The following is a 55194-nucleotide window of genomic DNA, read 5'->3' as shown; positions in this document are numbered from 1 at the left end:
TCGGAAGGTGATGAAATCACCGTTTCTACGCCATCAAACCTGTTCCAGCTTGATCTGCGCGCGCGCAAACATGTGTTGATCGGCGGCGGCATCGGCATCACGCCGTTTCTGTCGCAACTCAAGCAACTCGACATGGAGCAGAAACCCTACGAACTGCATTACGCCGCGCGCACGCGGGACGAGGCAGCGGGTCTGAAGCTTCTGCCCGAGTCGGCGCATATCCATGTGCATATCTCGGATGAAGGCGCGCGGATGGATCTGGGTGCTATTCTCGACGGGCAACCGCTGGGCACCCATGTCTACACCTGCGGCCCCGAAGGGCTAATTGAGGCTGTGGCCGATCAGGCGGCGCGTCTGAACTGGCCCGAAACGGCGGTGCATTCGGAAGCCTTCTCGGCCCCACCGCCGGGGGAACCCTTTGATGTCGTCGTGAAATCCACCGGCCAGAGCATCACGGTGAAAGCCGATCAAAGCCTTCTTGAGGCGCTGGAAGAGGCCAAGGTGGAGGTGGAGTATTCCTGCCGTGGCGGAGCCTGCGGGCGCTGTCAGACCAAGGTGACGGCCTGCGACGGGCGCATTTTGCACAATGATCACTGGCTCTCGGAAGACGAGCGTGCCGCACAACAAGACATCATGCCCTGCATGTCGCGTTTCAAAGGCACGCGGCTTGAACTGGACCTGTGAGGAGACGGACCTATGACCATGCACTTCAATGACGAAACCTTTCGGGGTGATTACACCTATCACAATTCCCCCGAAGCCATCCGCCGCTTTCCGTTCCCGTTCGATCAGGACAGCTACATGTATTCGGTCAACATCGAACAGCATCCGGGTGGGCCGAAAGGCACGCCGTTCGAATTCAAATTCGATGTGGACGAGCACTATGTGGCGGAGATGAAGGACCGCGAGATCACGCTGGCGGAAGACCCGCTGCGCTGTCAGTCCCTGCCGCATATGGAGCTTGCGGGCTGGGATTTGCTCGAACTCATCATGGTGTCGAAGGCGCGCGACTATCCGGACCTGTTCACGCTGCACCGTGATGGCAATGACTGGCACTGGATCAACAAGCCGCTCGGGATCGAAAAGAAATTCACCTTCCTCGACCCGACCACGCTGCCGTGTGGGCCGATGGAATATATCACCCGCCAGACTCAGGGCGATTTCGCGCTTTTGCATGAGCGGGACGGAAACCTCTGGATGGATGCAGGGATGGTGACATCTCAGGCGGACTGGTCGCTGGATTTCGATGTGGGGATGAACTTTTTCGAATGGCACGCGCCCGTGCCGAAAGCACGCAAGATGGGCGTGTTCGACAAGGCGCTGAAATTCCTGCTGGCCGTGGGGCAGGGGCAGCACTACCGCCGCCTGAACTGGACCATGACCGTGAACCCGCGTCTCGACACAAGCCCCGAGAACTACCACAAATGGGGGCCGGAGAAGCGCACCATCACGCCGGAGAATGTCGGGCAGAAACAATTCCTGCGCGTTGAGTTGCAGACCTTTTTCCGCCTGCCGCGCTCCAATGCGCTGGCTTTTCCGATCCGCTGCTATCTTGCCAATCTCGAAGACCTTGCTAGTGTTCCCAAATGGGGTCGCCGCCTGCACCGTGTGCTGCGCGACATTGACCCTGATCTGGCGGATTACAAAGGCTTTGCAGTCAATCAGGAGACCATCGTGACCTATCTCTCGCAATTCGATGACGGCGCGCCAACATCGCCCGGCATTTTCCCGGACGCATAGATATGGCGTGGGTTCTGCTGACAATCGCGGGGCTTCTGGAGGTGGTTTGGGCCACCGCCATGAAGTCCTCCAACGGGTTTTCCGTGTTCTGGCCGAGTGTGCTGACGGTGGTCGCCATGCTCGCCTCTTTCGGTCTGCTCTCGGTTGCGATGAAGAGCCTGCCGTTGGGCACGTCCTATATGGTCTGGGTCGGCATCGGTGCCATCGGGGCGTTTATCGCCGGAATCATCCTGCATGGTGAGGCGCTGAACCTGTCGCGCATTGCGGCGGCGGCTTTGATCGTGGCGGGAATGGGGTTGATGAAGATCAGCACCTGAGCGGGTTACAGCCCCGCCAAGCGATGCGCCTGTTCCAGAACCGCGCGGCGCAGACCTGCGGGCGGTTCATAGAGACGCCCGCCAACCGGCCCGAGACTGTCCAGAAGTGCGGCGATCATCGCGGCCTTTCGGGCGATTTCTGCCTCCTCCAGATCGGGGGCGAACTCTGTGATCATGTCTTCGAGCACGGCGTTGTGGAACCGGCAGGTCGCGGCGAAATGGCGGGCCGGTCCGTCGTGGCGCTGCGCCAGATCCTTGAGGGCGGTGGTGATCAGCCGCGCTCGGGGATCGGCGGCGCGGTCCATGCGGAAGGTCAGATAGGCATGAAACCTCTCGCGCGGGTCGGGCATTTTGAGCGTGCCTTTCCGGCGCAATTCCTCGAACCGTTCGGCCAGCGCATAACGTGTCAGCGCGGTCAGGAGATCGTCCTGCGTGGTGAAGTAATATTGCAGATTGCTCAGCCGCATATCACAGCGCCGCGCCAGTGCGCGAAAGCTCAGCCCGCTCACCCCGTCGCTTGCGAGCACTTCGACGGCTTCTTCGAGAACTTTCTCGACCGTTGCGCGGCTGCGTGAGGAGGGGGCGGAGACACCGTAAATTTCGTTGGTCGCGGCACCTGTTTTCAACTGTTCAATCAGGGCATCAAGCGTAAGGGGCATTTGAAATCTCGGGTCTTTAATCGCGGGTCGTGAAACTTTGATCACTGGGCCTACTGCGCCGGAGATGTGAGGTCAATCACTGAGAACAAATAGGGCGCCCGATCGGAGCGCCCTGTTTTGCCAGGATGTTGATGCCTACCCGCTGTCAGAGTCGGTTGGAAATCCAGCGGCACTGATAGGGGGCAAAGGTGATGTTCGGATTGGACAGGTCGATCTTTTTCCCCGTCAACAGGTCATACCAGTTTTCGCCTTCGATCAGGTTGATCGCAATATGCGGCACTTCGACCTCTTTGTCGGTGACGTTATGGATCGCGAAAATCGACTGATCGCGGGCGGGAGACTGCCGCCAGATACCGAAAATCTCTTCGCCCAGTTGCATGGTGAACTGGGTGGCATTCGGGTGGAATGCTTTTTGCGCGATGCGAATGGAGATCCGGCGCTTCATTTCCGCCAGAACCTGAGCATTTTCGCTTTCGGGGTCGTCGAGCAGTTTGCGCAGTTCCGGATAGTCCCAGCGATGCCGGTTGATGGCACGTTTGACACCGGTTTTCTCGACGCCCGCGTGATCGTTATGGGTGGCGAGAAGCGAGTGGATGTAGAAGGCAGGCACCCCTTCGAGCGACATGACGATGGTCTGGGAACACAGGAAGCGCGCGACTTGATGATCGTCCTCGCCCCCTTTGATCGTGCCTTTGAGCGCATCGAAATAGGTGATGTTGAGCTCGTAGGGTTTTTCCGAGCCATCCGGCAGTGCGCGCATGGAGACAAGCCCGCCAAAGTCGCGCACGCACTGGATCACTTCGCCCAGTTCTTCGGGCGCCAGAAGCCCTTCAGCCCCGCGCACACCGATCCCGTCATGAGAGGCGGCAAAGTTGAGATAGGCGCAGCCCAGTTGCGCAGGCGGCATCCGCATGAGCCACTGGTTGAGATAGGTGGAGCTTCCCGACAGAAGCGCATGCAGCAGCAGCGGCGGCAGCGAGAAGTTGTAGATCATATGCGCTTCGTTGCGGTTGCCGAAATAGCTCAGGTTTTCCGCATTGGGCACATTGGTCTCGGTCAGAAGCACCACACGTTCTTCGGCATAGTCGCACAACAGCCTCATCAGGCGCACGATGGCATGGGTCTGGGGCAGGTGGATGCAGGATGTGCCAAGCTCTTTCCAGATGAAGGCCACAGCATCAAGCCGCACAATGCGCACGCCCTTGTCGATATGCAGGCGCATGATCCGCAGGAATTCCAGCAGGACTTCGGGATTGTGGAAATCCACGTCGACCTGGTCATGGCTGAAGGTGCACCAGACATGTTTCGGCCCGTTGACCGTGTTCACCTCGCGCAGCAGGGGCGAGGTGCGCGGGCGCACGACCTGACTGACATCGGTGTCGGGATCAACCTCGACAAAGAACTTGTCATAGGGGGCATGGCCCTGACGGTATTCGGAGAACCATGTGGACATGGAAGAGACGTGGTTCAGCACCAGATCGGACATCAGGCGGAATTCGCTTCCGATGCGCTCGATGTCGGCCCATTCGCCAAGCTGGCTGTTCACTTGACGGTAATCCGTGACCGCGAAACCGTCGTCGGAGGTGAAGGGAAAGAAGGGCAGGATATGCACACCATGCACCACGCCCTTGAGATAGCGATTGAGAAAATCGCGCAACAGGTCCAGCGGCTTGTGCTGACCGTCCACAAGGGAATTGCCGTAGGTGATGACCAGCGTGTCGGTCTCGTTCCAGAGACTGTTGCCCGGTGCGCGGGTGCGGGAGCGCGGTTTCGTTCCTTCGGGCCAGAATGCATCCACGATTTGTTCGGCAAGCTGCTTGCTGTCCAGCTCCGGATAAATCTGTTCGATCAGCGCGCGCAGCCGTGTGCTGATTTGCGAAGATGGTTTGGCCATCGGCGTCCCCTTCGTGGTTGTCTTTTCTTCGGGATAGAACAGACCCTCTGCACAGGTTCAATGCAGGTTTCGGGGAAAACGAAGCTTTCTTGTGCAAATTTTAAGGAAAGAGCGAAAGCGCTTTGAAACCTGCTTTATTTTTGGGCAGTCGAAACAGTTTCGGTGAAATTGGCTGCTTTTCGCGAGAGATGGACGGCCTGTGCGGGCGTGCTTTCAGACTCGGTCGCCAACTGCCGTGTCAATCAGCCAACCGCCCGGACCGGCGATATGATCGGGCAGGGTCACGATCATCGCCTCGCGGATCGCGATGGTGGTCATGATGGCCATGGCCAGTTGATCAAAGGTGACATCGAACAGAGACATGCTGGTTCTCCCGTAGCTTGCACAGGAAGTTCTGTCAGGAGAATCGGGCTGAATTGGGGCGAGGCTTGGGCCGCTTTGGGGAGGTTCGCGAGATTTGATATGTTTCGGAACAACGGCTTGAAGGCCCCGCCCTCAATGCGCGAAACACTCAGGCTTTGAACGGATCATCCGGATAGCCGACGCCCACAAGATAAAGCCCCTCGGGCGGGCATACCGGACCACAGGCCGCACGGTCGCAGGCCTCCAGCGCCTGTGTCACATCATCGGGCGTCCATGTTCCCGCGCCGACACGTTCCAGCGTGCCGACAAAGCTGCGCACCTGATTGTGCAGGAAAGACCGCGCCCGAAAGTAAAAGCGGAATTCCTGCCCGTAGGGGATGTCCATGACCTCCACTCGTGCCTCGTCGAGGGTTTTCACGGGGCTGTCGGCCTGACACATGGTCGAGCGGAAGGTGGTGAAATCGTGCAGACCCACAAGCCGGTCGGCCCCCTCCTGCATCGCATCGCGATCCAGCGGGTGATTGACGCGCCACGCCAGCCCCGCCTCATGCACCAAGGGCGCGCGCCGCGAAATCAGCCGGAACATATAGCGCCGTTCGCGGGCCGAGAACCGCGCGTGCCAGTTCTCATCCACCCGCGCGGCTTCCATAATGGCCACGGGGTTGGGTTTGAGGTGATGGTTCAGTGCCTCGCTGAGACGGAACGGATCCCAGTCTTTTACCATATCGCAATGCGCAACCTGTGCGGTGGCATGGACGCCTGCATCCGTGCGGCCCGCCGCGCCGATCCCCGGACAGTCGGGTTCGAGTTTGCGCAAGGCCTCTTCCACCGCCTGCTGGACGGAGGGATGTTCTTTCTGGCGCTGCCATCCGGCGAAAGGCGCGCCGTGATATTCGATTTTCAGGGCATATCTGGGCATGGGGCGGCAATAGCCGAGAGAGGGGAGGGCGTCCAGTCTTTCTCCCTTACATGCCGCGGCGTGAATGCCTATGTTGAAGCTGTAAACATCTGAAAAAAGGCAACGGGCGTGATCCTCAACGACATAGCAGACCGGATTTTTCGCGGCGTAGAGACCGTGCAGGATGGCGTTCACGAAGCCCTGTTCGAGCCGGTTATCCGGCTGGGAGTTACGGGGCTGTCGCGTGCGGGCAAGACGGTTTTCATCACCTCTTTGGTGGCCAATCTTCTGGATCGCGGGCGTATGGCGCAGTTTGGCCCTGCCAGTGCGATCAGTGCCGCCTATCTGCAACCGCAGCCCGACGATACGGTGCCGCGTTTCGACTATGAAACGCATCTCTCGGCGCTCACCGCGCCGGAGCCGCATTGGCCGGACAGCACCCGTGCCGTCTCCGAGTTGCGCCTGTCGTTCAAGGTCCGTCCCGCCGGTCTTTTGGGCGGTCTCACAGGACCGCGCACCGTGCATCTCGATATTGTCGATTACCCCGGTGAATGGCTGCTGGATCTGGGGCTTATGGAAAAGTCCTATGCGGAATGGTCGGCAGAGGCGCTAGCCGCGGCGCGGGATCGTGTCGAAGGGGCGGCTTTTGTGGCGGCACTTGAGGCCAGCGACCCGACCGCCAAACAGGACGAGCCTGCGGCCAAGGCTCTGGCGGAGAGCTTCACCACCTATCTCAAAGCGGCGCGGGAAGCGGGCTACTCGGATTGCACGCCGGGCCGGTTCCTGTTGCCGGGCGAGCTTGAGGGCTCTCCGGTGCTCACCTTCGCGCCCCTGCCGGAGGGGGACGCGCCGCGCGGGTCGCTCAAGCGCGAATTCGAGCGCCGCTATGAGGCCTACAAACGCGAAGTGGTCAAACCGTTCTTCCGCGACCATTTCTCCCGCATTGATCGCCAGATTGTTCTGGTCGATGCGCTGGGCGCGATTCATTCCGGCCCGAAAGCGGTCGAGGATTTGCGCCGCACGATGGCCGATATTCTCGCCGCGTTCCGTCCGGGTCGGGTGGGGCGGATCATGTCCCTGCTTGGACAGCACAAGGTGGAGAAAATTCTCTTTGCCGCCACGAAAGCCGACCATATCCACCACAGCCAGCACCCGCGCCTGACCGCGATCATGGAGGCTTTGGTGCGCGAGGCGCGTGATCGTGCCGATTTTGCGGGGGCGGGAACGCAGGCCATGTCGATGGCCGCCCTGCGTGCAACGGTGGAGGAGACGATGGAGCACGAGGGCCAGAGCCTTGATGTCGTACGCGGCACTACTGAGGGCGGCAAGCGGGCGGCTTTTTATCCCGGCGAATTGCCGCAAGATCCGGCGCATATCCTGTCACCGGCTCGCAATGGCGCGGAGAAATGGCTCGACGGGCAATATGAAATCATGAAATTCCGCCCTGCGCGGCTGACCCTGCGCCCCGGTGAAGGGCCGCCCCATATCCGGCTTGACCGCGCCGCAGAATTCCTGATCGGAGACAAGCTATGAGTGAGCATCCGCCCGAAAAGCGTGGTCCTGTTCTGATTGAGCTGGAAGACGAGGCGACGGTGAATCCGTCCACCGCCGAGCCTGTGCCCGACCTTGCTCCTCTGGCCCGTCCTGCGGCGATGGAGCGGGTAGCGGTTCTGGCGGCGCGCAAGCCTTCGACGTTGGCGCGGTGGTTCTGGCGGCTGTTTGCGGCGCTGTTCACCTTTGTCCTGTCGCTTGCGGCCTATGACTTTATCGCGGGTCTCATCGCGCGCAATCAGGTTCTGGGCTATGTCGCCTTAGGGCTGACCGGCGCGTTTCTGGTGGTTCTGGCAGCGATTGCGCTGAAGGAGCTTTCGGCCTTTGCCCGTCTGAAGCGGATCGACAGCCTGCAAACGGCGGCGACCGATGCGGGGGGGCAGGGTGATCTCAAGGCGGCGCGCAGGGTGAGTGACAAGCTCGTGGCGCTCTATGCCCATCGTGACGAGCTGTCTTGGGGGCGTGAGCGGTTTGCGGAGCGTCAGGGCGAATTGTTCGATGCGGATGGTGTGCTGGGACTGGCCGAGGCAGAATTGCTCGCCCCGCTTGATGCCGCGGCCCGTCGCGAGGTGGAAGCCGCCGCGCGCCAAGTGGCGACCGTGACCGCACTTGTGCCCCTGGCCTTGGCCGATGTCTTTGCAGCGCTGACCGCGAATCTGCGGATGATCCGGCGGATTGCGGAGATTTACGGCGGGCGCTCCGGCACGCTGGGATCGTGGCGGGTGACGCGCTCTGTGCTGACGCATCTGGTGGCCACGGGCGCTGTGGCCGTGGGCGATGATCTCATCGGCACGATGGCGGGTGGCGGTGTCATGGCGAAGATTTCGCGCCGGTTCGGGGAGGGCGTTGTCAACGGTGCCCTGACCGCGCGTGTCGGCGTGGCTGCGATTGAGGTCTGCCGTCCGCTGCCCTTTATGAAACTGTCAAAACCGTCTGTCTCCGGCACGGTGAAACGTGCGTTGACCGGATTGTTCGACAAGGGTGCGGAGAAGAGCGCCGGGTAGGCTCAGAACAGCTTCGGCGGTGCGTCTTTGGGCTGGTCGCGCTGGACGATCCCCATACGAAAGGCCCGCCCGATCCGGTGGGCAATCGCGGACCATTTGGCGGCAGTTTCGGCATCAAGCTCTGCATTCAGGGTCTCGTCAAACAGCGCGAGCCATATGGCAAAGTGATGCTCCTTCACCTCCGGCGCCATCAGATGCACGCGCTGCGGGAAGCCGTCATAATTCCGTTCATGCAGAATCGCATTGCGCCAGAACCGTCCGATCTTTTCTTCATGCTCCGGCCAGTTTTCGACATGGGCGCCAAAGACAGGCCCCAGTTCGGGATGCTGTCGCACCGCCGCGTAGAAGCGTTTGATCACGCGATCCATGTCGGCATGGCTGAGGTCGAATTTCGGCGGCAGGGCGGAACGGGTCTCTGTCATCGGGGGCTCCTTTGCATAAAGCTATATTCGGAATGGATTTTTTCCGCCAGCGCCGTGATGTCGCGCTATTCCTGAGTGTTTTTATTGCCGAGTAAATTAGTCAACTATTTGATTTTGTTGAAAAAAATTCTTGCATCCCGCGTTTGGCCTGCCTATATGAGGATCAGCGAGGACGAAAAGCCACCTGACAGGCAGCCATTCTCCGAGCCACTTCCGCGATAGAGCCAAGATTTTGATCCCCAAGCGGGGTTGGCATTGTGATCAAGACGATTTGCGATGTCATGTCATTCAAGCGATCCAGCCGGCAAGACAGCGCCGTAGCACGCAAGGCAACCGAGCCAGAGATGCCTGAAAGGGCCCCAGCGAGGAACCCCGCCAGCCACGCAGCCATCCAGCCATCCAGCCCGCCAGAGAGCTTATGAGCAAGGGATGCCTTCGGGCGTCCCTTTTTCATATCGCGGCGGCGTCAAGACGGGTTTACCGCCCGTCTGCTGCGTCCTATAAGGCGCGTATGAATTTTGTGGCGATTATTATACGAATTATCAGCCCGGCGCTCTGACCCACTCTTGGGCCCCGCGAGCCGCCGGGACAAGGCGTATGGAGACCCGCGCCGACTTCGAATATCCCCACACCTCCCTCAAGGACCGAACCGACATGTGTTCCGAGACGACCACACCCGATTATAAAGAAACGCTTAATCTGCCGAAAACCGACTTCCCGATGCGTGCGGGCCTGCCGAAACGCGAACCCGGCTGGCTGGAGCGTTGGGCCAAGATTGGTGTTTACGAGAAACTCCGCGAAAAGGGTAAGGCGGACGGGCGTCCGTCCTTTGTGCTGCACGATGGCCCGCCCTATGCCAACGGGCATTTGCACATCGGCCACGCCCTGAACAAGACGATCAAGGACATCATCACGCGCAGCCATCAGATGATGGGTTTTGACGCGCGCTATGTGCCGGGTTGGGATTGTCACGGCCTGCCGATCGAGTGGAAGATCGAAGAGCAATACCGCAAGAAGGGCAAGAATAAGGACGACGTGCCGGTTATTGATTTCCGCCGCGAATGCCGTGCCTTTGCCGATGAATGGGTGAATATCCAGCGCGAGGAATTCAAACGTCTTGGTGTTTATGGCACATGGGACGATCCCTATCTGACTATGAATTATCACGCCGAAGCCGTGATCGCCGAGGAATTCATGAAATTCCTGATGAATGGCACGCTGTATCAAGGCTCCAAACCCGTGATGTGGTCTCCGGTTGAGAAAACCGCGCTGGCGGAAGCCGAGATCGAATATCACGACCACAAGTCGCACACGATCTGGGTGCCCTTTGCTGTGCGCTCTGCCGATGACTTTGACAACACCGGCGCCTGCATGGACACGGAGTTGTTGCAGGCGCGGATCGTGATCTGGACCACGACGCCTTGGACGATCCCGTCGAACAAGGCCGTCGCCTATAATCCGAAGATTGCCTACGGGCTCTATCGTGTGGACGCGACCGAAGAGGAAAGCTGGACCAAGGCGGGCGATCTTTATGTCTTTGCCGATACGCTGGCCGAGGACGCTTTGTCCAAATCCCGCGTCACCGAGTTCACCCGCGTGCGCGATGTCACTGCGGACGAGCTTGGCTCTCTGATCCTTGCCCATCCGTTTGCCGGTCTCGACGGTGCGGATGGCTTCTGGGACTATGATGTGCCCATGATTGACGGCGACCACGTCACCGATGATGCGGGGACGGGCTTTGTCCACACCGCGCCCAGCCACGGGGCCGACGACTACGAATGTTTCGTCAAGCGCAACTGGCTCGACCGGATGACGCATAACGTGGGTGAGGAAAGCGAATTCCTGCCCCATGTGCCGTTCTTCGCGGGGCTCACTGTCATCGATCGCAAGGGCAAAGAGGGCAAGGCCAACACCGCCGTGATCGCCAAGCTCGTGGAAGCGGGCGGGATCATTGCGCGTGGCCGTGTGACCCACTCCTATCCGCATTCGTGGCGCTCGAAAGCGCCGGTGATCTTCCGCAACACGCCGCAGTGGTTTGCTTCAGTTGACAAGAAGCTCGACGATGGCATGGGCACCTATGGCGACAGCATCCGTGAACGGGCGCTGCGCTCGATTGACGAGCTGGTGAAATGGACGCCGCAAACCGGACGCAACCGGCTTTATTCGATGATCGAAAGCCGCCCTGATTGGGTGCTGTCGCGTCAACGGGCGTGGGGTGTGCCGCTCACCTGTTTCACCAAGAAAGGCGCGCTGCCCACGGATGATGATTTCCTGCTGCGCAATGACGAGGTCAACCAGCGCATCTCTGCCGCGTTCGAGGAAAACGGCGCGGATGTCTGGTATGAGGACGGGTTCAAGGCAAAAGTTCTGGGCGGCATTGTGAACCCTGACGACTATGAGCAGGTGTTCGACGTTCTGGACGTGTGGTTCGATTCCGGTTCAACTCATGCCTTTGTGCTGCGCGACCGTGAAGATGGAACGCCGGATGGCATCGCCGATGTCTATCTCGAAGGCACAGACCAGCATCGCGGCTGGTTCCATTCCTCGCTGTTGCAGGCATGTGGCACCAAGGGGCGTGCGCCGTATAGGAATGTTGTGACGCACGGGTTTACCCTCGACGAGAAGGGCATGAAGATGTCCAAGTCTTTGGGCAACACCATCGTGCCGGAGCAGATCGTCAAACAATACGGCGCGGATATTCTGCGCTTGTGGGTGGCGCAGACCGATTACACTGCCGATCAGCGGATCGGGCCGGAAATCCTCAAGGGCGTGGCGGACAGCTACCGTCGCCTGCGCAACACCATGCGGTTTATGCTTGGCTCGCTCGCGGACTTTTCCGAGGCGGATCGGGTCGATCCCGCGCAGATGCCGGAACTGGAACGCTGGGTGCTGCATCGTCTGGCGGAACTCGACACCACAGTGCGCGAAGGCTACGAGAATTTCGATTTCTCGGGCGTCTGGCAGGCGGTGTTCAATTTCGCGACTGTCGATCTGTCGGCCTTCTATTTCGACATCCGCAAGGACGTGCTCTATTGCGATGGCGACACAGAGCGCCGCCGCGCGGCCCGCACGGTTCTCGACATCCTGTTCCATCGCCTGACCACTTGGCTCGCGCCGATCCTGACCTTCACCATGGAAGAAGTCTGGCTTGAGCGTTTCCCCGGTGATGATAGTTCGGTTCATCTGGTCGATTTCCCGGCTCCTGCACCGGGTTGGCTTGATGGCGATCTGGCGGAGAAATGGGCCGGTATCCGCAAGGCCCGCCGCGTCGTGACTGCCGCTCTCGAAGTGCAGCGCCGCGACAAGGTGATCGGGGCGTCTCTTGAGGCGGCTCCGGTGGTGCATGTCGAGGACGCAGCGCTTCTGACGGCGCTCAAGACGGTCGATTTCGATGATCTTTGCATCACCTCCGCGATCACGCTCACCGATGATCCGACGCCGAACGAGGCTTTCCGTCTGGATGGCGAGGTCGAGGGCATCGGCGTGGTGTTCGAGAAGGCCGAGGGCGAGAAGTGCCAGCGCTGCTGGAAAATCCTGCCCGATGTCGGCACCCATAGCCACGCAGGGGTCTGTGCCCGCTGTGACGAGGCGCTGGGCTGATATTAGGCCGAGACTGATTTCGAGGGGGCGGCACGTTGTGTCGCCCTTTTTCCGTCTGGCGCCACAAGTAAAGCCCGTCAGGCCGAAAGCGCATCAGGCCGAAGCACGTCAGGCTCCTGTGTCATTCAAGGCATCTTGCACCCATTGCCATTCTTCCTCGGTCAACAGCCCATCCCCGTCGTGGTCATAAAGCGCAAGCGCCTGCGCCAGTTGCGCCAGAAAGTCCTCTTGTGTGACGCGTGTGATGCTGGCCACCTCTCGCAGAGGAGGCTTTGTTGCCTTTTCTTCATTCCCCATGAAACATCCCCATCGTGAGTCCGGTTTCCCACATGTGGAGGGAGACTAAGGACAGGGCGTGAAGAAATCGTCAAAACGGGCGAGACTGCGCCGGTTTATTTTGCGCGGGGATGGGCGGCCTCGTAGACTTGCAACAGGCGCGCATTGTCCACTGCCGTATAGGCTTGGGTCGTGGACAGGGAGGCATGACCCAGCAATTCCTGAATCGCACGCAGATCACCGCCGGCATTCAATAGATGTGTCGCAAAGCTGTGGCGCATCGCGTGCGGGGTAACGGAGGAGGGCAGGCCAAGCTGCATCCGCGCGGCCTCGGTCACTTTCGAGATCAGGCGCGGATTGAGCGCTCCGCCTCGTGCCCCGCGGAACAAGGGGGTTTCAGGGAGCAGGTCATAGGGGCAGAGCCGGACATATTCCGCAACAGCCTGACGTGCGGCGGGCAGCACCGGCACGATGCGCTCCTTGTTGCCCTTGCCCACAATCCGGATCACCTCGCCCAGAGGCACATCCGATCCCGTCAGCGACAGGGCCTCCGAAATCCGCAAGCCACAGCCGTAGAGCAGCGTGACAACCGCCACATTGCGCGCGGCGATCCACGGTTCTCCGTCTTGCAACTCAACGGTGGAGAGCATTTCTTTCGCGGCATCGGGCGAGAGCGGGCGCGGCAGTTTCTTTTGAAACTTCGGGGAGCGGGTGGCGAGAATGGCGGTGGCGTCAAACCCGTCGCGTTCGGCCAGCCAGCGGGTGAAGGTCTTGACCGCCGACAGGGCGCGCGCCAGCGAACGCGGTGCAACGCCCCGACCACGCTCATGCGCCATCCATGAGCGCATGTCGCTCAGACGGACGCGGGCAATCGCTGCGGGGCCAAAGCCGCCTCCTTCGTGCTCGGCCAGAAAGCTCAACCAGCCGGACACGTCGTGGCCATAGGCGGTGATCGTGTTTTCCGAGGCGGATTTGAGCGCGCGCTCGTGGTCAAGCCATTGCGCCAGTGTGTCGCGCATCCCGTCTGTGAGTTTGAGGCTCATCCCAACCAGCGACGCATCATTTTTTCGAACACGCCGGAGAAGAACTGGAGCAAATCCGTGCCCTGAGTCGGGCGGAACATATGCGGGTCTTCCGAGCCGAAGACCAGAAGGCCGGGCAGGCGGCCGGGGCCGAAATCAAGCTGCATAAGGGCTTCGGAATGGATGAAGTTTTCCGTGTCGCCGTAGAGCACGTTGGTTTCGGGAGCGACCTGACGCAGGGTGATCGGACGCGCGGGAATATTGCGACCTGCGGTGATATAGGTCTCGATGAACCCCGGCTCTGCGGTGATCAGCACATCGCCCAGCTTTTTGAGCGCGGGGTCTTCGTCCTCGACCTTGGTTTCCAGCAAGAGCCGGACCGCATCCAGGCGCAGGGTTTGCGCGATGTCGCCGGAGAGCGCGGTGAGAAATTCGGTGAATTCGGTCGGTTCCAGAAGCTGCAACACGGCGCGGTGAATCTGGTTGGTGCCCGCGAGGTTCTCGTAGGCGGCGGCGATCACGCTTCGGTGCGTGTCTTCGAGCCGGTCCAGCCGGTCTTCAAGCCGTTCCATCGCCAGACCACGCAGATCGACGACATTGGCGGCGGCAACACCGGTGTTGCGTTCATTGGCGGCGATCAGCGCGCGCATGACGTCCTGATCGTCCAGAACCATACCCGGATCGGAGATGATCTTTTCACGCAGGTCTTCTGCCAAGGGCGATATCGCCCGGGGGAGTTGGGTGCTCATGAGGCCTCATACTTTACTCGATCCGCCGGTTTTCCGGTCGTTGATCCCACTATGCCCGAAAACGGGCGGCAGGTGCAAATATTTGTGAGGCTTTCTGCGCAGCACAGGCGAAATCACGGCGGCGCATGAAAAATCCCCCGAACCAGAGGCGCGGGGGATTTTCCGTAAGTCTGAATAAGCGTCGATCAGACGATTTTGATTCCGGCGTCTTCGGCGTCTTTCACGAATTGCGCCAGACCTTTGTCCGTCAGCACATGGTTGGCCATGGCTTTGATGACGGCAGGCGGCGCGGTGGCCACGTCTGCACCGATCTTGGCACATTCGGACATGTGGTTCGCGGTGCGGATGGAGGCGGCGAGGATTTCGGTTTCGAAACCGTAGTTGTCATAGATCGTGCGGATGTCTTCGATCAGTTCCAGCCCGTCGATGTTGATGTCATCAAGACGACCGATGAAGGGCGAGATATAGGTCGCACCGGCTTTGGCCGCCAGAAGCGCCTGATTGGCCGAGAAACACAGCGTGACGTTGATCTTGTGACCTTCGCCGGAAAGTGTTTTGCAGGCCTTGAGACCGTCGAGGGTCAGCGGCAGTTTGATCACGACGTTGGAGGCGATCTTGGCCAGTTTGCGGCCTTCTGCAACCATGCTGTCATAGTCCAGAGCCACAACCTCGGCGGAAACCGGACCGCCGACGATGTCACAGATTTCCTTGGTCACTTCGAGAATATCACGACCGGATTTCTTGATCAGCGACGGGTTGGTGGTGACCCCGTCAACAAACCCCAGATCGTTCAACTCACGGATTGCCTCGACATCAGCGGTATCGACAAAGAATTTCATGGGCGCTTCTCCTTTCGCCTGCGTTCCTGCGGAGTCTTAATCCATGTGAGCGCCTATAGAAAGGGGGTCTGGTTTGCTTCGCGCAAAAGCCCTATCACAGCATCATGGACGAGGCAGAGTTTTACCCCGAAGGCAGATTGGTCGCCGTGCTGACCTGTGAGCCGCTCGACCGGACGCTGGATTACAAAGCGCCCGCAGGTGGGGTTGCGCGCGGGGCTTTTGTCGAAGTGCCGCTTGGCCCGCGCAAGGTGCTGGGCTGTGTCTGGGGTGACGGACTTGGCGGGTTCGACCTGTCGAAAGCGCGTGCGATTTCCACGGTGCTTGATCTTGTCCCTATGCGCGAGGAGATGCGGCTGTTTCTGGAGAAAGTGGCGGCCTATACGCTGACACCCATGCCGGCCATGCTGCGGCTTGCAACCCGTGCGCCGGGGCTGATGAACCCGCCGGGGATGCGCAAGGTCTACCGGCGTGGCGAAGGGCGCCCGCCGCGGGAAACCGAAGCGCGCCAAAAGGTGCTTGATGCCTTGGAGGAATATGGCGGGCTGTCGTTCACGCTCAAGGAACTGGCCGATCTTGCGGGGGTGACATCTTCGGTGGTGAAGGGGCTTTTGCCCTCCGGCGTCATCATTGAAGAGGACACGCCGCGCGATTTGCCCTATCGCCCCCTTGATGCGGATGCGCCGGGAAAGGCGCTCACCGAGGCGCAGACCGAAGCTGCGAAAGCCCTGCGCGAGGCGGTGGCCTCCGAGCGCTATTCCACTACGCTTTTGAAAGGTGTGACCGGTTCGGGCAAGACGGAAGTTTATCTCGAAGCGGTGGCGGAATGTCTCAAACACGGGCGTCAGGCCTTGGTGCTCTTGCCGGAGATCGCGCTTACCGCGGAGTTTCTCACCCGTTTCGAAGAACGCTTCGGCGCGCGCCCTGCCGAATGGCATTCCGGCGTCACGATGACCGAACGCCGCCGCGTCTGGAAGATGGTAGGCGAAGGCGGGGCGCAGGTGGTCATTGGGGCGCGATCCGCGCTTTTCCTGCCGTTTCGCAACCTCGGCCTGATCGTGGTCGATGAGGAACATGACACCTCCTACAAGCAAGAGGACGGGGTGCTGTATAATGCCCGCGACATGGCGGTGCTGCGTGCCTCCCTGTGTTCCGCCTCTGTTGTGCTGGCCTCGGCCACGCCGTCTCTGGAAAGCTGGGCCAATGTCGAGGCGGGCAAATACAAGCGCCTTGATTTGGAGAGCCGTTACGGGCCTGCAGTGATGCCCGATATGTATGCACTCGATCTGCGTGGCGAGAAGATGCCCTCGACCCGGTTCATTTCGGACGCGCTTGCGGCGGCTGTGAAGAAACGGATGGGGCTGGGTGAGCAGAGCCTGTTGTTCCTGAACCGGCGCGGCTTTGCGCCTGTCACAATCTGTCGGGCCTGCGGGTATCAGATCACCTGTGACCATTGCGATGCGCGGATGGTCGAACACCGCTTTCTCAAACGTCTGATGTGCCACCAATGCGGCGAGACCAAGCCGATGCCGGAGGCCTGTCCCTCATGTGGGGTCGAGGGGCGTCTGGCTCCTGTCGGCCCCGGTGTGGAGCGTCTGGCCGAAGAGGTGGCGGAGCGGTTCCCCGAGGCGAAATGTGCCGTCCTGTCCTCGGACCTGTTTGCCTCTGCGCGGGCCTTGAAAGAGCAGATCCACCAGATCGCGGAGGGCGACACGGACATCATCATCGGCACGCAGCTTGTCGCCAAAGGGCACAATTTTCCGAACCTCACCCTGGTGGGGGTGATCGACGCCGATCTGGGGCTGCAAGGCTCCGATCTTCGCGCGGCGGAGCGGACTTTCCAGTTGATGCGTCAGGTGGCCGGTCGCGCCGGTCGCGCGGCGAAAAAAGGTGTGGCTCTGTTGCAGACCTATCAACCCGAACATCCGGTGATCCGCGCCATTCTGGCGGGTGACGAGGAAGGGTTCTGGCGTGCCGAGGCCGCCGAGCGGAAAATGGCGGGGGTGCCTCCTTACGGCCGCATGGCGGGGATCATCCTGTCGGGGCCTGATCTCGCTGTGGTGACGGATGTCGCCAACCATCTTGCGCGGGTGGCTGGCCCCTTGCAGCGCGTCGGGGCGCAATTGTTCGGCCCTGCGCCTGCGCCGATTGCTCGGGTGCGCGGGCGGCATCGCATCCGGCTTCTGGTCAAGGCGGAGAAAGGCGCACCGCTACAGGCGGCCCTGTCCGACTGGGTCGCGCAGGTGAAACTGCCCAACACGGTCCGGCTCCAGATCGACATTGATCCGCAGTCTTTCTGGTAGGGACTTGTCGCCGTCAGCCGAAAGCTTTCGGATAGGCCAATGTGCGGATTTTGCCTTTGGCCGGTCCTGCAACCAGCGTGTGATCCAGCGGGTAGGGAGAGGTGAAATCCTCTGCGACAGGGGAAAAGCCGCAGCGGGTGTAAAACGCCGGATCGCCCAGAACGACCACGGTCTGACCGGACATCTCGGCCCACTGGCTGATCATGCCAACCAGTCGTCGCCCGAAGCCCCGCGCTTGCAGGTCCGGACGGATGGCGACCGGCGCAAGGCAGAGCCAGCCTTTGGGGGAAACCATTTTGGACAGTGCGGCATAGCCGATCACCTCGCCCCCCATTGGCAGGACCATCTCCCCCGCAATGGCGCGGGATTTGCGCAGGGTCTCGACAAGCTGCGCCTCGTCTTTTTGCCCGAAGGCCGCATCGAGCAGGGCAGAGACGGCGGGCTCCTCGCCGCGTTTCATCTCGCGCATGAAGTCGGGGGTTTTGAGCGCATCTGTATTGAGCATGGAATCTCCAAAGAAAAGGGGCGCGAAATCCGCACCCCTTGAAAACATATCCTGAGCGGAAGGTCGTCAGACTTTCAGGTTCGGGATGATCTGTTTCTTGCGGGACATGACTCCCGGCAGAACCACCCTGTCGCCCTCGACCGTGACACCAAAGGATTTCTCGGCCACGGTTTTGCACAGATTGTTCGGGATGAAGAAAGTGGCTTCCTCGTTCAGGATGTCCACGACGAACAGCAGAACCTGATCGACACCGTCTTCGGCTTCGACAGCTTTGAAACTCTCCATAAGCGACGCCTGACGGTCGAGCACCAGTTTCGGCGCTGTGGTCTCAAGCACGGAAATGCGGAATTTGGTGCCGTCGATTTCGTATTCCTTGCTGTCCATGCGGATCAGCTCGGCGTCAGAGAAAGCGGAAATGTCGGATTTGGCTTCGAACATCTCGGCGGCATATTGGCCCAGATCAAGGTTCAGCTCGGCGGCCAGTTTCTCGGCCAGCGCCTTGTCCACATCTGTGGTGGTTGGCGAGCGGAATTCCAGAGTGTCCGAGAGGATGCAGGACAGCATCGCGCCCTTGATATTGTCGGGCATTTTGTCGGCATCTTCGCCCATCAGGTCATACATGATGGTGGCTGTGCAGGCCAGCGGGCGGATGGTGATGTCGATCGGGCCTTTGGTCTCCAGCCCGCCGACCAGCTTGTGGTGGTCGATGATCGCGGTCACATTGGCGGAGTTGATCGCTTCGGGCAGTTCCGCAGGGTTGTTGGTGTCGACGATGACGACATCCTGATCCTCGGCGACTTCGGAAATGATCTCGGGTTTCTCAAAACCCCATTTCTCGATCACGAAGGCGGCTTCGGTGTTCGGTTCGCCCAGCAGCACGGCTTTGGCGTCAACGCCTTTGACCTCGTTGAGATACCATGCCCAGATGAGCGGGGAGCCGGTGGAATCGGTGTCGGGGGATTTATGGCCGAAAACTAGCGTGGTCATATGGGATATGTCCTTCGAGAATGATCGTTTTGCGGGCCTTATAGGCAGTGCGGCATGGCTTGTCACGCCTTGCGAGCGCTCACGGCTTGCCTGTATCACAGGTGTTATGAAACCGATCCGCGAAACCGACCTCTATCTTCCCGTCAAAGCGCATTTCGAGGCCTTGGGTTTCGACGTGAAAGCGGAGGTGCGCGATGCCGATGTGGTGGCGGTGAAAGACGGGGTGCCGGTGATCGTGGAGTTGAAAACGGGGTTCACGCTTCAACTCTTGCAACAAGGTGTCACACGTCAGGCCATGTCCGATCATGTCTATCTCGCCGTGCCGCGCTGGAAGGGCAAGGCTGCGTGGCGGATGTTCAAGGGCAACCTCGGGCTTTGCAAGCGGTTGGGGCTGGGGGTGCTGTCGGTCAATATGGCGGAGGGCACGGTGCAGGTGCATCACGACCCGCGCCCGTTTACTCCGCGCAAGAACAAGGCCAAGACCGAGAAACTTCTGGCCGAATTTCACAGGCGCGAAGGGGATCCGAACCTTGGTGGTTCAAGGGCCGGAGGGCGGGTGACGGCCTACCGGCAGGATGCGGAGAAATGCCGCGCCTATCTGCGCGCGCATGGCCCGTCGAAAGGCGCGGTCGTGGCGCAGGAAACGGGCGTGGCAAACGCCACCCGCCTCATGCGCGACAACCATTACGGATGGTTCGAGAAGGTGGAAATCGGCATTTATGCCGCCCTGCCGGAGAGTTAGTCACCCGTCTGCATGATATTGGACAGTTTCGGCGACAGGGGGAACAGGTCGGCTTGCAGGGCGTGATAGATGTCAGGCTTGCCGATGAACTGGTGGTCTGTATGTGCGCCGTTTGCGTCGATCTCCGGATACCAGCCGCCCGTCTTGCGGTCGATGAAGGAGGTCTCCGCAAATGACCAGAGGCGGCGATACCAGTCTTCGTCGGAGGCACGGTGTTCGAGTTTGATGAGCGCGGCAAAGACCCCGATGGCTTCGGCCACGGGCCACCAGTAGCGCGCGGTCACGCTGGGCTTACCGTTGAAGTCGACGGTGTAGATGATCCCGCCGGAGGAGGTGTTCCACCCATCCGCCAGAGCGCGCTCCACCAAGCTGCGCGCCATAGCCGGAGCGTCGTCATCCTTGCGGCCCGACAGGTCCCAGTATTGTAGCAGCAGTCGCGCCAGTTCAAAGGAATGACCTGGTGTTGTGCCTGAGGGCCGGAACATCGGGTCGCCGGAATAGCTGTGATCCACCGCCCAGTCTTTCGTGTAATGTTCGGGGATGCGGAAATTGTTTGCGGCGGCTTTCCGGCGGACAAAGAAATCCAGAATCCTGCCCGCCACATCCAGATAGAGCCTGTCTCCGGTCGCCTCGAACGCGGTCAGAAGCGCTTCGGTGGCGTGCATATTGGCGTTGAAGCCGCGGTAGGTCGAGAAGGGTGTCCAGTCCCGATTGGCTTCATCTGCAAAGAGACCGGCGTCATCCTCCCAGAACCGCTCCAGCAGCACAGAGGTGATGTCGTCCAGAAGCGGTCGCGCGTCGGGGTGTCCGGCCTGCATGGCGCTGGCAGCGGCCAGAAGGACAAAGGCATGACCATAGGCGAGCTTTTGATCGTTGCAGATTTTGTCATTGCGCAGCGACCACAGGTAGCCGCCATGCACCGGATCGCGATGGGCCTCTGTGATGAACTTCAGCCCGTGATCGATCATCCCTTCGCAATCGTCAAAGCCGAACAGCGCGCCGAGCGCATAGGAATGCACCATGCGCGTGGTGGCGAAAAGCTCCTGCGGCAGATCGCGAAGCGGTGCGCCATTTGCGTCCAGTTGATAGAACCCGCCCTCGGGGCGAAAGCTGTTGCGGAAAAAGTCCAACTGGCGTCCGGCATCCGCACGTAGCCCGTGGCGGTGCTCCGGCGTGTCGATCCAGAATGCGGCAGGATCAGCAGGGCCGATGACAGAGGCTTCATGCGCAATGGTATCACTCATCTTGTGGTCCCTTCTCGATTGTCTGGACAAATTGAAGATCTTCGGCCTTCGCCCCTTCGAGGCGCTGAACGAGATAGGCGGCCATCAATTCGCCTGCGGCGGCAATATCTTCGAAGACGCTGGGGATTTTGGGTCGGACGAAATCGAAGGCACCGGAGGTTTGCTTGGTCGTGATGAAAACGTCCTTGCCGGGTTTGAGACCGATGTCGTCAAGTGCTGCCAGCGTTGCGAGCGCGGAGGTGTCGCCGGGCAGGATCAGCCCGTCGGGCGGGGCACTTTCGGCAAAACGGGTCTTGATGGCGGCGGCGATGTCTTCGGGCGGGCTGTCGAGAGTGACCGAAGAGATGTTTTCATAGGACACGCCGGTTTCACGCACGGCGGCCATAAAGCCCTGTTTGAGGTGGTGGTGAAAGGTCAGATGCTCTTGCGGCAACAGGATCATCAGCTTGTCCGCTCCCGCTGCGACGAGCCTGTGAACGGATTGATAGGCGAAGCCGTAATTGTCGAAGTCAACGAACGGATGCGGAGTCGCAAGCTCCGTGCGGCCATGGGAGACAAACGGAAAGTCGTTTTCGATCAGATACCTGATCCGGATGTCATTCGGCTCGGTCCGGGACAAAAGGATGCCATCGGCCAAGCCGTTCTGAACGATCCGCCGCACGGTCGCGTCAGCAGCTTCGGTGTCGAATGTGGGCATCACGACGAGGTGGTAGTGTGAATGACCAAGCGCGGTGAAAATGCCACGGACCAGAGAGTTGCCAAAGCCAAGGATTTCTTCGTGGGCGGGCAGGACCAGACTGATGACATTCGTGCGCCCCGTGCGCAGCCGTTGCGCAGCCCGATCCGGCACATAGCCCAAGGCATTGGCGGTGTCGGCCACGAGCTTGCGGGTCTCCAGCGCAATCAGAGGGTCACCGGAGAGCGCACGCGATACGGTTGCAACAGAAAGACCGAGTTTCTGGGCAATGCTCCGCTGTGTCGGGCGTCTGTTTTTGGGTGGCTTCAGCACGGGTTGCGTCCTCGTTTCGGTCACGTGATTTGATACGTTATAAGCCCCATAATCAACTGTATTTTTCCGGATACATTCTGACATGAAGTTATATTCAACTGAAATAAAATGATTTTTGGTAAAAATAAAGCTAAACATACTTCTTGACAGACCGGCGTAGTTAAACGTTATAAATTTTATAGTGAATTTTGGGAGGATTCTATGAAACTTACGAAACTTATGGCGACAGCTGCCGTTGGTGTTGTGCTTGCGGGCGCAGCTTCAGCAGAAGATGTTGAGGTTCTGCATTGGTGGACCAGCGGCGGCGAAGCGGCTGCGCTTAACGTTCTGAAAGAGGATCTGGCGGCGCAGGGTTTCGGCTGGGTCGATATGCCTGTGGCCGGTGGCGGTGGGGAGGCGGCTATGACCACCCTGCGTGCGCGTGTCACCGCAGGAGATGCCCCGACAGCCGTTCAGATGCTCGGTTTCGATATCAAGGACTGGGCCGCCGAGGGCGTGTTGGGCAATCTGAACGAGGTTGCCGAAGCTGAAGGTTGGAATGCGGTTGTGCCGGAGGCGCTCCAGTTTTTCTCCAAATATGACGGCAACTGGATCGCGGCTCCTGTGAACGTGCATTCGACCAACTGGGTCTGGATGAACAAATCCGTTCTGGACGCCACGGGTCTGGGCGAGCCGACAAGCTGGGAAGAGTTCATCGCGGTGCTTGATGCGATGAAAGCCAACGGCGTGACGCCTCTGGCGCATGGTGGTCAGGCGTGGCAGGACGCGACCTTGTTCGATGCGGTTGTGCTCGGGCTGGGTGACGAGTTCTACAAATCCGCGTTGATTGACCTCGATCCGGACGCGCTGGGCGGCGACATGATGGTGGAAGCCTTCGAACGTATGGCGGTCCTGCGCAGCTATGTGGACGATAATTTTTCGGGCCGCGACTGGAACCTTGCCTCTGCAATGGTCATCAACGGTGAGGCCGGCGCGCAGATGATGGGCGACTGGGCCAAGGGCGAATTCCTGCGGGCCGATCAGGTGCCGGGCGAGGATTTTGTCTGTATCCGTTTCCCGGGCACGCAAGGGGCGGTCACATTCAACTCCGACCAGTTCGTGATGTTTGATGTGGGTGAGAACACCACGGCGCAATATGCGATGGCAAAAGCGGTGATGGACCCTGTGTTCCAGTCGGCTTTCAATGTCGTGAAGGGCTCTGTTCCGGCGCGGACGGATGTGCCGAACACCGACTTTGACGATTGCGGAAAAAAAGGCATGGCGGATCTGGCCGATGCGTCGGCCAACGGGCGTCTCTTTGGCTCGATGGCGCATGGCCACTCTGTTCCGGCGGCTGTGAAAAACGCGATCTATGATGTTGTCACAGCGCATTTCAACGGTGAGTTCGATGCGCAAACAGCGGCCGAAGAATTGGTCAACGCTGTCGAATCTACCCTGTAACCTTCTGATGCGCGGGCGATCTGTCCGCGCATTTTTCCGGCAGGCCACTCTGTGTTTGCCGGATGCCACGGGGCGTTCACCTCTCATCCCATGCTCATGAACGGGGAAATTTCGAGTGACGGATCAGGATCTAAAAAGCCGGTTGCAGAACTGGATACCAAAGCTGGTGCTTTCGCCATCCCTCGCGCTGACCTTTGTGTTTGTTTACGGCTTCATTCTCTTCACCGTGTATCTGAGTTTCACCAACTCGCGGATGCTGCCCAACACGGATTTTGTGGGGTTTGCCAATTACGAGCGCCTTTGGGGGCTGCGGGCGTGGTGGGTTGCCATCAAGAATCTCGCCGTTTTCTCCTCGCTCTATATCGTGATTTGCATCGGCATCGGCCTGATGCTGGCGATTTTTCTGGATCAGAAAATCCGTGGCGAAGGGATGTTGCGTCCGATTTACCTTTATCCGATGGCGCTGTCGTTCATCGTGACGGGCACCGCATGGAAGTGGTTTCTCGACCCCGGTATCGGGCTGGAAAACACCATGCATATGTGGGGTTGGGAGAGCTTTGAATTCCGTTGGATCAAGGACCGGAATTTTGCCATTTATACCGTTGTTCTTGCCGCTGTGTGGCAGACGAGTGGTTTTGTCATGGCGATGTTCCTTGCCGGATTGCGCGGCATCGACAATGAAATCCTCAAAGCCGCACAGATCGACGGGGCGTCGAATTGGAACCTTTATCGGCGTATTGTGATCCCGCTTTTGCGACCGGCCTTTCTGTCCGCCTTTGTGATCCTGTCGCATCTTGCGGTCAAATCCTATGACCTTGTGATTGCATTGACAGGGGGCGGTCCGGGACGTGCGACAGAGCTTCCTGCGACGTTCATGTATTCCTACACATTCACGCGGAACCAGATGGGAACCGGGGCCGCCAGTGCGGTCATCATGTTGATGACGATTGCGGCGATCATGATGCCCTATCTCTATTCCGAACTGAAGGAGAAGCGCTGATGTCCGCCGCTGCTCAGGAAAATGCCGTCAAAACGGGGCGTGTCTACCGTGTGCTCATCTATCTGGTGTTGCTGCTCTTTGCGCTTTTCTACCTTTTGCCGCTGTTCGTGATGCTCACCAATTCGGTCAAGCCGCTCGACGAGATTACCGGCGGCAACATGCTGGCACTGCCGCAGAAATGGACGATCGAGCCATGGTTCAAGGCATGGTCCACCGCCCAGATCGGGGTCGAGCCGACAGGGTTGCGCCCGTATTTCATCAACTCCCTCCTGATGGTTGTGCCTGCGGTGGCGATCACGACCGTTCTGGGCGCGCTCAACGGCTATGTGCTGACCAAATGGCGGTTTCGTGGGGATACGATCCTGTTCGGGCTGATGCTGTTTTCCTGCTTTATTCCGTTCCAGATCGTGCTGATCCCTATGGCGGCGGTTCTTGGCAAGCTGGGCCTTGCGGGTTCAATCCCCGGACTGATCTTGGTGCATGTGGTCTACGGGATCGGGTTTTCGACGCTCTATTACCGGAACTACTATGCCGCCTTTCCGACCGAACTGGTGCGGGCCGCGATGATTGACGGGGCGGGGTTCTTCCGGATTTTCTGGCGCATCCTGCTGCCGGTTTCCGGTCCGATCACTGTGGTCTCGGTCATCTGGCTGTTCACCAACATCTGGAACGACTTCCTGTTCGGCTCCTCTTTCGGCGGCACATCGCAGCCGGTCACGGTGGCGCTCAACAACCTCGTTCAATCTTCACAAGGCGTCAAAGAATATAACGTGCATTTCGCTGCCGCGATCTTTGCCGCTCTTCCCACGCTTCTCGTTTACATCGTCGCTGGCCGGTATTTTGTCCGCGGCTTGATGGCAGGCTCAGTCAAAGGTTAAGAAAATGGGTTTTCTCGACATCAAGAACGTCACAAAATCTTACGGCTCGGTCGAGGTTTTGCATAAAGTGGACATCAGCGCGGAGGAGGGGGAATTCCTCGTGCTGGTCGGGCCTTCGGGCTGTGGCAAGTCAACCTTGCTCAACATGATTGCAGGGCTTGAGGACATCACGAGCGGCGACATTTCGATCAATGGCCGCGTCGTCAACGGGGTGCATCCGTCCAAACGCAATATCGCGATGGTGTTCCAAAGCTATGCGCTCTATCCGAATATGACGGTTGGTCAGAACATGACCTTCGGCCTTGAGATGCACGGTGTGCCCAAGCCGGAGCGCGAGCGGGCGCTGCGTGATGTGGCCAAGCTGTTGCAGATCGACAATCTTCTGGACCGCAAACCGGGGCAATTGTCCGGCGGTCAGCGCCAGCGGGTCGCGATGGGTCGCGCGCTTGTCCGTGAGCCGGATGTCTTTTTGTTTGACGAGCCGCTGTCGAATCTGGATGCCAAACTGCGTGTCGACATGCGCACGGAGATCAAGAAACTTCATGCGAAGCTCAAAACCACCATCGTCTATGTGACCCACGACCAGATCGAGGCGCTGACGCTTTCCACCCGCATTGCGGTGATGAATGGCGGATATGTCCAGCAGCTTGGCACGCCGAAAGAGATTTACGACACGCCAGCCAATATCTTTGTGGCGACCTTCATGGGCAGCCCCGCGATGAATATCGTTCCGGCCAAAGTGGTGCTGCGCGACGGTCTGCCCCATGCCGAGCTGATCGATGCGAAGGGCGAGAGCGTGTCCTTGAAATTCAGCCAGACCAATCTGGCCGAATGGGAGGGCAGGGATATTCTTCTGGGACTGCGGCCCGAGGCCATCACGGACATGGATGGGGCGGACAGGACATCCGCGAATATCGAGGTGCTGCACAATATGGTCGAGGTGACGGAGCCTGCGGGGTCGGACACGTTTGTGACCACCACATTTAGCGGCAAGGACGTAATCGCACGGCTGCGTGCGGACACGGATGTGCATGCGGGGCAGCCTTTTGACTTTGCCATCAATATGGAAAAGGCCGTTGCCTTTGATCCGACGACGGAAGCGCGTATCGCGGCGGAGTAACGCCTGTTATTTCGCGAAAGGCAGGCAGGTCGGGCGATTGTCCGGCCTTGCTTTCTGTCTTTGATATTTCGTCCCGAGCGGCCCGTGTCAGGCCGTTTTCAGCCGGCTTTCGCCCCATTGCTTTGAAGCGCGGACTTTCTTCCGCCTTCCCCATTGACTCACATCAAGCTCCTTCCTAACTATGCATCGTTGTCACTCGCCCGAGGTGAGTGCTAACGACTGATTTTACCACCCTCCGCCATGCAATGTGGTGTGGGGCCCGAAACTGAAACTTTGAGCGAAGGAGCCTCGAAGATGGCATTCAAACCGCTGCACGACCGTGTTCTGGTCGAACGTGTTGAGAGCGACGAAAAGACCGCTGGCGGTCTCATCATCCCCGATAGCGCGAAAGAAAAGCCTGCCGAAGGCAAAATCGTCGCCGTTGGCGAAGGTGCCCGCAAAGACAGCGGCGAGCTGATCGCACCTTCCGTGAAAGAAGGCGACGTTGTTCTCTTTGGCAAGTGGTCCGGCACGGAAGTGACCGTGGACGGCAAAGAGCTTCTCATCATGAAAGAGTCGGACATCCTCGGCATCATCTCCTGATCGCCTGAGACCGACCCCTCAATATTATTTTACGGAGTGAACAATGGCTAAAGAAGTCAAGTTTGACGTCGACGCACGCAATCGCATGCTCAAAGGCGTGAACATCCTCGCCGACGCAGTGAAGGTGACCCTCGGCCCGAAAGGCCGCAACGTGGTTCTCGACAAATCCTTCGGCGCACCGCGCATCACCAAAGACGGTGTGTCCGTGGCCAAAGAGATCGAGCTCGAAGACAAGTTCGAAAACATGGGCGCGCAAATGGTGAAGGAAGTTGCTTCCCGCACCAATGACGAAGCTGGCGACGGCACCACCACCGCCACCGTTCTGGCACAGTCCATCATCAAAGAAGGCCTCAAGCAGGTTGCTGCCGGTCTGAACCCGATGGATCTGAAACGCGGGATCGACCTTGCGACTGCGAATGTCGTGGAAGCGATCAAAGCGGCATCCCGTCCTGTGAACGACTCTGCCGAAGTGGCTCAAGTTGGCACCATCTCCGCCAACGGCGAAGCTGAAATCGGTCGTCAGATTGCTGACGCGATGCAGAAAGTCGGCAACGACGGCGTGATCACTGTCGAAGAAAACAAAGGCATGGAAACCGAGACCACCGTGGTCGAAGGCATGCAGTTCGACCGTGGCTACCTGTCTCCGTATTTCGTGACCAACCCGGATAAGATGCTTGCAGAACTCGAAGACTGCATTGTGCTTCTTCACGAGAAAAAGCTCTCCTCGCTTCAGCCGATGGTTCCGCTTCTCGAGCAAGTTATCCAGTCGCAAAAACCGCTTCTCATCATCGCTGAAGATGTTGAAGGCGAAGCACTGGCAACCCTCGTGGTCAACAAACTGCGCGGCGGTCTGAAAATCGCAGCTGTCAAAGCACCGGGCTTCGGCGATCGTCGTAAAGCCATGCTGCAAGACATCGCGATCCTCACCGGCGGTCAGGTGATCTCCGAAGATCTCGGCATGAAGCTCGAAAATGTCACTATGGACATGCTCGGCTCCGCCAAGAAAATCACCATCTCCAAAGACGAAACCACCATCGTCGACGGTGCTGGCGAGAAAGCGGAAATCGAAGCTCGCGTGGCTCAGATCCGCACCCAGATCGAAGAAACCACATCTGACTACGACCGTGAAAAACTGCAAGAACGCGTTGCCAAACTGGCAGGTGGCGTTGCCGTGATCCGCGTTGGTGGTCTGACCGAAGTGGAAGTGAAAGAGCGCAAAGACCGTGTGGACGATGCTCTCAACGCTACCCGCGCTGCTGTTCAAGAAGGCATCGTTGTGGGCGGCGGTGTTGCTCTGGTTCAAGCTGGTAAAGGTCTTGCCGATCTTAAAGGTGCCAACGCTGACCAAGACGCAGGCATTCACATCGTGATGAAAGCCATCGAAGCTCCGCTGCGTCAGATCGCTGAAAACGCAGGCGTCGACGGCGCTGTTGTGGCTGGCAAAATCCGCGAGTCCGACGATCTGGCCTTTGGCTTCAACGCTCAAACCGAAGAATATGGCGACATGTTCGCTTTCGGTGTGATCGATCCGGCCAAAGTGACCCGCACGGCTCTGGAAGACGCTGCATCCATCGCAGGTCTGCTGATCACGACCGAAGCTATGGTTGCTGACAAACCGTCCAAAGACGGCGCTGCCGGTGGCGGCATGCCCGACATGGGCGGCATGGGCGGCATGGGCGGCATGATGTAAGCATCTCGCAAGAGATGTGATCAAGCCAATCGGCTCACAGTTAAAGGGTCGCCTTCGGGCGGCCCTTTTCCTTTGGACTTGACGGTGTGTGTTTCTTTAAGGCTGCAAAAGCGGCCTAACACGCTCAGGAATAGGACTAAAAATCTGTATTGCCTTTTTCGTCTCTGTTGGCAGCATTTCGCACTTGCGAAGAATTTATACTCCTGCAAGGTAAGTCGTAGCCACGTCGAAGAGTGAGACAATGCAATTAAGAGCCCTGACCCCCGATGACGACCTCGCCATTTCAGTCCTCTTGGACAGCACCTTCGGAAATTCGGAGATGTTCCGGCTGGCTAAATGCCTCCGAGACGAGGATGCGGTTGCGATGGAGCGTGTCGCCTGTGAAGACGGGACGATAGTCGGCTATATCTGCTGTGCGCGTATGGTGGAGCCGGAGGATTGGTGGACCTTGTCGATCCTTGCCGTCTCACCCAGCTATCACAAGCGCGGCATGGGGCGGGAATTGGTTACACGCGGCATGAACCATGCCAAGCGTGAAGGGGCCAAGGCGGTCGTCGTTGTGGGCGATCCCAACTATTTCTCGCGAGTCGGATTTTCCCAGCTGGCCGCGTCCAATCTCGAAACAACGGTTATGCCGGAGCATACCTTGCTTTATCCGATTGCGCCGGGAACAGGGATGTCATCGCACAAGCTGGTTTATCCCGACGCCTATGCGACATTCATCGAGGAACAATCTCCCTCGTGAGGCGGTCGTGTGAGGCGGTCGCGGCTTATGCCGCGCCCGTGATTTTGTTGACGTGCCCCATCTTGCGACCGGGTTTCACATCGGCCTTGCCATAGAGGTGGATGGCAACGGAGCCGTCTTTCGCGAACTCCGGTATCCGCTCCACATCGTCGCCAATCAGGTTCAGCATTTCGACATTTGAATGCCGTTTGCCGTCCCCCAAGGGCCAGCCGACCACAGCGCGGATGTGCTGTTCGAATTGGTCGATCACACAGCCGTTTTGCGTCCAGTGGCCGGAATTGTGCACGCGGGGCGCGATTTCGTTGACCACCAAACCGCCAGACGTGACAAAGAGCTCGACCCCCATCACGCCGACATAATCCAGCGCGTTCAATATCTTGGCGGCCAGAAGAACGGCATCGGTGCGCTGCGCGGGGCTGAGGCGGGCAGGGACGGTGGTGGTGTGCAAAATGCCGGATTTGTGCACGTTTTCGCCTGGGTCGAAACAGGAGATGTCCCCTGCCTGGCCGCGTGCGGCAATCACCGAGACCTCGTGGCTGAAATCCACGAAGCCTTCGAGAATGGCGGGGGCACCGGCCATGTCGGCGAACGCCTGCTCTGCGTCGTCCGGTGCCATGATGCGGGCCTGTCCCTTGCCATCATAGCCGAAGCGGCGGGTCTTGAGGATCGCCGGTGTGCCGATCTCTGCCAGCGCGGCGTCCAGTTCCGCTGCGGTCTCGACCGGTGCGAAGGGGGCGACCTGAAGGCCCAGTTCTGCAAGAAACGTTTTTTCTGTCACGCGGTCCTGCGACACGGCCAGCGCGCGCCGGTTCGGACGGATGGGCACGATGGATTCGATGAGGTCAAGCGCCGAGGTCGGCACATTTTCGAATTCATAGGTCACCACATCAACGCTTTCGGCAAAGGCGCGCAACGCGGCCTCGTCCTCATAGGCGGCGGTGGTCACAAGCTCGGCCACATGACCTGCGGGCGGGTTGGCCCCCGGCTCGAAAATATGGGTCTTGAACCCGAGGCGAGAGGCCGCGACGGAGAGCATCCGGCCAAGCTGACCGCCGCCCAGAATACCAATGGTCGCGCCGGAAGGAAGAATATCAGTCATCTGTCGGCTCATCCGGAATAGAGGCAGAAAGGGCTTCGCGCCATGCGTCGAGCCGTTCGGCAAGGGCCGGATCAGAGGTGGCAAGGATGCCAGCGGCCATCAGACCGGCATTGGCGGCGCCCGCTTCGCCAATCGCCATTGTGGCGACCGGAAAGCCTTTGGGCATTTGCACAATGGAATAAAGGCTGTCGACACCGGACAGGGCGCGGGTCTGGACCGGAACGCCAATCACGGGCACACGGGTCTTTGAGGACATCATCCCCGGAAGATGCGCGGCACCACCTGCGCCTGCGATGATGACCTTGAGCCCGCGTCCTGCGGCCTCCTTGCCATAGCTCCACAGACGGTCCGGAGTGCGATGGGCGGAGACGATTTTCGCCTCATAGGCCACGCCCAGTTCATCCAGAATTTCTGCTGCGCGTTTCATGGTGGGCCAGTCCGACTGGCTGCCCATGATGATGCCGACCTCGACGTTCATATGGCCTATCTCCCGGGAAAATGTCGCTTTGCCGACTTATAGCCGATGCCCGGGGTTTCGCAATGTTTAGGCGATAATATCAGGGGTGATCTGGTCTTCTATGACCGCAATCCGGTCTTTGATGGCCAGTTTCTGCTTTTTCATTCGCTGTAATCGCAACGCATCAAGATGTCCGGTCTCCTGCATGGCGTCGATCGCAGCATCAAGATCGCTGTGCTCGCGTTTGAGCATCTCCAGTTTGACCTTGAGCACTTCCAGGTGATTCATCCGGTTGGACACGTTCATCGCGTTGTCTCTATATGTTGTTTCGGCGACAGCTTCCCTGAGTTTAGCCCCAAATGCGCAAAACTCAAAGCGTTCTGAGAGGCTCTTGAAGCTTCGCGTCAAACTTCCCATATTTTCTACAGAAGGGTTGCCGCATTCGGGACCCGTGAAACAGGCACAGTCGCTTCTGAGAAAGGACGTGGTGATGACGAAAGTGAGCTTTGGGGCCCATCCGTTTCTGCTGGGCTTTGACCAGTTGGAGCGTTTGGTAGAGCGCACGGCGAAATCAGACGCCGGCGGCTATCCCCCATATAATATCGAGCAATCTTCCGCGAACGAATACCGGATCACTCTGGCCGTGGCCGGATTTTCCGAGGCCGATCTCGCGATCACGCTCGAAGACCGTCAACTGGTCGTGCGCGGACGTCTTCCCGAGGACACTGAGGAGCGCGTGTTCCTGCATCGCGGTATCGCCGGACGGCAATTCCAGCGCTCTTTTGTGCTGGCCGACGGGGTCGAAGTACATGGCGCGTCCATGGAAAACGGGTTGCTGCATATCGACCTGACAAGGGCGGAGCCGGAAACCGTCGTGCAAACCATTCAAATCAGGAAGGGATAAGTCATGAATACGCGTTATCCGAAAGCGCCCTTTTCAGACGATGCTCAAACGGTCAGAATCGCTTATGTGCGTCCCATCGCCGTGTCCGATCTGCCGAAAGAAGTGCAAGCACAGGCTGAAGGGCTTGAGAAAATCTACTCGCTCAACGATGCAGAGGGCACGCAACTGGCACTTGTGGCGAACCGGCCCTTGGCCTTTGCGCTCGCGCGCGAACATGATTTCGCGCCGGTGAATGTCCACTAGCATTTTCTGTGGAGGCAGGCTCGGGACACCGAGCCGGTTTGATGTGAGTATCATATGAGATGAAAAAGCCCCGACAGTTCGGGGCTTTTTGCATTTTGTTTACTCTTGTGCGGCCAGCCAGTGTTCGGCATCCAAGGCCGCCATACAGCCCATGCCGGCTGAGGTGACCGCTTGGCGATATTTGTGGTCGGTCAAGTCGCCCGCAGCGAAAATGCCGGGGATGGAGGTTTCTGTCGTGCCCGGTTTGACGGAGACATATCCGCCGTTGTGCATCTCCAGCTTATCCTTCACCAATTCGTTGGCAGGGGCGTGGCCGATGGCGATGAAGACACCTTTGGCAGGAATGTCTGTGATCTCGCCGGTTTTGACGTTTTTCGCCTTCACGCCGTTGACCCCTTTCATCGGGGCTTCGTCGCCGTAAACCTCGACCAGTTCGTGATCCCATAGCGGATGGATCTTTTCGTTTTTCATCAGCCGGTCGATCAGGATTTTCTCCGCCCGCAATTCGTTGCGACGGTGGATGAGTGTCACTTTGGAGGCGAAATTGGTGAGGAAAAGCGCTTCTTCAACGGCAGTATTCCCGCCGCCCACGACGACGATTTCCTGACCGCGATAGAAGAACCCGTCGCAGGTCGCACAGGCGGAGACGCCAAAGCCTTTGAACGCTTCTTCCGTTTCCAGCCCGAGCCATTTCGCCCGCGCACCGGTGGCGAGGATCACCGCATCCGCCGTGTAGATCGTGCCGCTGTCGCCTTTGGCCACGAAGGGGCGGCTGTCGGTGTCAAGCTCGACGATCAAGTCGGAGACAATCTCCGTGCCCATCGCTTCGGCATGTTCCTGCATCTTCACCATCAACTCGGGGCCTTGCACCTCGGTGAAGCCGGGGAAGTTTTCAACCTCTGTCGTGGTGGTCAACTGCCCGCCCGGTTCCATGCCTTGCACGAGAATCGGGGACAGCATCGCGCGCGAGGCATAAATCCCCGCTGTGTAGCCGGCCGGGCCGGAGCCGATGATGAGAACTTTCGTGTGTTTCGTGTCCGCCATGTCGGGACCTCATTCTTTACATGTTGTCTTTGCTGTTGACTTGGATATAGACAGCCCGCCCACGCATATCAAACCCTGTCTGGCGCACAGCCGAGGTGAAAAAATGGGCAGGTATGCGCAAGGTGCGTAGAGAGTGCGCGGAATGCTCTTGAAACTTTCTTGCTAAAATGAGAAAGAATGTTGCGCGCAAGAGCCTTTTTGCGCAGTTACATGGAATTTTACCGCTAACGGCTTCGGGAAAACAGATGCCTTCTCACAGACTTGATGAAATTGACCGCAAGATTCTCGCAGAATTGCAGGCGGACGGTCGGATGACCAATGTGGAACTGGCCAAACGCGTGGGGATTTCCGCGCCGCCATGTTTGCGTCGTGTGCGGACTTTGGAAGAAAGCGGTTATATCAAGGGCTATCACGCCGTGGTTGATGCCCGTGCGCTCGACTTCGAGGTGCAGGTCTTTGCCATGGTCGGATTGCAAAGTCAGGCCGAAACCGATCTGTCGAAATTCGAGGCGAAATGTCAGGAGTGGCCGCTTGTGCGCGAGTGTCACATGCTCAATGGCGAGGTGGATTTCATCCTCAAATGTGTGGCGCCCGACCTGTCGACCTTCCAGAGCTTTCTGACGGGGCAACTGCTCTCCACCGAGAATGTCGCAAGTGTTAAAACGTCGCTGGTCATTCGCGGGGCGAAGGATGAGCCCGGCGTGCCCTTTGATGTGCTTGAAGACCGTTTGACGCAGAGCGCCTGAACCACTTTCATTTAGTGAGAAACCGAAAACGGCCCGCCTTCTGGCGAGCCGTTTGTGTTTGGCCGGTGGAGGGACGTGTCGGCCGAGGTGTGGTTTTAGCGCCGTGTGAGTTCGAGAACATCCGTGGGCGACAGGCGAAGCTGCGCAAGCGCCCCGAAATCCCCCAGCGTTTCGAGATGCGGGAACAGCGCCATGAAGCGCCCGCGCAAATCGCCATAGAGCTGACCGGCGGCGGTGATGCCCGGATGGTAGCTTTCCAGTTCCACGCCGTTGACGCGCAACAGACTGTGGCGTGCAAGTCCGATATGATAACTGCGCACCGAGGAAATCGGGGTGACTTCGATCACGGAGTTTCCGTCGACAAGTCCGGACACAGGGGCCAGAGCCTGTGATGTGCCATAGGTGGTTTTGAGCGCGTCGGCGCGCAACAGATACCGCGCGCCTGTGCCGAGCATCAGGTCCGGCGCAGGGCGGCCCAGTCCGAAGCTGTCCGCCATGATCCGGTAGAGGCGCTCGGGCTTGGCATTCGCGGCGCGTGTGCCTTTCGGGTCCAGTGTCATTGAGCCGATCCATTCGACGCGCTGCACACCGTTGTCGATGGTTTCCACCTCGTCACCGGGCAAGAGGTCTTCAATCGCGACAGGCCCTTGGGGCGTCGGAAGCAATGCGCCGCGCGCGAAAGCGTTGAACGCGGATTCAAACTGGGGCAGGGCAGGGGCGCTTATGGTGCTGTCACAAATGTCGCCGTTCTTCGCCAGCCAGAGCACATCATAGCGGCGCTGCGCATAGTTGGGCCGCTCGGCAAAACGGTTGCGGCGGACGGTCCATGCGGTTTGAGAGGGTTTCTCTTGCAGAACGCCCCTGTGCATCGGCTGTTTCAAACCGTTTGTGCGGGGCTGCGAACCGGAAAGGGGCTGCGACATAAGTGGCCTCGTTACTGTGTCGGCCCCCACCGAATACAGTGGGTAAACGATCACAGAAAATGAGGTGGATTGTCAAAGCCTATATTGAATTATGGGTGGTTCTGGAACCAGTCCGTCATCTGACGTGTGCTTTGTTTCTCTATTGAGATGAAAGCTGCCGCTCAGAAGGCACTGACCCAGAGGTGCGCCCTGCCATCGCGTCAGGGGCGAATCGTCAGGCGGCGGTGCGCAGTTGGACTGTGCCGGATTTCTTGGCGATGAACGCCGCGCGGCGGGCACCACGGGTCCACGGCATGTCCGTCTCGGTCTTCTTGGCTTCGGCGATCATGGATTTCATCCAGCGACGGTTTTTCATGGCGGTCCCCCTCGGACACTTGTTTCGATCTTGGGACCACTATGCCTTCCGGCTTCGGCGAAAGTGAGGCGTTCAGTGTGTGGGAATGGGGAGATTTCCGTGTCTCGGAGGATGAAATTTGTCCTTGTGGTCAAATTTCGCAACGTTCAGAAAATTAAGGTTAATTTCCCATCGCCTTTATGTCTCGCCGTGGCCTTGGCGAGATTTTCTGGCGAGATTGGGGCAGGTGCTCGCCCCAATGCTGCCTGAAATCAAATCTCAGGCCTGACGGGCTTACAGCCGGATCATGGAGATGAGTCGTCCGTAATCGGCCTCTTTGCGATGAACGGAGCGGCGGTAGGAATAGAAACGCGCGGGGTCCGAATAGGTGCAATGCCGTGTCCACTCGGCATGTCCGACGCCCGCTTGGCGCAAACGGTGCAGACCGAAAGCCGGAAGGTCGAACTGATAGCGGTCGCCCTCGCCATTGGCAAAGAAGCGGGCATTGTCGGGGCTGTCTGCCAGAAAAACGTCAAGGAATTCCGGCCCCACCTCATATGCACGTTGCGAAATCGAGGGGCCGATGATCGCGGTGATATTCTCGCGGCTTGCGCCAAGGGCTTCCATCTCGTCGAGTGTGGCTTCCAGAATGCCGCCAATCGCGCCTTTCCATCCGGCATGAGCCGCACCGATCACACCGGCCTTTGCATCGGCAAAGAGCACAGGCTGGCAGTCGGCGGTCAGAATGACCAGAGCAAGGTCGGGCTGGTCCGTCACCAGCGCATCGCATGTGGGCGGCGTGCTGTCTTGCGGGCCGGTGACGCGCACCACATCGGCGGAATGGACCTGATGGGCGGAGCAGAGATCCCCAGCCGAGAGGCCAAGCGCCTGAGCGGCGCGGGCGCGGTTGATTTTGACCACATCGGCCTGATCGGACGAGCCGAATCCGCAATTCAGCCCGTCAAAAACGCCGGAGGAAGCGCCGCCCTTGCGGGTGAAAAAACCGTGTTGCACATCTTTCAGCGCGTCCGAAGTGATGATCTCTAGGCTCATGTGTTTGTTCCCGCGCTGAATTCTGGGTCAAATCCTGAAGGTATCAAGTTGGTACTGGGGGCAATGGCCAGCGCTTTGAAAAGGGTTCCCATTTCTTCGGGCGAGGTCAACCGTTCAAATGCGCGGGTGTGGGTTTCAAGAGCCTTTCCGCTCAACTTTGTGGCGAGCGATTCGGCGCGCTGGCTGATCCCGAGCCGCGCCAGAAGCATCCCCTGCGGGATTATCCGTGAGGTGACGGCGTTTGCAGCGCGTGCCGCGTCGGCCAGTGCCTTGAAATCCACATGTGCGGTGAGATCGGCCTGACCGGGGCGGGCCAGAGGATCAACCATCTGATGCGCTTCAAGTGCTTGAAACGTATCTCCCAGAGAGTGCCAGTCGCCATAGTCGATGAGAATGGCCGCCCCGCCATGGGCCGTGATGCGCTGCGACATCTCCGCGATGATCGGCGCGGCGGCGGGGCAGATTTCGACCACGTCCCCCTCTTTGGTATCCGTCAGGCGCGAGGAGAGGCTTGCGAGCGGAGCGGGCGCGGACAGTCCAAGTGCAAGTTTGCCGTCTTTGAGACCCACCTGTGTTTCCGCCCATCCGGAGCCCTTGCGGGTGAATTGCCGGATCGGCAGCGCGTCGAAAAATTCGTTGGCGATCAGCCACAAAGGCGCGTCGGGTAGATCGGAGATGCTGTCACACCATGTCACCTCATAGCCTGAGAGCCTGTCTTTTTGCCGCTTGCGCAGCGTCGGAGAGGCCTCGACCAGATGCACTTGCATGGCGCGATGCAGTTCGGGGACGGCTTTGGTTGCACGCAGAATGTCGGCCATCAATGTCCCGCGTCCGGGACCAAGTTCCGCCAGAACAAAGGGCGCGGGCGCACCTTGGTCCAGCCAGTTTTGCGCGAGGCAGAGGCCCAGAAGCTCTCCGAACATCTGGCTGATTTCCGGCGCGGTGGTGAAATCCCCCGCAGCCCCAAGAGGGTCGCGCGTGGTGTAATAGCCGTGTTCGGGATGCAGTAGACATTCGGCCATGTAATCGGCCAGCGAGATCGGTCCGGTCTGCGCGATGCGTCGGGCGAGAATATGCGCAAGTGCTGTCATGTGCGTTTGGCTCGCAGCATGAAAAACAGCCCGATCAGGATCATCGGCAGGGACAGGAGTTGCCCCATTTGCATCCCGAGAAAGACCGCCCCGCTGGGATTGGCCTCGGTGATGAATTGCGCATCGGCCTGACGGAAGATTTCGACGACAAAGCGCGACACGCCGTAGCCTGCAAAGAACAGCCCCATGATGAAGCCGGGACGTTTGAGTGCGCCGCCGAACCAGACCAGCGCGAGGATCAGGCTGCCGAGAAGCAGCCCTTCCATCCCTGCCTCATAGAGTTGGGAGGGATGGCGCGCGCACAAAGGGCCGACATTCTGGCAGGCTTGCGCCTCGATGCCGGGAAAGATCACAGCCCAAGGGCCATCCCAAGGTTTGCCCCAAAGCTCGGCATTGACGAAATTCGCAACCCGCCCGAGCAGTAGCCCTGTCGGCGTGGCCATTGCCAGCAGATCGCCCAAAGACAAAAGCGGCTTGTGGTGTTTGCGCCCCCAGAGAAGGGCCGCGATCACAACGCCGAGAAACCCGCCGTGAAAGGCCATGCCGCCTTGCCAGACCATCGGAATTTCAATGGGGTGAGCGAGGTAATAGGCGGGTTTGTAGAACAGAACATAGCCGAGCCGCCCGCCGAAGATTACGCCTAAGATCAGCCATGTGAGCAGGTCTTCGAACTCGGTCTTGTCCAGCGGCGGTGTGTTTTCGCGCCAGAGCCGTGTAGCCTTGAGCGCACGCAGGATCAGGAACCACCCGATGAGGAAGCCGCCGATATAGGCCAGCGCATACCAGTGCAGGGCAAAGTGGATCGGCCCGAGGTTGATCTCGAAGATCACGGGCGAGAGGTCGGGGAAATTCAATACGGCAGGCATCTGTGTCAACATGGCCGCAACTGTCGTCAGAGAAGCTGGGAAGTCAACCTTGCGATTTGTCGCCGCGCGCCCCATATAGATCACAGATATTCACGAATGCGCCGCCGGAGGCAGACATGCAAACCCGCAACAAGATTCTTGACGACATCTCGCAGCTTATGACCAACGCCATGGGAGTGGCTCAAGGTGCCAAGGACGAGGCGGAAACTGCGGTGAAAAGCCTTATGGACCGCTGGCTGGCGGATCGGGACTTTGTCACACGCGAGGAATTCGACGCGGTGCGCGTTATGGCGCAAAAGGCGCGTGAAGAGAACGAAGAGTTGAAAAAGCGCCTCGACCTTCTGGAACGCAAGAAAAAGGCCTGATCTTCCGGATCATGTCCGACATGCTTAAAAGCTCCCCGCGGGGAGCTTTTTTATTGTCCACAGGGGGCTTTGGTGGCGGGGGAAAAGCCCGCAAACCTGTGGATCAAAGTCGATTAATGGGGATAACACGAATATTTCGCTTTACAGATTCAACGGTTTCATCACACCATATCTAGTAAGGGAAGGCGAGATACACGCCGATCCTTGAGCAGGCACCAAGTTTTAGTGGCCGCCACCGTGACGTCACGCAGAGGATGTTACAGGCACCACGAGACGCACAACAGATGAGGCCCGTGTATGTCGCTTATTGAGCAGAGCTTTTCTACCGAGATTCACCCGATCGATCTGTGTGAGCACCTGTGCGAACACAATGACTGGGAGTTCGACCGTGTTGCTGACGACCAGATTGCCATGGCGGTCGAGGGGCAATGGCGCACCTATTCGATCACTCTGGCGTGGTCCGACTATGACGAGACCCTGCGCCTGATCTGCACTTTTGAAATGGAGCCGCCGCAAGACAAGTTGCAGCAGATCTATGAGGTACTCAACCGCGCCAATGACCAGATCTGGACCGGTGCCTTTACCTTCTGGCCGGAGCAACAGCTTATGGTCTATCGCTACGGTCTTGTCCTCTCCGGCGGGCAGGTGGCCGGTGCCGAGCAGGTGGATCGTTTGATCGGTGCCGCAGTCGGCGCCGCAGAGCGCTTTTATCCCGCCTTCCAGCTGACCGCATGGTCCGACCAGAGCCCCGAAGAGGCGATGGATGTGGCGATCCGCGAGGCTTACGGTCGCGCCTGAGTGCTTTGCAGAAATGCAGGCGTTCCCTGCATTGCGCCTGCACATATGATTGGTAAAGTGCCCTCTGACGCCCGCAGAGGGCATTTCCATTTCTATGAAAGGTGCAGATCATGGACGATCTCAAAACACGCGGGCTGGTGCTCTTGGGCTGTGGCAAAATGGGCTCTGCGATGCTCAAAGGCTGGCTCGATGGCGGTCTGCCGCCTGCGTCGGTCACTGTGCTCGACCCGCACCCTTCCGACTGGTTGAAATCAACCGGCGTGCATCTGAATGCCGATCTGCCGGAAAATCCGGCGATTGTGCTGCTCGCCGTGAAGCCACAGATGATGGGGGACGCGCTGCCTGCGCTACAAAAACTGGGCAACGGGTCGACCGTCTTTCTCACCGTGGCTGCAGGGATCACCATTGCGACTTATGAAGAGATTCTGGGCGCAGAAACTCCGATTGTGCGCGCCATGCCCAACACGCCTGCCGCCGTCGGGCGCGGGATCACGGGGATTGTGGGCAATGCGAAAGCCTCGAAGGCGGATATCGATCTTGCTGACAGCCTGTTGCAAGCCGTGGGGCAGGTGGTGCGTCTTGAGAGTGAGGCGCAAATCCGTCCGCTCATGGCGATTTCCGGTTGTGGTCCGGCCTATGTGTTTCACCTGATTGAGGTGATGGCCGCTGCCGGTGAGAAATCGGGTCTTCCTGCTGATATGGCTCTGCAACTTGCCAAGGCGACCGTGGCTGGCGCAGGGCATCTGGCGGAGGTTTCGGATGAAAGTCCGGCACAACTGCGTATCAATGTGACCTCGCCCGGGGGTGTGACCGCCGAGGCATTGCGTGTGTTGATGGATGAGGAAAACGGCTTTCCGGTTCTGATGGAACGCGCGGTTGAAGCCGCGATTGAACGTGACGAGGAATTGGCGAATGGCTGACGAGATCAGTTTTGACGACTTTTTGAAGGTCGATATTCGCGTGGGCACGATTGTCCGCGCGGAGCTTTATCCGGAAGCGCGGAAGCCTGCGATCAAACTCTGGATCGATTTCGGTGCCGAGATTGGCGAAAAGAAATCTTCTGCACAAATCACCGTTCATTACACGCCGGAAACCTTGGTCGGGCAGCAGGTCATGGCCGTGGTGAATTTCCCACCGCGTCAGATCGGGCGGTTTATGTCGGAGGTTCTGGTGCTGGGCTTTCCAGATCAGGATGGTGCTGTGGTTCTGGCGCAGCCGGGGTTGCCGGTGCCGGATGGCGGGCGGCTGCACTAGCGCCTGTGCAAAGAGCATGAGGCTCAGGCGTTTTGCGAAATGTTTTCACGGATTGCGCAAAGCTGCGTCTGTGGCACGTCTTGCCACGACGTCACGCTTTCATTTTGCGTTAACCTTAAACTGATTAACCTTTATGCAATGTGACAATGTGAGGTGAAAAGGGGTGGTGCCGCGCCCGTCAGCATTGGAGTGATGCGGGTCTACTCGCCCATCGCCTCGCGCCAGTGTTTGCGGCAGAGCGACACATAGCGCTCGTTGCCGCCAATTGCGACCTGTGCGCCTTCGGTCAGAACCTCGCCTGTATCCGACATGCGCACCACCATGGTCGCCTTTTTCCCGCAATGGCAAATCGTGCGCACTTCGCGCATCTCGTCGGCCAGCGCGAGAAGCGCCGCAGAGCCGGGGAAAAGGTTGCCCTGAAAATCCACGCGCAGACCATAGGCCATCACCGGCACTTTCAGATCATCCACCACGCGGGCCAGTTGCCAGACCTGATCGCGGGTCAGAAACTGGGCTTCATCAATAAAGATACAGGCCACCGGCCCCTGAGCGAGGCGGGCCTCGATCTTGGCAAACATATCTTCTTGCTCGTCAAAGGTTTCCGCATTGTCGCCAATGCCAATCCGGCTGGCGATCCGGCCCTCTCCTGCGCGATCATCCAGATTCGCGGTGATGAGATAGGTCTCCATACCGCGTTCTCGGTAGTTGTAAGAGGCCTGAAGCAACAGGGTGGATTTTCCTGCGTTCATGGTCGAGTATTGAAAATAGAGTTTTGCCATAAACCGCTCTGTGCCAGATTGTGCAGGTCGGGATCAAGCCGAGTTTACGTCTGAGCTCACAGAGTTTTGAACATATGCTAAGTCGTGGGGGCCGTGCGGAAAACTGACGGGTGGGAGCCTGAGAAATAACTCGTAAACATGTCCGGCGTTTGCCGAAAAGCAAAGGGGATGAGGGTGCCGGGACAGACCTCAGAACCTGATTCCTCGTAGAAAACGCTCCCACCCGATCCGGTGCTTTACAGCATCGAATACTCTCTAATGCCCGCAACAGCAGGTATATACTTGTATGTCATGCAAAAATCGGGAAATTAATGGGAAATGACGCTGGGAATTCCCCATGTGGGGAGCGTTGTAAGGGGTAAGGACACGCATCATGAATGCTGCAGGAAACTATTTGAAAAAACACACCGAGGCTTTGGTTAAGGATGTGGGGCTTGAGGCCGCCTGTGCTTTGACCGGAAAGTCCAAGGCAACTTTAGGCCGCTATTATTCCACCGCCGAAGAGCATTCTGATCGCTTTATGCCGGTTGATGCCGTGGCCCAGCTGGAGGCGGCGGCGGGTTATCCGCATGTGACATCCGCGCTAGCCGAGCTGAAGGGGATTGCGCTGTCCTATGATGCGGCGCGCAATGCGACTCCGAAACAAGGCGGCGTGAACACGGATGTTGTGGCCCTGTCGCAGCGCTTCGCCATGTTGATGGCGGAATATTCCGATGCGATCGAAGATGGTATCATCACGTTTAACGAAGCCAAACGCCTGCTGCGTGAGACTTTGGAGCTTCAGCAGGTCTTGATGAGCATGAAGCTGCATCTCGAACACGAAGCCACCTGACGCGTCTATACCCTTCTTGCAGATGTAGAAAAGGCGGCCTTGGGAGCCGCCTTTATGGTTTTATCCGCGCCGCTTTTGACGCTGCTGGTGCCCGCCGGCGCTTTTTCCGGCTTTGGGCGCTCCGGGACGGCCGCCTTGTTTGGCACCGCGCGGTTTGTTGCCTGAATTGGCACCACGCGGACCGCCGCCTCCGCCACCACCGCGGCGACGTCCGCCTTGGGGTTTGGGTTTCGGCTCGGCTTTCATCCCGTCAGCGGCCCAAGAAGCAGGCGTCGCAATCGGAATGCGGATTTTCATCACTTTTTCAATTGCACGGAAATCGTCCAGCTCGGTGGGCGAGCAGAAGGCGATGGCCTTGCCATCCCGACCGGCACGCGCCGTCCGACCGATCCGGTGCACGAAATTCTCCGGCACATTCGGCAATTCGTAGTTATAGACGTGACGCACCGCCGGAATGTCGATCCCGCGTGCGGCCACATCCGTGGCGACCAGCACAGTGATCTTGCCCGATTTGGCTTCTTTCAAGGTGCGCTCGCGTTGGCCTTGGGATTTGTTGCCGTGGATGGATCCTGCGGCGAAACCTGCGGCTTGCAGCTGTTTCGACATCCGTTCGGCCCCATGTTTGGTCCGCGAGAACACCAGCGCCAGCTCGTCTTTGTGTGTGGCCAGCAACTCTTTGAGTTTGTCGAACTTGTCGGGCTGCGGGATGAAATGGACCTCTTGGTCGATTTTGTCGGCGGCCTTACCCGGAGGGGAAACTTCGATCCGCACAGGCGAGGTCAGATAGCTTTGGGCAATCTCGCTCATCTGTTTCGACATGGTGGCCGAGAACAGCATGGTCTGACGCTCTTGCGCCAGCATCGGCACCAGTTTGCGCAGCGCATGGATGAAGCCCATGTCGAGCATCTGGTCGGCCTCGTCGAGCACCAGAAAAGAGGTCTCGTTCAGGCGCACGGCCTTACGGTCGATCAGGTCCATGAGGCGGCCCGGCGTGGCGACAAGAATATCCGTGCCACGGTCCAGACGGTTGATCTGGGCATTGATCGACACGCCGCCGACCACACGGTTGAGCTTGAGGTGCGACCCTTTGATGAAGGGGAACAGGCCGTCGGCGATCTGGTTCACCAGTTCGCGTGTAGGTGCGAGAATCAGCGCCCGTACGGTCTTCGGCGAGGGTTTCGTGCCATCGGTCAGTGCCATATGCATGAGCGGAAGGCCGAATGCCAGCGTCTTGCCGGTGCCGGTCTGGGCCAACCCCATCACGTCGCGACCGTTCATCACTTCGGGAATGGCGCGGGCCTGAATGGGGGTCGGGGTCTCGATGCCAATTTCTTTGAGCACGTCGAGAAGCTTCGGCTTGAGGCCGAGCATGGAAAAATCAGTCATATATGTCCTTTGGTGGGAAACCCACACGCTAGACGTACCCGCTTTTGCGGGTACTTGGTTGGTCGCGGAAAAGGTCACCGGAGCGCGCCATATGCTTGCCCCGTCTTTCCGCCGGACCCCTTGCGTGATGTTGGGAACCTTTGGGCAATGCGCCCGATCATCGCCACCCGAAGCGTCATAACGCGGCTGCTCACGCGGCAGCATGGGGGTGAAGATATGTGTTAAGTGGGGGAGAGCGGGGCAGAAGTCAAGAATTATCGCTGCATTGCAAAAGAAAACGCCCCGCGAGTGGCGGGGCGTTCTGATGGATTTTAGCAGATGAAGGGCCTTACGCGTCCTGCAAGCTCAACACTTCGATCTCGCCTTCAAGCCGTGCCTTGATCGCCATAGCGGCGGCGTGGGAGGCGGCGGCGGTGGTGAAGTAGGGGATCTTGTCGTAAAGCGCGACAGAGCGGATTTCACGCGAGTCTTCAACGGCTTGGTTGCCCTCGGTCGTATTCAGGACCAGCGCGATTTCACCGTTCTTCATCATGTCGACAATGTTCGGGCGGCCTTCGTAAACCTTGTTCACGATCTGGCTTTCGATGCCGTTTTCCTTGAGGAATTTTGCGGTGCCTCGGGTCGCGACGATTTCAAAGCCGAGATCGACAAGCGTTTGCATCGCCTCGACCATTTTCGGCTTCTTGTCGTAGTTTTTCACCGAGAGGAACACCTTGCCCTCGGTTGGCAGGTCTGTGCCCGCGCCCATTTGTGCCTTCAGGAAGGCCCGTGCAAAGGTCTTGTCTGACCCCATGACCTCACCGGTCGAACGCATTTCTGGCCCGAGGATCGTGTCCACGCCGGGGAAGCGTGCGAAGGGCAGCACGGCTTCTTTCACTGCAAACCGGCCTGTGCCCTCAGGCGCGACCAGATCGAAGGTGCCGAGTTTCTCACCGGCCATGACGCGCGCGGCGATGGAGGCGATCGGGCTGTTGACCGCTTTTGCAACGAAAGGCACGGTCCGCGAGGCGCGCGGGTTCACTTCGATGAGATAGATCACATCGTCCTTCACCGCGAATTGCACGTTCATCAGGCCGACGACGTTCAATTCGAGCGCCAGCGCGACGGTCTGACGTTTCAACTCTTCGATAATCTCGGGCTTGAGCGAGTAGGGCGGCAGGGAACAGGCGGAGTCGCCGGAGTGCACGCCTGCTTCCTCGATGTGCTGCATGATGCCTGCGACATGGACGGTTTCACCGTCGCAAAGCGCATCCACGTCGATCTCGGTTGCGCCGGACAGGTAGTGGTCCAGCAAAACCGGACTGTCGCCGGAGACGACCACAGCCGAGGAGATGTAGCGTTTGAGCTGTTCCATGTCGCGGACGATTTCCATTGCGCGACCGCCCAGAACATAGGACGGGCGAATGACCAGCGGGAAGCCGATCCCCGCCGCGATCTCAATGGCTTCCGCATCGGTGGAGGCCAAGCCGTTGGTCGGTTGTTTCAAGTCGAGCCGGTTGACGAGGTCTTGGAAACGCTCGCGGTCTTCGGCCAGATCAATCGCATCGGGCGAGGTGCCAAGGATCGGAATGCCTTCGGCTTCCAGCGCATTGGCGAGTTTGAGCGGGGTCTGCCCGCCGAACTGGACGATCACACCGTGCAACGTGCCGTTGTCCTGTTCGACACGCAGGATTTCCATGACGTGTTCAAAGGTCAGCGGCTCGAAATACAACCGGTCCGATGTGTCGTAATCGGTGGATACGGTCTCGGGGTTGCAGTTGATCATGATGGTTTCGTAGCCCTGTTCAGTCAGGGAGAAACAGGCATGACAGCAGCAATAGTCGAACTCGATCCCTTGGCCGATCCGGTTGGGACCGCCGCCCAGAATGACGACTTTCTTGCGATCCGAGGGACGCGCTTCGCATTCCACCTCACCCATCATCGGGGCTTCGTAGGTGGAATACATATAGGGGGTTTGCGCTTCGAACTCGGCGGCGCAGGTGTCGATGCGTTTGAACACGGCATTGACGCCAAGGTTGCGACGCGCACGGCGCACGTTGGCCTCGTCGCGACCTGTGAGCTTGGCCAGACGCGCATCTGTGAAGCCCATCATCTTGAGCTTGCGCAGTCCTTCTTCGGTGACCGGAAGACCGTCGCGTTTGACTTCGGCCTCGGCCACAAGAATTTCGCGCACGCGGGCGAGGAACCACGGGTCGAAACTGTTGATGTCCTGAATTTCTTCATCGGTGAAGCCGAACCGCATGGCCTGCGCGATGACACGCAGACGGTCCGGCGTGGCTTTCGCAAGTTCGCGGGTGACGCTCTTGTCGATCTTTTGTTGCGCGGCCTCATCGGCCCCCAGAAGAATGCGGGGCAGGGTGGTGCCATTGCCATCGGCTTCGACGATTTCGGAGGCCTTCGGCATATCCGGCAGGTCGATTTCGTCAAAGCCGGTGAGGCCCGATTCCATCGAAGCCAGCGCCTTTTGCATCGATTCGTGGAAGGTCCGACCAATCGCCATGACCTCGCCCACGGATTTCATCGCGGTGGTCAGGTTCGGCTCGGAGCCGGGGAATTTTTCGAATGCGAATTTCGGGATTTTCGTGACGACATAATCGATGGTCGGCTCGAATGAGGCGGGCGTCACCTTGGTGATGTCATTGTCCAGCTCGTCGAGCGTATAGCCCACGGCCAGTTTCGCTGCGATTTTCGCAATCGGGAAACCGGTGGCTTTGGACGCCAGTGCCGAGGAGCGCGACACGCGCGGGTTCATCTCGATCACGACCATGCGGCCATCAGCGGGGTTCACCGCCCATTGCACGTTGGAGCCCCCCGTTTCCACGCCGATCTCGCGCAGCACGTTGATCGAGTGGGTGCGCATCAACTGGTATTCTTTATCGGTGAGCGTGAGCGCGGGCGCCACAGTGACCGAGTCGCCGGTGTGCACGCCCATCGGATCGACGTTTTCAATGGAACAGACGATGATGGCGTTGTCGGCAGTGTCGCGCACCACTTCCATTTCGTATTCTTTCCAGCCGAGAAGCGACTCATCCACGAGAATCTGCGCCATCGGGGAAGCTTCGAGACCGGAGCGACAGATTTTCTCGTAGTCATCGCGGTTATAGGCCACGCCGCCGCCGGTGCCGCCCAAGGTGAACGCGGGGCGGATGATCGCGGGAAGGCCGATATGTTCAAGCGCCTCCATAGCGATTTTCATACCGGCAGAGATGTCGTAGCGACCGTCTTCTTTTTTCGGAGCGGCGACGATGTCGGCCTTGGGGTTTTCGATGCCCAGACGGTCCATCGCTTCGCGGAAGAGCTTGCGATCTTCTGCCATTTCAATGGCTTCGCGTTTTGCGCCGATCAGTTCGACGTTGAATTTGTCGAGCACGCCCATGTCGGCCAGAGCCAGCGAGGTGTTCAGACCCGTCTGTCCCCCCATGGTCGGCAAAAGCGCGTCAGGGCGCTCTTTTTCGATGATCTTGGCAACAACCTCTGGTGTGATCGGTTCGATATAGGTCGCATCCGCCATGCCCGGATCGGTCATGATCGTCGCCGGATTGGAGTTCACCAGAATGACCCGGTATCCTTCCTCTTTCAGCGCTTTACAGGCCTGCGCCCCGGAGTAATCGAATTCACAGGCTTGCCCGATGATAATCGGCCCCGCACCAATGATCATGATGGAGGAAATATCGGTTCTCTTCGGCATGGCAGACCCCGGCAATGTTTGAGCAGCTTCGGCGCATCTCTAGCAAGGTGCGCGCAAATTGTCGTGGGTTATAGTCATGACTCGCGCAGGTGCAAGGGTGGAAATGGCAAAGACCTGCCGGAAATTGCTGCGTCCGATCTGCGGGCCGTTGCCGTCGGGATGGTCGCAGGATCAAGGCCGCACCAAAGAGGGCGTCGCATGAGCCGGATATTCTGTGATATTGCCCGCAATCTCCGGTGCAATGCCCTGTCGGGGCCTGTCGCGGGGCTTACGGCCCTTGACTTTCCGCTCTGGGCCTAGTGTATCAGCCCGAGCGATATATAAGTCTGCCCACATCTCCAAAGGGACCCGATCATGCATGTCTACCGCAGCCATACCTGCGCCGAACTGAACCAATCCAACGTCGGCGACACTGTTCGCCTTTCCGGCTGGGTGCACCGCATCCGCGACCACGGCGGCATTCTTTTCGTCGATCTGCGCGATCACTATGGCATGACCCAAGTGCTGTGCGATCCGGATAGCCCTGTATTTTCCGAGATGGAAAAGGTGCGTGCCGAGTGGTGTATCCGTATTGACGGGACCGTGAAGGCGCGGGATCCGGAACTGGTGAACCCGAAACTGCCCACGGGCGAGATCGAAGTCTTCGTGCGTGATCTCGAAGTGCTGGGGGCGGCTGCCGAATTGCCGCTCATGGTTTTTGGCGATCAGGAATATCCGGAAGAAACCCGCCTGAAATACCGTTACCTCGATCTGCGTCGCGACCAGATGCAGAAGAACATGGTGATGCGGTCTCAGGTTGTGCAGGACTTGCGCCAGCGCATGTGGGACCGTGGCTTCAACGAATTCCAGACGCCGATCATCACCGCGTCCAGCCCTGAAGGTGCGCGTGACTTTCTGGTGCCCTCCCGCCTGCATCCGGGCAAGTTCTACGCCCTACCGCAAGCGCCGCAGCAGTTCAAACAGCTGTTGATGGTTTCGGGCTTTGACAAATATTTTCAGGTTGCGCCCTGTTTCCGCGACGAAGACCCGCGCGCCGACCGTAGCCCGACGGATTTTTACCAGCTCGACATGGAAATGTCCTTTGTCACCCAACAGGACATCTTTGATGTGATGGAGCCGGTGATTGCGGATATGTTCGACAAGTTCGGCAAGGGGCGCAAGTCCAACCGCGACTGGCCGCAAATCTCCTATAAGGATGCCGCGCTTTGGTATGGCACTGACAAGCCGGACCTCAGAAACCCGATCAAGATGCAGGACGTGTCCGAGCATTTCCGCGGGTCGGGCTTTGCGATCTTCGCCAAGCTTCTGGAGCAAGAGGGCAACGAAATTCGTGCCATTCCTGCGCCCAAAGGCGGTTCGCGCAAATTCTGCGACCGGATGAACAAATTCGCCCAACAAGAGGGTCTGCCGGGGATGGGTTACATCTTCTGGCGCGATCAGGGCAACGGGATGGAAGCCGCCGGACCTCTGGCCAAGAACATCGGGCCGGAGCGCACGGAAGCGATCCGTCAACAGCTTGGTCTGGAGGTCGGTGATGCGGCCTTCTTCCTTGGTGGCAAGCCGAAGTCCTTCGAACGTGTGGCTGGCAAGGCCCGCACCGTGATCTGGGAAGAAACCCCGAAAGCGCCGGAAGATGAGAACTGGCGCGACAAGTTCATGTTCGCATGGATCGTGGATTTCCCGATCTACGAACAGGACGAAGAGACCGGCGAGATCGACTTTGAACACAACCCGTTCTCCATGCCGCAAGGCGGGATGGAAGCGCTGGAAGGTGATCCGCTCAAGGTACTCGGCTGGCAGTATGATCTGGCCTGTAACGGTTACGAGCTTGTCTCCGGTGCGATCCGGAACCACCAGCCGGAGATCATGTTCAAAGCCTTTGAACTGGCAGGTTATGGCAAGGACGAGGTCGAGAAACGCTTTGGCGGCATGGTCAACGCGTTCCAATATGGCGCTCCGCCGCACGGTGGTTGCGCCTTGGGGATCGACCGCGCGGTGATGATCCTCGCCGATCAGGACAACATTCGCGAAGTGATGCTCTTCCCGATGAACCAGCGTGCCGAAGATCTGATGATGGGCGCGCCTTCGGAACCGACCAACGAGCAGCTTCGGGAATTGAACCTGCGGGTTATTCCTCAGGAAGACTAAGGTTTTTCATCACAGCTTTCCAAAAGGCGCGGGGGAGACCCTGCGCCTTTTTGTATGGTCGGGCGTTGCCAGCAGGGCGCGCGTCAGACGACTTTGCGCGGTTCGATCCGTGCCTGCACCAGTCCCGCAATATGGGCGACATTGGCCTCATGGGGGAGGCCCTGTTGTCGATGGTCTGCCAGATCGTTCGCCGCGGTTTCCATTTCGGCATCTCCCGCCGTGCGGGCCACACCGGCGAGAAACTGCGCGATATAATCGAGAATACCGTCGCCGCGCTCGGTGCTCAGAAGGTCGGCAATATGAACGAAATCGTCCTGAAGCGCGATGGGGTCGGGGTTGATCATATCGTCATTGATCACACGCAGCCCTTGCGGACAGGCTCCGTCGGGCAGGCAGGACATGACGCGATGCTGGAATGCGGCCAAAGAGGAAATCGGTTTCTCGATAAACCCGTCCGCGCCTGCGGCGATGGAGAGTTCCTCCGCCCCGCTGTCGCCGGACATGCCCAGAACCACCTCGACACGAGGCCGCGCTGCAGCGAGTTCGCCAATCAGCTCCGAACCGGACCCGTCCGGTAGGCCCAGATCGACGATCACCACATTGGGCCGATAGACCCGAAGGTGTTTGCGGGCCGCGTGGAGTCTGTCAGCGCGACGGATGCGCGCGCCGGAGCGCAAACAGAGCAGGCGCATGGCTTCGGAGGCGAAACGGCTGTCCTCGACCACCAGAACAGTCAGGCCAAGCAGCGGGCGTTCCGGCGTCGGGGGTTTTGGTGTCAAAAGGGCTTCGAGACTATCGGTCATTCGTAAACTCCATCCAGTGCGACTCGCAGTAAAGTGCATAAGTGGTGAAGGACTCGTTAACTCGGCGGGTCTTGCCCTCGTGTGAGCGTTAACTTGTCCCCGCTCTCTTGCGAGCCTTCGCGTCTCGGGCGATAAGCAGGGAGATTTTCATGGAGGAAGAGAATAATGATCGGTCGCCTGAACCATGTCGCCATTGCTGTGCCGGATCTCGAAGCCGCCAGCGCGCAATATGCCAATACGCTGGGCGCGAAAGTGAACCCGCCGCAGGACGAGCCGGACCATGGTGTGACGGTGGTGTTCATTGAACTGCCGAACACCAAGATCGAGCTTCTCTATCCACTGGGAGAAAATTCTCCGATTCAGGGCTTTCTCGACAAAAATCCGGCCGGCGGCATTCATCACCTCTGCTACGAGGTGGACGACATTCTGGCTGCGCGCGACAAGCTCAAGGCCGAAGGCGCGCGGGTGCTTGGCACGGGAGAGCCGAAAATCGGCGCTCACGGCAAGCCGGTGCTGTTCCTGCATCCGAAGGATTTCAACGGTTGTCTGATCGAGCTGGAACAGGTCTGAGATGGCCATCACCTCCGCCATCGTGCTCTATGCGGTGACATGGTTTATGACCATGTTCATCGCCCTTCCCATCGGGTTGAAAACCCAAGGCGATATGGGCGAAAAAATCGAGGGCACCCATGACGGGGCGCCCGCGAATTACAACCCGAGGCGCAAGGCGCTCTATGTCACCGTGGCCGCAACTGTGATCTGGGGCATTCTGGTGGCGATCATTTCCTCGGGCTGGATCACATGGCACGATCTTGACTGGACGGCGAAACTGCCCTCGGTGGCGGACAGTTAACCCGTCGCAGGCAAGGGCTTACAGTGCGGGCTGGCGGAGCTTGTCGCCTTCCAGCCGCATGAACATATGGGTGAATGTGGCCGCGCCCAGCACGGGAATCAACAGGTTCACCACGGGGATGGTGAGCGGGATGGCCATTAAAGCCCCTGCCAGCCAGATTTCCGGCATGTGACGTTTGCGGGCGGCTTTTGCGCCCTCGCGGCCAAGGCGGCGTATGGCGACCATCTGGAAATATTCACGGCCCAGAAGAAAACCGTTCAAGGCCCAGAAAATCAGCGGCGCGGCGACGTTGAGCACCAGATACAGCACCAAAGCGATCACGTTGGCGACGATGATCACGCCGAGAAAACTCAGCGAGTCCACCACTATGTCAACGATGCTCTGGCGCGGGACTTCGGGCAGGCCGGGGTAATGGCGGTCTTCGACAGCTTCGGACACCTCTTCGAGGAAAATCCCCGTAAAGGCGGAGGCGACCGGCACCATCAGAAAGACCGACAAGCCGATCATCAGAAAGAAAGAACCAATGGAAAGCGCGTCGTCGATCCATGTGACCTGACCGATGAACGGCAGGGAAAAGGTGTCGGGGACAAAGGCCCCGATGATCCAGACAAAGGCGAGATAGATTGCGATCAAAAGCGCGATGGTCAGGCCGAGACCTTTGAGAAGCACGGATTGAAACCGCCTGTCGCCCAGTTGCACCAGCGCCTTGGAAAAATCTCCGAACATTATTCGGACACCCATTCGACGATCTTCTCAAGGTCGGGGCGCGGGCGCTCCGGCGGGGCGACGGTTTCTGTGCCGATATGGATGAAGCCCGCGATGCTCTCATGGGGTGCAAGGCCAAGCCCGTCTTCACAGAAGGACCGGTCATGGGAGGCCCAGCCGGACAGCCAGTTTGCCCCCCAGCCTGCCGCCAAGGCCGCATTGAGAAGCGAGAGACAGACGGCACCGGCGGAATAAAGCTGTTCGCTGTGGGGCACTTTTTCGCTGTCTTTCGGAGAGAACACCACCGCGACGGCCAGATCGGCATCCGCATATTGGCGATAGGCTTTCTCGACCTTGTCAGCGTCGATCCCGAGCTTGTCTGCCAAAGGTCTGATCCGTTCGGACAACCGCGCCAGCGCTGCTTTCTCCAGCACGATGAACCGCCACGGCTCCAGCTTGCCATGATCGGGCGTGCGCGCGGCCGCCGTGAGCAATGTTGTCAATTCCTGACGATCCGGCACAGGTGCGGCGAGCGTCTTGGCGGGGCGGGAGCGGCGGGTGAGGAAAAATTCGAGCGCGGCAGGGTTGGGAACAGGCATGTGCGACCTTTCATCTTCAGTTCCTGTTTCATGTCGTCATTTTTGCCGGTGAATTCAACCGTTCACATGGTAAAGAGAGGCATGGACAAGACGGAATTGAAAGCTGCGCTGGAACAGGCGCTGGACGGGGGGCATCTCGCGGTGCGGGTGACGCCCAAGGCCTCGCGTAATGTCGTGGTGGTGGAGGACGGGCAGGTGCGGGTCTATGTGACCACCGTGCCCGAAAGCGGCAAGGCCACGAAAGATGTGATCAAACTTCTGGCCAAGGCTATGGGGCGTCCGAAATCCGCGCTCACGCTGGTGCGCGGAACGACATCGCGGGACAAGGTGTTTCGCTTGGACGCGGATTGATCGCGGCAGGACGGCCCTTGGCGTAGATGGCTAGTCGTCGGGAGCGGTGAGCCGGTAGGCCCCCTCTGGCAAGTCCAGAGCAGCGCCGAGATCGCGCAACTGTTGTAGCGAGAAGGTGATCTTGTGGGTGCGGTCGGTGCGCGTGTCGTGTTGCTCGACCGTGACGCATTCCGCGAAGGCCGAGATGATGACATCGTCCTGAAGAGGTGCTTCGCCCTCATCCACGATGGTGACGACGGTCGCGTCGAATTCGTGTTCTATGGTAAACATAGAGAGATGCTACGCGCAGTTTCGACAAAAGCAAAGCCGGTAAAACGGACGTGGGCGGTTTCTGGCGAGGGAGAGGGCGACCGTGCGGGATGGTGGACGGAGGTTGATTCGAAAAGGTGGATAACACCGATATGTTGTGCGGTGGATTTGCCGAAAATCTGTGCTTTAGCCCTCCAATCACGGAATTTCGGGCGCTGGAGAGGGAAAGTTTACGCGATGTCATGCGGCCTGTGCGGGCTGTTTTTGGCGGCTCCACGATGCAGACAAAACTCTGCCTTTATTTTGACACATTTAGGTTGAAAACCGCGAGATAATCGGTGGTTAACCTTAATTTGTAGATCGATTAGCGTAGGAAGGGTGTCCGATGGCTGTAGAAATCACCGAAAACATGTACGCAATAACTGGGGATATGATTGGCACCTATACGAGTGCCTCTCTGCAGGGCAATGGAGAGGACGCGGTTTTGACCGTCTCCGGAGTGGAGGCGCTGGGCACCTCTGACGATATTTACTATCTTGAAGTTTTTCAGAACGCTTCGGACACTTTGACCAATGGACAATTCTGGCGGCTCATTGATTCTGATGGGAACGTGGTTGCCAACTATATGAACCCTGCGAATGATGCATATCAAAATCTGGGTGCCGGTGATGAGCATGTACTGTTTCAGAACAGGTACATCCTTGATCTTGGCGGGCTTTCGGATAGTACCATAGTATATACCGTTGATGATGAGGTTGCGACACAGGGCACAGGGAAAGATGACGGGGAGTTACAAGTTTCTGACGTTGCGAATGCCCTCTGCTTTGTCGCGGGCACTATGATGCGCACGGCGTCTGGTTTGCGGGCCGTTGAGGACTTGAGCCACGGCGATCTGGTCTGGACCGCTGATCACGGGATGCAGCCTGTGCGTTGGGTCGGGAAAAGCCGCGTTGATCTGACCCGCGCCCCTGATCTTGCTCCGATCGAAATCCAGAAAGGTGCTCTGGGGGCGGATGCTCCGAGCCAGCCCATCTGTGTCTCTCCGCAACATCGTGTGCTCGTGACGGGCCATTCTGTCGAGCTTTACGCCGGTCTCGAAGAGGCGCTGGTCCCTGCGCATCGGTTGGTCAATGGCGGGAACATTCGTCAGAAGACCGAGATGACCGAAGTGACCTATGTACATGTGATGTTCAACCGGCACGAGTTGCTCGACAGCTGTGGCTTGGTGTCCGAAAGCTTCTATCCGGGCGCGACCGCAGTCTCCATGCTTGAGCAGGCCACCCGCGACGAGCTATTCCGCATTTTCCCGCAATTGCGACTGTTCGGAGACGAGGCGCGGCCCCGTCTGGCGCGGGCGGAGATTCGGGGCAGGGAAGCTGCCCTTTTCAGCAACGCGGCCTGACAGGTTTAGAAAAACTGCACAAACTGCCAAGAAATTGCGCGGGGGCGGGGGCTGAATAGCCCGAAAACCGCCCCCGTTGTCGTATTTGATCAGGATCAAAGAGGCGCCCGCTGCGGCCATGATCTGCTTTTTGCAGGACATGGGAATGCAGATCGGAGCCTGTCATGATGAAGTTCGGAACATATGAAACCCACGCCCGCCTCGTTGAACGCATGGCGGATGCCTTGGGTGTGGACTTGACGGAACGCGCGCAACGCGGCGAAGACCCGTCGGAGACAGAGGCCCGCAACCGCGTTCATCGCTGTCAGGGCTGCACAGCGCCTGAAACCTGTGTCACCTTTCTCGACCGCTTGGCGCAGGCGGGTGACAAGGCTCCGAGCGCGCCCGATTTTTGCCGCAACAGAGACGAGCTTGCCCGCCTTGCGGCGGAGTGAGACCTGACTGGGCCGCCCTCGGGCCGGCTCTCTCGCAACAAGGAGGACGACACGATGACAGACACCCTTATACGCCCCGGCGCAGCATGTCTGATGCATGGCATGGCGGAACGGCTCGGTGCCGATGTGGTCCGTGCCGCCACCTCCGGTGAAATCTCGCCGCAGGAACTGGCGGATATGGAGACCCGTTGCGGCGAATGCACAAAGCATGA

The 55194-nt window shown here is 58.9% G+C and carries 59 protein-coding genes (2 of these 59 running past the window's edge); 30 read left to right on the top strand and 29 right to left on the bottom strand.

All coding sequences use genetic code 11. From position 1 onward, the window contains the following. The 3 genes in view from KO492_RS16270 to KO492_RS16260 are tightly spaced (at most 12 nt apart) and all read left to right on the top strand, a layout consistent with a single transcriptional unit that may run on beyond the window. A protein-coding gene (locus KO492_RS16270; RefSeq protein ID WP_216045881.1) for a PDR/VanB family oxidoreductase crosses the window boundary here: on the top strand, positions 1 to 684 show its 3' portion. The gene continues 261 nt to the left of window position 1, outside the view; the window shows 684 of its 945 coding nt (coding positions 262–945); its start codon lies beyond the left edge, outside the window; the stop codon is at positions 682 to 684. Between the two features lie 12 nt (positions 685 to 696). Then, entirely contained in the window at positions 697 to 1740 is a 1044-nt protein-coding gene (locus tag KO492_RS16265; RefSeq protein WP_216045880.1) for a heme-dependent oxidative N-demethylase family protein, read from the top strand. 2 nt (positions 1741 to 1742) lie between these two features. Next, a complete protein-coding gene (locus tag KO492_RS16260; protein ID WP_216045879.1) occupies positions 1743 to 2057 on the top strand; it encodes a DMT family transporter in 315 nt (104 codons plus the stop codon). 5 nt (positions 2058 to 2062) lie between these two features. Here KO492_RS16260 and KO492_RS16255 read toward each other — a convergent pair whose 3' ends face one another. The 4 genes from KO492_RS16255 to truA form a co-directional block, all read right to left on the bottom strand. Beyond that, positions 2063 to 2716 (bottom strand): TetR/AcrR family transcriptional regulator, encoded by a 654-nt coding sequence (locus KO492_RS16255; protein WP_216045878.1) that lies wholly within the window; start codon positions 2714 to 2716, stop codon positions 2063 to 2065. A gap of 145 nt (positions 2717 to 2861) precedes the next feature. Continuing rightward, positions 2862 to 4610 (bottom strand): sugar phosphorylase, encoded by a 1749-nt coding sequence (locus tag KO492_RS16250; protein WP_216045877.1) that lies wholly within the window; start codon positions 4608 to 4610, stop codon positions 2862 to 2864. Between the two features lie 213 nt (positions 4611 to 4823). After that, positions 4824 to 4973, bottom strand: a complete 150-nt coding sequence (locus KO492_RS16245) for a hypothetical protein (protein ID WP_216045876.1) — start codon at positions 4971 to 4973, stop codon at positions 4824 to 4826. Between the two features lie 148 nt (positions 4974 to 5121). Beyond that, positions 5122 to 5892 carry a tRNA pseudouridine(38-40) synthase TruA gene (gene truA / locus KO492_RS16240; protein WP_216045875.1) on the bottom strand — a complete coding sequence of 257 codons (771 nt, stop codon included), beginning with the start codon at positions 5890 to 5892 and terminating at the stop codon, positions 5122 to 5124. A gap of 108 nt (positions 5893 to 6000) precedes the next feature. Between truA and KO492_RS16235 the strand changes: the two genes are divergently transcribed. Further along, positions 6001 to 7404 carry a YcjX family protein gene (locus tag KO492_RS16235; RefSeq protein WP_216045874.1) on the top strand — a complete coding sequence of 468 codons (1404 nt, stop codon included), beginning with the start codon at positions 6001 to 6003 and terminating at the stop codon, positions 7402 to 7404. Beyond that, on the top strand, positions 7401 to 8426 hold the full coding sequence (locus tag KO492_RS16230; RefSeq protein WP_216045873.1) for a YcjF family protein: 1026 nt from the start codon (positions 7401 to 7403) through the stop codon (positions 8424 to 8426). The genes KO492_RS16235 and KO492_RS16230 overlap by 4 nt, the downstream gene beginning before the upstream one ends. Before the next feature lie 2 nt (positions 8427 to 8428). On the opposite strand, the gene KO492_RS16225 is transcribed toward KO492_RS16230, so the two are convergent. After that, complete coding sequence (locus tag KO492_RS16225) at positions 8429 to 8848, bottom strand: group III truncated hemoglobin (protein WP_066599665.1); 420 nt, start codon at positions 8846 to 8848, stop codon at positions 8429 to 8431. Between the two features lie 654 nt (positions 8849 to 9502). Here KO492_RS16225 and ileS point away from each other — a divergent pair. Next, the gene (ileS, locus tag KO492_RS16220; RefSeq protein ID WP_216045967.1) at positions 9503 to 12448 is read left to right on the top strand and encodes an isoleucine--tRNA ligase; all 2946 of its coding nucleotides are present in this window, start codon (positions 9503 to 9505) and stop codon (positions 12446 to 12448) included. Positions 12449 to 12556: 108 nt separating this feature from the next. Here the strand turns inward: ileS and KO492_RS16215 are convergent, their stop codons facing one another. The 4 genes from KO492_RS16215 to fsa all read right to left on the bottom strand — a co-directional run bounded on the left by KO492_RS16215 (position 12557) and on the right by fsa (position 15334). Beyond that, on the bottom strand, positions 12557 to 12745 hold the full coding sequence (locus tag KO492_RS16215; RefSeq protein ID WP_216045872.1) for a hypothetical protein: 189 nt from the start codon (positions 12743 to 12745) through the stop codon (positions 12557 to 12559). A gap of 95 nt (positions 12746 to 12840) precedes the next feature. Next, positions 12841 to 13767, bottom strand: a complete 927-nt coding sequence (locus tag KO492_RS16210) for a tyrosine recombinase XerC (protein ID WP_216045871.1) — start codon at positions 13765 to 13767, stop codon at positions 12841 to 12843. Continuing rightward, the gene (locus tag KO492_RS16205; protein ID WP_216045870.1) at positions 13764 to 14495 is read right to left on the bottom strand and encodes a DUF484 family protein; all 732 of its coding nucleotides are present in this window, start codon (positions 14493 to 14495) and stop codon (positions 13764 to 13766) included. Before KO492_RS16205 ends, KO492_RS16210 begins: the two co-directional genes overlap by 4 nt. A gap of 185 nt (positions 14496 to 14680) precedes the next feature. Beyond that, entirely contained in the window at positions 14681 to 15334 is a 654-nt protein-coding gene (gene fsa, locus KO492_RS16200; protein ID WP_216045869.1) for a fructose-6-phosphate aldolase, read from the bottom strand. Positions 15335 to 15438: 104 nt separating this feature from the next. Here fsa and KO492_RS16195 point away from each other — a divergent pair, with 104 nt between their 5' ends. After that, the gene (locus tag KO492_RS16195; protein ID WP_216045868.1) at positions 15439 to 17634 is read left to right on the top strand and encodes a primosomal protein N'; all 2196 of its coding nucleotides are present in this window, start codon (positions 15439 to 15441) and stop codon (positions 17632 to 17634) included. A gap of 13 nt (positions 17635 to 17647) precedes the next feature. Here KO492_RS16195 and KO492_RS16190 read toward each other — a convergent pair whose 3' ends face one another. Both KO492_RS16190 and KO492_RS16185 read right to left on the bottom strand, forming a co-directional pair. After that, a complete protein-coding gene (locus tag KO492_RS16190; protein ID WP_216045867.1) occupies positions 17648 to 18139 on the bottom strand; it encodes a GNAT family N-acetyltransferase in 492 nt (163 codons plus the stop codon). 66 nt (positions 18140 to 18205) lie between these two features. Next, positions 18206 to 19126, bottom strand: coding sequence for a manganese-dependent inorganic pyrophosphatase (locus KO492_RS16185; RefSeq protein ID WP_216045866.1), 921 nt, complete (start codon positions 19124 to 19126; stop codon positions 18206 to 18208). A gap of 7 nt (positions 19127 to 19133) precedes the next feature. Here KO492_RS16185 and KO492_RS16180 point away from each other — a divergent pair, with 7 nt between their 5' ends. Beyond that, the gene (locus KO492_RS16180) at positions 19134 to 19868 is read left to right on the top strand and encodes a DUF2161 domain-containing phosphodiesterase (RefSeq protein ID WP_252735553.1); all 735 of its coding nucleotides are present in this window, start codon (positions 19134 to 19136) and stop codon (positions 19866 to 19868) included. Here the strand turns inward: KO492_RS16180 and KO492_RS16175 are convergent. Together KO492_RS16175 and KO492_RS16170 are read right to left on the bottom strand one after the other, a co-directional pair. Continuing rightward, positions 19865 to 21112: an AGE family epimerase/isomerase gene (locus tag KO492_RS16175; protein WP_216045865.1), complete on the bottom strand. Its 1248-nt coding sequence runs from the start codon at positions 21110 to 21112 to the stop codon at positions 19865 to 19867. The two genes, KO492_RS16180 and KO492_RS16175, sit on opposite strands and share 4 nt — an antisense overlap. Next, positions 21105 to 22121 (bottom strand): LacI family transcriptional regulator, encoded by a 1017-nt coding sequence (locus KO492_RS16170; RefSeq protein WP_303578310.1) that lies wholly within the window; start codon positions 22119 to 22121, stop codon positions 21105 to 21107. Before KO492_RS16170 ends, KO492_RS16175 begins: the two co-directional genes overlap by 8 nt. A 201-nt stretch (positions 22122 to 22322) precedes the next feature. Between KO492_RS16170 and KO492_RS16165 the strand changes: the two genes are divergently transcribed. The 7 genes from KO492_RS16165 to KO492_RS16135 all read left to right on the top strand — a co-directional run bounded on the left by KO492_RS16165 (position 22323) and on the right by KO492_RS16135 (position 29576). Beyond that, a complete protein-coding gene (locus KO492_RS16165) occupies positions 22323 to 23561 on the top strand; it encodes an ABC transporter substrate-binding protein (protein WP_216045863.1) in 1239 nt (412 codons plus the stop codon). A gap of 115 nt (positions 23562 to 23676) precedes the next feature. Then, complete coding sequence (locus KO492_RS16160; RefSeq protein ID WP_303578311.1) at positions 23677 to 24561, top strand: carbohydrate ABC transporter permease; 885 nt, start codon at positions 23677 to 23679, stop codon at positions 24559 to 24561. After that, complete coding sequence (locus tag KO492_RS16155; protein WP_216045862.1) at positions 24561 to 25439, top strand: carbohydrate ABC transporter permease; 879 nt, start codon at positions 24561 to 24563, stop codon at positions 25437 to 25439. The genes KO492_RS16160 and KO492_RS16155 overlap by 1 nt, the downstream gene beginning before the upstream one ends. A gap of 4 nt (positions 25440 to 25443) precedes the next feature. Then, positions 25444 to 26559, top strand: a complete 1116-nt coding sequence (locus tag KO492_RS16150; RefSeq protein WP_216045861.1) for an ABC transporter ATP-binding protein — start codon at positions 25444 to 25446, stop codon at positions 26557 to 26559. Positions 26560 to 26853: 294 nt separating this feature from the next. Further along, a complete protein-coding gene (gene groES / locus KO492_RS16145) occupies positions 26854 to 27141 on the top strand; it encodes a co-chaperone GroES (RefSeq protein WP_066599636.1) in 288 nt (95 codons plus the stop codon). A 43-nt stretch (positions 27142 to 27184) separates the two neighbouring features. Beyond that, entirely contained in the window at positions 27185 to 28831 is a 1647-nt protein-coding gene (gene groL / locus KO492_RS16140) for a chaperonin GroEL (protein WP_216045860.1), read from the top strand. 241 nt (positions 28832 to 29072) lie between these two features. After that, the gene (locus KO492_RS16135) at positions 29073 to 29576 is read left to right on the top strand and encodes a GNAT family N-acetyltransferase (RefSeq protein WP_216045859.1); all 504 of its coding nucleotides are present in this window, start codon (positions 29073 to 29075) and stop codon (positions 29574 to 29576) included. Between the two features lie 25 nt (positions 29577 to 29601). Here KO492_RS16135 and KO492_RS16130 read toward each other — a convergent pair whose 3' ends face one another. The 3 genes from KO492_RS16130 to KO492_RS16120 all read right to left on the bottom strand — a co-directional run bounded on the left by KO492_RS16130 (position 29602) and on the right by KO492_RS16120 (position 31438). Further along, the gene (locus KO492_RS16130) at positions 29602 to 30675 is read right to left on the bottom strand and encodes a 5-(carboxyamino)imidazole ribonucleotide synthase (protein WP_216045858.1); all 1074 of its coding nucleotides are present in this window, start codon (positions 30673 to 30675) and stop codon (positions 29602 to 29604) included. After that, positions 30668 to 31153: a 5-(carboxyamino)imidazole ribonucleotide mutase gene (gene purE, locus KO492_RS16125; RefSeq protein ID WP_066599627.1), complete on the bottom strand. Its 486-nt coding sequence runs from the start codon at positions 31151 to 31153 to the stop codon at positions 30668 to 30670. The genes KO492_RS16130 and purE overlap by 8 nt, the downstream gene beginning before the upstream one ends. A gap of 66 nt (positions 31154 to 31219) precedes the next feature. Beyond that, positions 31220 to 31438, bottom strand: a complete 219-nt coding sequence (locus tag KO492_RS16120; protein WP_066599624.1) for a YdcH family protein — start codon at positions 31436 to 31438, stop codon at positions 31220 to 31222. 184 nt (positions 31439 to 31622) lie between these two features. Here KO492_RS16120 and KO492_RS16115 point away from each other — a divergent pair, with 184 nt between their 5' ends. Next, positions 31623 to 32036, top strand: a complete 414-nt coding sequence (locus tag KO492_RS16115; RefSeq protein ID WP_216045857.1) for an Hsp20 family protein — start codon at positions 31623 to 31625, stop codon at positions 32034 to 32036. A 3-nt stretch (positions 32037 to 32039) separates the two neighbouring features. Then, on the top strand, positions 32040 to 32279 hold the full coding sequence (locus KO492_RS16110; protein WP_066599620.1) for a DUF1150 family protein: 240 nt from the start codon (positions 32040 to 32042) through the stop codon (positions 32277 to 32279). 99 nt (positions 32280 to 32378) lie between these two features. On the opposite strand, the gene trxB is transcribed toward KO492_RS16110, so the two are convergent. Beyond that, positions 32379 to 33323: a thioredoxin-disulfide reductase gene (trxB, locus tag KO492_RS16105; RefSeq protein ID WP_216045856.1), complete on the bottom strand. Its 945-nt coding sequence runs from the start codon at positions 33321 to 33323 to the stop codon at positions 32379 to 32381. A 245-nt stretch (positions 33324 to 33568) separates the two neighbouring features. Between trxB and KO492_RS16100 the strand changes: the two genes are divergently transcribed. Continuing rightward, a complete protein-coding gene (locus tag KO492_RS16100) occupies positions 33569 to 34069 on the top strand; it encodes an Lrp/AsnC family transcriptional regulator (RefSeq protein WP_066599612.1) in 501 nt (166 codons plus the stop codon). 95 nt (positions 34070 to 34164) lie between these two features. On the opposite strand, the gene KO492_RS16095 is transcribed toward KO492_RS16100, so the two are convergent. The 5 genes from KO492_RS16095 to lgt form a co-directional block, all read right to left on the bottom strand. After that, complete coding sequence (locus tag KO492_RS16095) at positions 34165 to 34992, bottom strand: Hint domain-containing protein (protein ID WP_216045855.1); 828 nt, start codon at positions 34990 to 34992, stop codon at positions 34165 to 34167. Between the two features lie 214 nt (positions 34993 to 35206). Further along, positions 35207 to 35347, bottom strand: a complete 141-nt coding sequence (locus KO492_RS16090) for a hypothetical protein (RefSeq protein ID WP_216045854.1) — start codon at positions 35345 to 35347, stop codon at positions 35207 to 35209. 273 nt (positions 35348 to 35620) lie between these two features. Continuing rightward, a complete protein-coding gene (gene pgeF / locus KO492_RS16085; RefSeq protein WP_216045853.1) occupies positions 35621 to 36379 on the bottom strand; it encodes a peptidoglycan editing factor PgeF in 759 nt (252 codons plus the stop codon). Beyond that, the gene (locus tag KO492_RS16080) at positions 36376 to 37470 is read right to left on the bottom strand and encodes a class I SAM-dependent methyltransferase (protein WP_216045852.1); all 1095 of its coding nucleotides are present in this window, start codon (positions 37468 to 37470) and stop codon (positions 36376 to 36378) included. Before KO492_RS16080 ends, pgeF begins: the two co-directional genes overlap by 4 nt. Further along, complete coding sequence (gene lgt, locus KO492_RS16075) at positions 37467 to 38336, bottom strand: prolipoprotein diacylglyceryl transferase (protein WP_216045964.1); 870 nt, start codon at positions 38334 to 38336, stop codon at positions 37467 to 37469. The genes KO492_RS16080 and lgt overlap by 4 nt, the downstream gene beginning before the upstream one ends. A 116-nt stretch (positions 38337 to 38452) precedes the next feature. Here lgt and KO492_RS16070 point away from each other — a divergent pair, with 116 nt between their 5' ends. The 4 genes from KO492_RS16070 (at position 38453) to KO492_RS16055 (ending at position 40753) form a co-directional block, all read left to right on the top strand. Beyond that, positions 38453 to 38701, top strand: coding sequence for an accessory factor UbiK family protein (locus KO492_RS16070; protein WP_216045851.1), 249 nt, complete (start codon positions 38453 to 38455; stop codon positions 38699 to 38701). Between the two features lie 297 nt (positions 38702 to 38998). Further along, positions 38999 to 39499, top strand: coding sequence for a YbjN domain-containing protein (locus KO492_RS16065; protein WP_216045850.1), 501 nt, complete (start codon positions 38999 to 39001; stop codon positions 39497 to 39499). A gap of 110 nt (positions 39500 to 39609) precedes the next feature. Beyond that, positions 39610 to 40419, top strand: coding sequence for a pyrroline-5-carboxylate reductase (gene proC, locus KO492_RS16060; protein ID WP_216045849.1), 810 nt, complete (start codon positions 39610 to 39612; stop codon positions 40417 to 40419). Next, positions 40412 to 40753, top strand: coding sequence for a tRNA-binding protein (locus KO492_RS16055; protein WP_216045848.1), 342 nt, complete (start codon positions 40412 to 40414; stop codon positions 40751 to 40753). The genes proC and KO492_RS16055 overlap by 8 nt, the downstream gene beginning before the upstream one ends. Before the next feature lie 200 nt (positions 40754 to 40953). Here KO492_RS16055 and KO492_RS16050 read toward each other — a convergent pair whose 3' ends face one another. Next, complete coding sequence (locus KO492_RS16050; RefSeq protein WP_216045847.1) at positions 40954 to 41532, bottom strand: thymidine kinase; 579 nt, start codon at positions 41530 to 41532, stop codon at positions 40954 to 40956. Between the two features lie 373 nt (positions 41533 to 41905). Here KO492_RS16050 and KO492_RS16045 point away from each other — a divergent pair, with 373 nt between their 5' ends. Continuing rightward, the gene (locus KO492_RS16045; protein WP_216045846.1) at positions 41906 to 42364 is read left to right on the top strand and encodes a hypothetical protein; all 459 of its coding nucleotides are present in this window, start codon (positions 41906 to 41908) and stop codon (positions 42362 to 42364) included. Positions 42365 to 42424: 60 nt separating this feature from the next. Here the strand turns inward: KO492_RS16045 and KO492_RS16040 are convergent, their stop codons facing one another. Next, on the bottom strand, positions 42425 to 43750 hold the full coding sequence (locus tag KO492_RS16040; protein ID WP_216045845.1) for a DEAD/DEAH box helicase: 1326 nt from the start codon (positions 43748 to 43750) through the stop codon (positions 42425 to 42427). 328 nt (positions 43751 to 44078) lie between these two features. After that, a complete protein-coding gene (carB, locus tag KO492_RS16035; RefSeq protein ID WP_216045844.1) occupies positions 44079 to 47438 on the bottom strand; it encodes a carbamoyl-phosphate synthase large subunit in 3360 nt (1119 codons plus the stop codon). Positions 47439 to 47792: 354 nt separating this feature from the next. On the opposite strand from carB, the gene aspS reads away from it, so the two are divergent. Next, a complete protein-coding gene (gene aspS / locus KO492_RS16030) occupies positions 47793 to 49586 on the top strand; it encodes an aspartate--tRNA ligase (protein ID WP_216045843.1) in 1794 nt (597 codons plus the stop codon). Between the two features lie 83 nt (positions 49587 to 49669). Here the strand turns inward: aspS and KO492_RS16025 are convergent, their stop codons facing one another. Further along, on the bottom strand, positions 49670 to 50389 hold the full coding sequence (locus KO492_RS16025; RefSeq protein WP_216045842.1) for a response regulator: 720 nt from the start codon (positions 50387 to 50389) through the stop codon (positions 49670 to 49672). A 165-nt stretch (positions 50390 to 50554) separates the two neighbouring features. On the opposite strand from KO492_RS16025, the gene mce reads away from it, so the two are divergent. Then, complete coding sequence (gene mce, locus KO492_RS16020) at positions 50555 to 50959, top strand: methylmalonyl-CoA epimerase (RefSeq protein WP_066599566.1); 405 nt, start codon at positions 50555 to 50557, stop codon at positions 50957 to 50959. Between the two features lies 1 nt (position 50960). Then, complete coding sequence (locus tag KO492_RS16015; RefSeq protein WP_216045841.1) at positions 50961 to 51242, top strand: DUF1467 family protein; 282 nt, start codon at positions 50961 to 50963, stop codon at positions 51240 to 51242. A gap of 18 nt (positions 51243 to 51260) precedes the next feature. On the opposite strand, the gene KO492_RS16010 is transcribed toward KO492_RS16015, so the two are convergent. Together KO492_RS16010 and KO492_RS16005 are read right to left on the bottom strand one after the other, a co-directional pair. Beyond that, a complete protein-coding gene (locus tag KO492_RS16010; RefSeq protein ID WP_252735552.1) occupies positions 51261 to 51983 on the bottom strand; it encodes an EI24 domain-containing protein in 723 nt (240 codons plus the stop codon). Then, positions 51968 to 52546, bottom strand: a complete 579-nt coding sequence (locus tag KO492_RS16005) for a nitroreductase family protein (RefSeq protein ID WP_216045840.1) — start codon at positions 52544 to 52546, stop codon at positions 51968 to 51970. Before KO492_RS16005 ends, KO492_RS16010 begins: the two co-directional genes overlap by 16 nt. 81 nt (positions 52547 to 52627) lie before the next feature. Here KO492_RS16005 and KO492_RS16000 point away from each other — a divergent pair, with 81 nt between their 5' ends. Beyond that, positions 52628 to 52897 carry a DUF167 domain-containing protein gene (locus KO492_RS16000; protein ID WP_066599556.1) on the top strand — a complete coding sequence of 90 codons (270 nt, stop codon included), beginning with the start codon at positions 52628 to 52630 and terminating at the stop codon, positions 52895 to 52897. A 30-nt stretch (positions 52898 to 52927) separates the two neighbouring features. Here KO492_RS16000 and KO492_RS15995 read toward each other — a convergent pair whose 3' ends face one another. Beyond that, positions 52928 to 53167 (bottom strand): hypothetical protein, encoded by a 240-nt coding sequence (locus KO492_RS15995; RefSeq protein ID WP_066599554.1) that lies wholly within the window; start codon positions 53165 to 53167, stop codon positions 52928 to 52930. 364 nt (positions 53168 to 53531) lie between these two features. Here KO492_RS15995 and KO492_RS15990 point away from each other — a divergent pair, with 364 nt between their 5' ends. The 3 genes from KO492_RS15990 to KO492_RS15980 form a co-directional block, all read left to right on the top strand. Beyond that, positions 53532 to 54548: a Hint domain-containing protein gene (locus tag KO492_RS15990; protein WP_216045839.1), complete on the top strand. Its 1017-nt coding sequence runs from the start codon at positions 53532 to 53534 to the stop codon at positions 54546 to 54548. 164 nt (positions 54549 to 54712) lie between these two features. Continuing rightward, positions 54713 to 54982: a DUF6455 family protein gene (locus tag KO492_RS15985; protein WP_216045838.1), complete on the top strand. Its 270-nt coding sequence runs from the start codon at positions 54713 to 54715 to the stop codon at positions 54980 to 54982. 54 nt (positions 54983 to 55036) lie between these two features. Beyond that, positions 55037 to 55194, top strand: the 5' portion of a protein-coding gene (locus tag KO492_RS15980) for a DUF6455 family protein (RefSeq protein ID WP_216045837.1). It continues 121 nt past the right edge of the window; only the first 158 of its 279 coding nucleotides appear in the window; it begins with the start codon at positions 55037 to 55039; the stop codon falls past the right edge of the window.

This window comes from Celeribacter halophilus (assembly GCF_018860305.1).
GTDB classification, from domain to species: Bacteria; Pseudomonadota; Alphaproteobacteria; order Rhodobacterales; family Rhodobacteraceae; genus Celeribacter; species Celeribacter halophilus_A.
This window is presented reverse-complemented; position numbering and strand designations above follow the sequence as displayed.

Bases quoted from the DNA above. Each gene is read 5' to 3' on its own strand.
- KO492_RS16265 (WP_216045880.1), top strand. From the start codon at position 697: ATGACCATGCACTTCAATGACGAAACCTTTCGGGGTGATTACACCTAT.
- KO492_RS16260 (WP_216045879.1), top strand. From the start codon at position 1,743: ATGGCGTGGGTTCTGCTGACAATCGCGGGGCTTCTGGAGGTGGTTTGG.
- KO492_RS16255 (WP_216045878.1), bottom strand. From the start codon at position 2,716: ATGCCCCTTACGCTTGATGCCCTGATTGAACAGTTGAAAACAGGTGCC.
- KO492_RS16250 (WP_216045877.1), bottom strand. From the start codon at position 4,610: ATGGCCAAACCATCTTCGCAAATCAGCACACGGCTGCGCGCGCTGATC.
- KO492_RS16245 (WP_216045876.1), bottom strand. From the start codon at position 4,973: ATGTCTCTGTTCGATGTCACCTTTGATCAACTGGCCATGGCCATCATG.
- truA (WP_216045875.1), bottom strand. From the start codon at position 5,892: ATGCCCAGATATGCCCTGAAAATCGAATATCACGGCGCGCCTTTCGCC.
- KO492_RS16230 (WP_216045873.1), top strand. From the start codon at position 7,401: ATGAGTGAGCATCCGCCCGAAAAGCGTGGTCCTGTTCTGATTGAGCTG.
- KO492_RS16225 (WP_066599665.1), bottom strand. From the start codon at position 8,848: ATGACAGAGACCCGTTCCGCCCTGCCGCCGAAATTCGACCTCAGCCAT.
- ileS (WP_216045967.1), top strand. From the start codon at position 9,503: ATGTGTTCCGAGACGACCACACCCGATTATAAAGAAACGCTTAATCTG.
- KO492_RS16215 (WP_216045872.1), bottom strand. From the start codon at position 12,745: ATGGGGAATGAAGAAAAGGCAACAAAGCCTCCTCTGCGAGAGGTGGCC.
- KO492_RS16210 (WP_216045871.1), bottom strand. From the start codon at position 13,767: ATGAGCCTCAAACTCACAGACGGGATGCGCGACACACTGGCGCAATGG.
- KO492_RS16205 (WP_216045870.1), bottom strand. From the start codon at position 14,495: ATGAGCACCCAACTCCCCCGGGCGATATCGCCCTTGGCAGAAGACCTG.
- fsa (WP_216045869.1), bottom strand. From the start codon at position 15,334: ATGAAATTCTTTGTCGATACCGCTGATGTCGAGGCAATCCGTGAGTTG.
- KO492_RS16195 (WP_216045868.1), top strand. From the start codon at position 15,439: ATGGACGAGGCAGAGTTTTACCCCGAAGGCAGATTGGTCGCCGTGCTG.
- KO492_RS16190 (WP_216045867.1), bottom strand. From the start codon at position 18,139: ATGCTCAATACAGATGCGCTCAAAACCCCCGACTTCATGCGCGAGATG.
- KO492_RS16185 (WP_216045866.1), bottom strand. From the start codon at position 19,126: ATGACCACGCTAGTTTTCGGCCATAAATCCCCCGACACCGATTCCACC.
- KO492_RS16180 (WP_252735553.1), top strand. From the start codon at position 19,134: ATGTCCTTCGAGAATGATCGTTTTGCGGGCCTTATAGGCAGTGCGGCA.
- KO492_RS16175 (WP_216045865.1), bottom strand. From the start codon at position 21,112: ATGAGTGATACCATTGCGCATGAAGCCTCTGTCATCGGCCCTGCTGAT.
- KO492_RS16165 (WP_216045863.1), top strand. From the start codon at position 22,323: ATGAAACTTACGAAACTTATGGCGACAGCTGCCGTTGGTGTTGTGCTT.
- KO492_RS16155 (WP_216045862.1), top strand. From the start codon at position 24,561: ATGTCCGCCGCTGCTCAGGAAAATGCCGTCAAAACGGGGCGTGTCTAC.
- KO492_RS16150 (WP_216045861.1), top strand. From the start codon at position 25,444: ATGGGTTTTCTCGACATCAAGAACGTCACAAAATCTTACGGCTCGGTC.
- groES (WP_066599636.1), top strand. From the start codon at position 26,854: ATGGCATTCAAACCGCTGCACGACCGTGTTCTGGTCGAACGTGTTGAG.
- groL (WP_216045860.1), top strand. From the start codon at position 27,185: ATGGCTAAAGAAGTCAAGTTTGACGTCGACGCACGCAATCGCATGCTC.
- KO492_RS16135 (WP_216045859.1), top strand. From the start codon at position 29,073: ATGCAATTAAGAGCCCTGACCCCCGATGACGACCTCGCCATTTCAGTC.
- KO492_RS16130 (WP_216045858.1), bottom strand. From the start codon at position 30,675: ATGACTGATATTCTTCCTTCCGGCGCGACCATTGGTATTCTGGGCGGC.
- purE (WP_066599627.1), bottom strand. From the start codon at position 31,153: ATGAACGTCGAGGTCGGCATCATCATGGGCAGCCAGTCGGACTGGCCC.
- KO492_RS16120 (WP_066599624.1), bottom strand. From the start codon at position 31,438: ATGAACGTGTCCAACCGGATGAATCACCTGGAAGTGCTCAAGGTCAAA.
- KO492_RS16115 (WP_216045857.1), top strand. From the start codon at position 31,623: ATGACGAAAGTGAGCTTTGGGGCCCATCCGTTTCTGCTGGGCTTTGAC.
- KO492_RS16110 (WP_066599620.1), top strand. From the start codon at position 32,040: ATGAATACGCGTTATCCGAAAGCGCCCTTTTCAGACGATGCTCAAACG.
- trxB (WP_216045856.1), bottom strand. From the start codon at position 33,323: ATGGCGGACACGAAACACACGAAAGTTCTCATCATCGGCTCCGGCCCG.
- KO492_RS16100 (WP_066599612.1), top strand. From the start codon at position 33,569: ATGCCTTCTCACAGACTTGATGAAATTGACCGCAAGATTCTCGCAGAA.
- KO492_RS16095 (WP_216045855.1), bottom strand. From the start codon at position 34,992: ATGTCGCAGCCCCTTTCCGGTTCGCAGCCCCGCACAAACGGTTTGAAA.
- KO492_RS16090 (WP_216045854.1), bottom strand. From the start codon at position 35,347: ATGAAAAACCGTCGCTGGATGAAATCCATGATCGCCGAAGCCAAGAAG.
- pgeF (WP_216045853.1), bottom strand. From the start codon at position 36,379: ATGAGCCTAGAGATCATCACTTCGGACGCGCTGAAAGATGTGCAACAC.
- KO492_RS16080 (WP_216045852.1), bottom strand. From the start codon at position 37,470: ATGACAGCACTTGCGCATATTCTCGCCCGACGCATCGCGCAGACCGGA.
- lgt (WP_216045964.1), bottom strand. From the start codon at position 38,336: ATGCCTGCCGTATTGAATTTCCCCGACCTCTCGCCCGTGATCTTCGAG.
- KO492_RS16070 (WP_216045851.1), top strand. From the start codon at position 38,453: ATGCAAACCCGCAACAAGATTCTTGACGACATCTCGCAGCTTATGACC.
- KO492_RS16065 (WP_216045850.1), top strand. From the start codon at position 38,999: ATGTCGCTTATTGAGCAGAGCTTTTCTACCGAGATTCACCCGATCGAT.
- proC (WP_216045849.1), top strand. From the start codon at position 39,610: ATGGACGATCTCAAAACACGCGGGCTGGTGCTCTTGGGCTGTGGCAAA.
- KO492_RS16055 (WP_216045848.1), top strand. From the start codon at position 40,412: ATGGCTGACGAGATCAGTTTTGACGACTTTTTGAAGGTCGATATTCGC.
- KO492_RS16050 (WP_216045847.1), bottom strand. From the start codon at position 41,532: ATGGCAAAACTCTATTTTCAATACTCGACCATGAACGCAGGAAAATCC.
- KO492_RS16045 (WP_216045846.1), top strand. From the start codon at position 41,906: ATGAATGCTGCAGGAAACTATTTGAAAAAACACACCGAGGCTTTGGTT.
- KO492_RS16040 (WP_216045845.1), bottom strand. From the start codon at position 43,750: ATGACTGATTTTTCCATGCTCGGCCTCAAGCCGAAGCTTCTCGACGTG.
- carB (WP_216045844.1), bottom strand. From the start codon at position 47,438: ATGCCGAAGAGAACCGATATTTCCTCCATCATGATCATTGGTGCGGGG.
- aspS (WP_216045843.1), top strand. From the start codon at position 47,793: ATGCATGTCTACCGCAGCCATACCTGCGCCGAACTGAACCAATCCAAC.
- KO492_RS16025 (WP_216045842.1), bottom strand. From the start codon at position 50,389: ATGACCGATAGTCTCGAAGCCCTTTTGACACCAAAACCCCCGACGCCG.
- mce (WP_066599566.1), top strand. From the start codon at position 50,555: ATGATCGGTCGCCTGAACCATGTCGCCATTGCTGTGCCGGATCTCGAA.
- KO492_RS16015 (WP_216045841.1), top strand. From the start codon at position 50,961: ATGGCCATCACCTCCGCCATCGTGCTCTATGCGGTGACATGGTTTATG.
- KO492_RS16010 (WP_252735552.1), bottom strand. From the start codon at position 51,983: ATGGGTGTCCGAATAATGTTCGGAGATTTTTCCAAGGCGCTGGTGCAA.
- KO492_RS16005 (WP_216045840.1), bottom strand. From the start codon at position 52,546: ATGCCTGTTCCCAACCCTGCCGCGCTCGAATTTTTCCTCACCCGCCGC.
- KO492_RS16000 (WP_066599556.1), top strand. From the start codon at position 52,628: ATGGACAAGACGGAATTGAAAGCTGCGCTGGAACAGGCGCTGGACGGG.
- KO492_RS15995 (WP_066599554.1), bottom strand. From the start codon at position 53,167: ATGTTTACCATAGAACACGAATTCGACGCGACCGTCGTCACCATCGTG.
- KO492_RS15990 (WP_216045839.1), top strand. From the start codon at position 53,532: ATGGCTGTAGAAATCACCGAAAACATGTACGCAATAACTGGGGATATG.
- KO492_RS15985 (WP_216045838.1), top strand. From the start codon at position 54,713: ATGATGAAGTTCGGAACATATGAAACCCACGCCCGCCTCGTTGAACGC.